This window comes from Candidatus Halocynthiibacter alkanivorans (assembly GCF_003333265.1).
Lineage (GTDB): Bacteria > Pseudomonadota > Alphaproteobacteria > Rhodobacterales > Rhodobacteraceae > Halocyntiibacter_A > Halocyntiibacter_A alkanivorans.
Genome location: NZ_QOLB01000029.1, coordinates 1 through 57,671, shown reverse-complemented (window position 1 = coordinate 57,671; position 57,671 = coordinate 1). Strand labels below are relative to the sequence as shown.

Annotated in this window: 35 protein-coding genes, 1 tRNA gene, 1 rRNA gene and 5 pseudogenes (1 of these 42 running past the window's edge); 30 read left to right on the top strand and 12 right to left on the bottom strand. The window is 56.2% G+C overall.

Translation table 11 applies throughout. The annotated features are described in order from the left end of the window. Positions 1–257, top strand: partial view of a tyrosine-type recombinase/integrase gene (locus DWA01_RS00830; RefSeq protein WP_114283724.1) — the 3' portion only. The gene continues 877 nt to the left of window position 1, outside the view; 257 of the gene's 1,134 nt are visible here — the last part of the coding sequence; the start codon falls outside the window, past its left edge; the stop codon is at positions 255–257. 520 nt (positions 258–777) lie between these two features. Here the strand turns inward: DWA01_RS00830 and DWA01_RS00825 are convergent. Beyond that, positions 778–1,818 carry a GIY-YIG nuclease family protein gene (locus DWA01_RS00825; protein ID WP_114283723.1) on the bottom strand — a complete coding sequence of 347 codons (1,041 nt, stop codon included), beginning with the start codon at positions 1,816–1,818 and terminating at the stop codon, positions 778–780. 357 nt (positions 1,819–2,175) lie between these two features. Between DWA01_RS00825 and DWA01_RS00820 the strand changes: the two are divergent. The 3 genes and pseudogenes from DWA01_RS00820 to DWA01_RS00810 form a co-directional block, all read left to right on the top strand. Beyond that, positions 2,176–2,385 (top strand): annotated as a pseudogene (locus DWA01_RS00820) (IS30 family transposase); the annotation flags it as partial. A gap of 86 nt (positions 2,386–2,471) precedes the next feature. Further along, a complete protein-coding gene (locus DWA01_RS00815; protein WP_114283875.1) occupies positions 2,472–3,497 on the top strand; it encodes an IS110 family RNA-guided transposase in 1,026 nt (341 codons plus the stop codon). A 254-nt stretch (positions 3,498–3,751) separates the two neighbouring features. Next, a pseudogene (locus DWA01_RS00810) lies at positions 3,752–4,243 on the top strand (IS30 family transposase); the annotation flags it as partial. Between the two features lie 201 nt (positions 4,244–4,444). Here the strand turns inward: DWA01_RS00810 and DWA01_RS00805 are convergent. The 4 genes from DWA01_RS00805 to DWA01_RS00790 form a co-directional block, all read right to left on the bottom strand. Then, complete coding sequence (locus tag DWA01_RS00805) at positions 4,445–6,091, bottom strand: DEAD/DEAH box helicase (RefSeq protein WP_136057641.1); 1,647 nt, start codon at positions 6,089–6,091, stop codon at positions 4,445–4,447. 721 nt (positions 6,092–6,812) lie between these two features. Then, positions 6,813–7,280, bottom strand: coding sequence for a hypothetical protein (locus DWA01_RS00800; RefSeq protein ID WP_114283721.1), 468 nt, complete (start codon positions 7,278–7,280; stop codon positions 6,813–6,815). A 104-nt stretch (positions 7,281–7,384) separates the two neighbouring features. Next, positions 7,385–7,720 (bottom strand): hypothetical protein, encoded by a 336-nt coding sequence (locus DWA01_RS00795; protein ID WP_114283720.1) that lies wholly within the window; start codon positions 7,718–7,720, stop codon positions 7,385–7,387. Next, on the bottom strand, positions 7,717–8,889 hold the full coding sequence (locus tag DWA01_RS00790) for a helix-turn-helix domain-containing protein (protein WP_114283719.1): 1,173 nt from the start codon (positions 8,887–8,889) through the stop codon (positions 7,717–7,719). The genes DWA01_RS00795 and DWA01_RS00790 overlap by 4 nt, the downstream gene beginning before the upstream one ends. Before the next feature lie 949 nt (positions 8,890–9,838). Here DWA01_RS00790 and DWA01_RS00780 point away from each other — a divergent pair. From DWA01_RS00780 to DWA01_RS00765, 5 genes are all read left to right on the top strand, one after another. Further along, positions 9,839–10,504: a hypothetical protein gene (locus DWA01_RS00780; protein WP_114283717.1), complete on the top strand. Its 666-nt coding sequence runs from the start codon at positions 9,839–9,841 to the stop codon at positions 10,502–10,504. A gap of 174 nt (positions 10,505–10,678) precedes the next feature. After that, positions 10,679–10,897: a MerR family transcriptional regulator gene (locus DWA01_RS00775; RefSeq protein WP_114283716.1), complete on the top strand. Its 219-nt coding sequence runs from the start codon at positions 10,679–10,681 to the stop codon at positions 10,895–10,897. A gap of 134 nt (positions 10,898–11,031) precedes the next feature. Continuing rightward, positions 11,032–11,910, top strand: coding sequence for a helix-turn-helix domain-containing protein (locus tag DWA01_RS00770; protein ID WP_160115937.1), 879 nt, complete (start codon positions 11,032–11,034; stop codon positions 11,908–11,910). Then, positions 11,907–12,140 (top strand): hypothetical protein, encoded by a 234-nt coding sequence (locus tag DWA01_RS22875; protein WP_136057640.1) that lies wholly within the window; start codon positions 11,907–11,909, stop codon positions 12,138–12,140. Before DWA01_RS00770 ends, DWA01_RS22875 begins: the two co-directional genes overlap by 4 nt. A 39-nt stretch (positions 12,141–12,179) precedes the next feature. After that, positions 12,180–12,911, top strand: a complete 732-nt coding sequence (locus DWA01_RS00765; RefSeq protein WP_114283714.1) for a terminase small subunit — start codon at positions 12,180–12,182, stop codon at positions 12,909–12,911. A 344-nt stretch (positions 12,912–13,255) separates the two neighbouring features. Here DWA01_RS00765 and DWA01_RS00760 read toward each other — a convergent pair whose 3' ends face one another. The 3 genes and pseudogenes from DWA01_RS00760 to DWA01_RS00750 form a co-directional block, all read right to left on the bottom strand. Continuing rightward, positions 13,256–16,426: a UvrD-helicase domain-containing protein gene (locus DWA01_RS00760; protein WP_114283713.1), complete on the bottom strand. Its 3,171-nt coding sequence runs from the start codon at positions 16,424–16,426 to the stop codon at positions 13,256–13,258. A gap of 1 nt (position 16,427) precedes the next feature. Continuing rightward, positions 16,428–18,980, bottom strand: a complete 2,553-nt coding sequence (locus DWA01_RS00755; protein WP_114283712.1) for a PD-(D/E)XK nuclease family protein — start codon at positions 18,978–18,980, stop codon at positions 16,428–16,430. Positions 18,981–19,330: 350 nt separating this feature from the next. After that, a pseudogene (locus DWA01_RS00750) lies at positions 19,331–19,618 on the bottom strand (IS21 family transposase); the annotation flags it as partial. A 536-nt stretch (positions 19,619–20,154) separates the two neighbouring features. Here DWA01_RS00750 and DWA01_RS00745 point away from each other — a divergent pair. From DWA01_RS00745 to DWA01_RS23390, 4 genes and pseudogenes are all read left to right on the top strand, one after another. After that, complete coding sequence (locus tag DWA01_RS00745; protein ID WP_114283711.1) at positions 20,155–21,396, top strand: PDDEXK-like family protein; 1,242 nt, start codon at positions 20,155–20,157, stop codon at positions 21,394–21,396. 130 nt (positions 21,397–21,526) lie between these two features. Further along, the gene (locus DWA01_RS23395) at positions 21,527–25,153 is read left to right on the top strand and encodes a ScoMcrA-related endonuclease (RefSeq protein WP_235008380.1); all 3,627 of its coding nucleotides are present in this window, start codon (positions 21,527–21,529) and stop codon (positions 25,151–25,153) included. Then, complete coding sequence (locus DWA01_RS00735) at positions 25,150–26,466, top strand: McrC family protein (RefSeq protein WP_235008379.1); 1,317 nt, start codon at positions 25,150–25,152, stop codon at positions 26,464–26,466. The genes DWA01_RS23395 and DWA01_RS00735 overlap by 4 nt, the downstream gene beginning before the upstream one ends. An 88-nt stretch (positions 26,467–26,554) precedes the next feature. Continuing rightward, positions 26,555–26,713: pseudogene (locus DWA01_RS23390) on the top strand (IS66 family transposase); the annotation flags it as partial. Positions 26,714–27,153: 440 nt separating this feature from the next. On the opposite strand, the gene DWA01_RS00725 reads toward DWA01_RS23390, so the two are convergent. Together DWA01_RS00725 and DWA01_RS00720 are read right to left on the bottom strand one after the other, a co-directional pair. Next, entirely contained in the window at positions 27,154–27,807 is a 654-nt protein-coding gene (locus tag DWA01_RS00725) for a hypothetical protein (protein WP_114283710.1), read from the bottom strand. A gap of 323 nt (positions 27,808–28,130) precedes the next feature. Beyond that, positions 28,131–28,591: pseudogene (locus DWA01_RS00720) on the bottom strand (transposase); the annotation flags it as partial. Between the two features lie 206 nt (positions 28,592–28,797). Between DWA01_RS00720 and DWA01_RS00715 the strand changes: the two are divergent. From DWA01_RS00715 to brxL, 9 genes are all read left to right on the top strand, one after another. Then, entirely contained in the window at positions 28,798–29,877 is a 1,080-nt protein-coding gene (locus tag DWA01_RS00715) for a hypothetical protein (protein WP_114283709.1), read from the top strand. Positions 29,878–29,978: 101 nt separating this feature from the next. Then, positions 29,979–30,323, top strand: coding sequence for a transposase (locus tag DWA01_RS24000; RefSeq protein ID WP_136057639.1), 345 nt, complete (start codon positions 29,979–29,981; stop codon positions 30,321–30,323). 428 nt (positions 30,324–30,751) lie between these two features. Next, on the top strand, positions 30,752–31,312 hold the full coding sequence (locus DWA01_RS00700) for a BrxE family protein (protein WP_114283708.1): 561 nt from the start codon (positions 30,752–30,754) through the stop codon (positions 31,310–31,312). Position 31,313: 1 nt separating this feature from the next. After that, positions 31,314–32,105 carry a BrxA family protein gene (locus DWA01_RS00695; RefSeq protein ID WP_160115936.1) on the top strand — a complete coding sequence of 264 codons (792 nt, stop codon included), beginning with the start codon at positions 31,314–31,316 and terminating at the stop codon, positions 32,103–32,105. Continuing rightward, complete coding sequence (locus DWA01_RS00690) at positions 32,102–32,680, top strand: BREX protein BrxB domain-containing protein (RefSeq protein ID WP_114283706.1); 579 nt, start codon at positions 32,102–32,104, stop codon at positions 32,678–32,680. The genes DWA01_RS00695 and DWA01_RS00690 overlap by 4 nt, the downstream gene beginning before the upstream one ends. An 11-nt stretch (positions 32,681–32,691) precedes the next feature. Further along, a complete protein-coding gene (gene brxC / locus DWA01_RS00685; protein WP_114283705.1) occupies positions 32,692–36,234 on the top strand; it encodes a BREX system P-loop protein BrxC in 3,543 nt (1,180 codons plus the stop codon). A 12-nt stretch (positions 36,235–36,246) separates the two neighbouring features. Continuing rightward, a complete protein-coding gene (gene pglX, locus DWA01_RS00680) occupies positions 36,247–40,242 on the top strand; it encodes a BREX-1 system adenine-specific DNA-methyltransferase PglX (RefSeq protein WP_114283704.1) in 3,996 nt (1,331 codons plus the stop codon). Next, positions 40,239–42,800, top strand: coding sequence for a PglZ domain-containing protein (locus DWA01_RS00675; RefSeq protein ID WP_160115935.1), 2,562 nt, complete (start codon positions 40,239–40,241; stop codon positions 42,798–42,800). Before pglX ends, DWA01_RS00675 begins: the two co-directional genes overlap by 4 nt. Beyond that, the gene (brxL, locus tag DWA01_RS00670; RefSeq protein WP_114283702.1) at positions 42,797–44,830 is read left to right on the top strand and encodes a protease Lon-related BREX system protein BrxL; all 2,034 of its coding nucleotides are present in this window, start codon (positions 42,797–42,799) and stop codon (positions 44,828–44,830) included. The genes DWA01_RS00675 and brxL overlap by 4 nt, the downstream gene beginning before the upstream one ends. A gap of 792 nt (positions 44,831–45,622) precedes the next feature. Here brxL and DWA01_RS00665 read toward each other — a convergent pair. Continuing rightward, positions 45,623–45,699: transfer RNA gene (locus DWA01_RS00665), tRNA-Met, on the bottom strand. Between the two features lie 186 nt (positions 45,700–45,885). On the opposite strand from DWA01_RS00665, the gene DWA01_RS00660 reads away from it, so the two are divergent. The 6 genes from DWA01_RS00660 to DWA01_RS00635 all read left to right on the top strand — a co-directional run bounded on the left by DWA01_RS00660 (position 45,886) and on the right by DWA01_RS00635 (position 52,194). Continuing rightward, positions 45,886–49,464, top strand: a complete 3,579-nt coding sequence (locus DWA01_RS00660) for a hydantoinase B/oxoprolinase family protein (RefSeq protein WP_114283701.1) — start codon at positions 45,886–45,888, stop codon at positions 49,462–49,464. 397 nt (positions 49,465–49,861) lie between these two features. Next, positions 49,862–50,221, top strand: coding sequence for a hydroxyisourate hydrolase (uraH, locus tag DWA01_RS00655; RefSeq protein ID WP_114283700.1), 360 nt, complete (start codon positions 49,862–49,864; stop codon positions 50,219–50,221). 24 nt (positions 50,222–50,245) lie between these two features. Next, positions 50,246–50,419 (top strand): urate hydroxylase PuuD, encoded by a 174-nt coding sequence (locus DWA01_RS00650; protein ID WP_235008378.1) that lies wholly within the window; start codon positions 50,246–50,248, stop codon positions 50,417–50,419. 66 nt (positions 50,420–50,485) lie between these two features. Continuing rightward, the gene (locus DWA01_RS00645; RefSeq protein ID WP_114283698.1) at positions 50,486–50,794 is read left to right on the top strand and encodes a hypothetical protein; all 309 of its coding nucleotides are present in this window, start codon (positions 50,486–50,488) and stop codon (positions 50,792–50,794) included. Between the two features lie 190 nt (positions 50,795–50,984). After that, positions 50,985–51,320, top strand: coding sequence for a hypothetical protein (locus DWA01_RS00640; protein ID WP_114283697.1), 336 nt, complete (start codon positions 50,985–50,987; stop codon positions 51,318–51,320). A 529-nt stretch (positions 51,321–51,849) separates the two neighbouring features. Beyond that, positions 51,850–52,194, top strand: coding sequence for a hypothetical protein (locus DWA01_RS00635; protein ID WP_114283696.1), 345 nt, complete (start codon positions 51,850–51,852; stop codon positions 52,192–52,194). Between the two features lie 150 nt (positions 52,195–52,344). Here DWA01_RS00635 and putA read toward each other — a convergent pair whose 3' ends face one another. Continuing rightward, positions 52,345–55,797 carry a bifunctional proline dehydrogenase/L-glutamate gamma-semialdehyde dehydrogenase PutA gene (gene putA / locus DWA01_RS00630; protein ID WP_114283695.1) on the bottom strand — a complete coding sequence of 1,151 codons (3,453 nt, stop codon included), beginning with the start codon at positions 55,795–55,797 and terminating at the stop codon, positions 52,345–52,347. Positions 55,798–55,899: 102 nt separating this feature from the next. On the opposite strand from putA, the gene DWA01_RS00625 reads away from it, so the two are divergent. Continuing rightward, the gene (locus DWA01_RS00625) at positions 55,900–56,391 is read left to right on the top strand and encodes an Lrp/AsnC family transcriptional regulator (protein WP_114283694.1); all 492 of its coding nucleotides are present in this window, start codon (positions 55,900–55,902) and stop codon (positions 56,389–56,391) included. Positions 56,392–57,345: 954 nt separating this feature from the next. Continuing rightward, positions 57,346–57,671 (top strand): 16S ribosomal RNA (locus DWA01_RS00615); the annotation flags it as partial.

Here is a 57,671-nt window from a genome sequence, read left to right as displayed (position 1 = left end):
TGCCAGGTTCTCGGCTAAAGAACCGGCTGGGAAGTGTCGCCGGCTTTGGTGACTGGCGTTTCCATGACGTCCGGAGGTCAGCGGCAACCGTAATGACCGTTGGGAACTCCGATGTGAAGGTCCCCCGCTTTATAGTGGAAAGGGTTCTGGGCCACGCCGACACGAGTGTTACTGCTGTATATGACCGCGCAAGTTATCGAGAAGAAAAGCGCGAAGCGCTGGAGGTTTTGGCAGCGTCGGTGACTCTCCCCTTTTGATGCGGTCTGCAATTCGACGGCGACCTGCCTGACAGATGGCTTGGGTGCGCAATCGAAAGCCGCTGCCCAAAATATCTTACCCCGAGTTTTCGAACGGAATAAGCAATAAGGACGCAGTGCTGTTGCCGCAGGAATTCGTCATTAAGGGCGGTGAGCAGCCATTTGCTGCTACCAGCATTAATACTGTTTAGCGGGGCTTTACAGACTTTCAATCGGAGCTGTCCAACAGTCACTTCTGGCCCATTGCGGCCGTTCGTGTTCACCGCAGTCAAGCTCCGGTTTGAGCCCTTTTACTAATTTCTGCGTTGCAACGAATGACAGCTATAGCAGGCGGATTAGCTAATACGATTTCCCGCCAACAATCGTGGGCCTACGCACCTCCGAAACTGCGCCTCGCAGCAGAAAGATCTATCGAAGCTGTCTTGATCCGCGATTTTCAGGGATGACATTAGGCAACATGGCCCGAACTTCGTGGCCATCGACCAGAGAACACTCAATCTTTCCTTCGAGCCGAAAGCGGTCAATCGCCTATTGGTTCACCCGATGTGGCTTCATGCCAATCTGCGATCCTCTTGCAAAGTGGGCCCATCCACATTTGAGAGTACAAGGGCTCAGATTCACCATTGGGAATGAATGAAATCACATCATATTCGTCCGTCTCCCACGTGCCGATGTATTCTCCGTCTCTGGTCACAACCGACCCATCGTCGCAAAGATTGATTTTAAAGCGATACGGCTGGCTCAAGTATTTATCGCAAGCCTCCATCGCATTTGTTGCGGCCATGGCCTTGTCAAATTCGGTGCCACTTGCAATCGTTTTTCCGTACCCTGTCGCCAACCAATCAAATTCGATTGAATGCTCTTCCGCAACTTGCGGGACACGCTCATTGATCTGAATTTCGAGATCTTTGTAGTTGAACACAGTCTTCATCTGCTTTGATTTTGCGGCTGGAGAAATTGTTCGCCTTCGCAGCGTCGGTCTGAACTGGCTTCGACGAGATCGATTCGACGGCGTCGGCTCCTGGAGCGAAAAGAGTTGCTCGGTCCGTAGTGGCTTTGAGGCAGGCATGAGATTCCTCCCAGCGCTCCATGGCGGGGTTTCATTGGCTTCCGCGAGGTCCATTTGCAGACTTAGATTGTCGGGGTGGAAAGTGTCACCGTGATCGCTTTGGTCTTGGAACACTGATGCAAAGCCGACGATAACCGGCATTCGGCCTGAGCTTTTTCCAACGCTCGGTATGGAGGTGTTGAACTTGGGGGCGTAGGCGCGAATGGCAGTGCTCTCCCGCTCATCCATCTCTTCGTAAGCGCAAGGCGCAAAAGCAACCGACCAGGTTAACGAGGTGTCTGAAACCCTATGATAGATATTGCCCAGGCTCTCGATTGAACGCCACTGTAAGCGGTTGCTTTGCCCGATGTAGACAATCTCCTTGGCGCAACCGATCATATAGATGCCGGACGGCGCCCGAGTTCTTGAAAGTAGGGCGGTGAACTCTTCGTGCCTGTTGCGAAGGAATACTTGGCGTTTCCAGAGATGGAAAAGTTCACTGCTTCTTAGCATCCAATCGCCTTCTCAGTAGATGACTTTGGCCGTATTTGCCTAGAGAGTTGAATACACCAAAAAAAATCCAAAGGGAAAACTAACTTCGATGGAGAGGAGAGGCATGGATGACCCTGCGCGCGCGGATTTTTTTGGGGCCGGAGTCGCTATCGTTAGGTCCTCAAATTTCTTGGGGAATGTAGGTTAACATGGGTCGTTTTGACCCACTTACATCGCCGTGAATCCAACGTTTCTGTCGCAACTTGTCCGCCCAAAGAGGGCTTTGCCACGGATTTGTGGCACTGACGTGAACAACAGTTTTCGTGATGTGAACTATCCCGAAAACGGCCATTGGCGTACCCGGGGGAGGCGCACAATCAGGTGTCGCATGAGACGATATACCGAAGCCTTTATATCCAGGCGCGGGGTGCTCTTAAGAAAGAGCTTCTGGAACACCTGCGCGCCAAACGCACGGTCCGGCGCTCCAGGCACGCGAGCCTCAAGCGCAACGGTTTGGGGCAGTTCAAGGATGCTGTCTCGATAAGCGAACGGCCCGCGTCTGTTGAGGATCGTTCCGTGCCGGGTCACTGATGGTGTGGATACCTCACCCATGAACCGGCATCGAAGTGTGCCATATTGGTGATGTTGAAAGCACCAAATTGGAGGAGGCATCCATGGACGAGGTTACAATCATTGGAGTGGACTTGGCAAAGTCGGTTTTCCAGGTCCACGGCGCGACGGCATCTGGAGAACCTGTATTCCGCAAAAAACTTTCGCGCGGCCAGTTCTTGCGATTTATCAGTGACCAACCCGCTTGTGTAGTGGCGATGGAAGCATGTGCCTCTTCGCACTATTGGGGCCGTGAGATTATGAAACTGGGGCACCAGGTCCGTTTGATCCCGCCGATCTACGTAAAACCTTTTGTGAAGCGGCAGAAAAACGATGCGAATGATGCAGAGGCTATAACGGAAGCGGCAGTCCGGCCGACGATGCGGTTTGTGCCCGTGAAGACTGCCGTACAGCAATCCCAATCAATGGTGTTTAAGACTCGTGATCTTTTGGTTCGGCAGCGCAATCAACTGATCAATGCACTCCGTGGTCATCTGATGGAATATGGGATCATCGCTCCACCGGGCCGGAACTTTGTGAAGAAGCTGGCGGAACAAATCGAAAACCCAGAGAGCGGCTTGCCCCCCATCGTCGTTGAACTGAGCCGCGTGCATTTGGATCAGCTCAGCGTTTGCACAGATAAGATCGTGGTGATGGAACGGCGCCTCAAGGATGAGGCCAAGTCTGATCCTGAAACAATTCGGTTGCAGACCGCACCGGGTATTGGGCCTGTGAGTGCAATGGCAATCAAGGCCTTCGCCCCGCCGTTGGAGGGCTTCAAACGCGGTCGCGACTTTGCAGCATGGCTCGGGTTGGTGCCGGTGCAAAAATCTACGGGTGGGCGTCAAATACTGGGCCGGACATCAAAGATGGGGCAGCGCGATATCCGGCGATTGCTGATCATTGGGGCCATGACCCGGATCAGATGGGCGATCAAGAACGGCCCACCCAAGGGCTCGTGGCTGGAACAGATGTTGGAACGCAAACCGCGCATGCTGGTGGCAATAGCCTTGGCCAACAAAACCGCTCGGACGATCTGGGCGATGATGACAAAGCACGAGGATTATCGAGATCCGGTCGCGGCAGCGTAAAACTGCAACGCTCGGTATGATGTGAGAAGGACATTGAACAGTAAGGACAAATGATCGATCAGATCGAGGTTGGGAAAACCAGGCCTTCCCAGAGAGCTTCGCGCTCGTGACATTGATATGGACCCGACCTTCGCATCGCCATACCGGCCCGCGGCATGTGAAACGCCGCAAACTGAGGCCTGACACATGACCGTACCCGATCACATGTTCAAACGGTTCAAGAAAATCCTTGCATCAAACGGGGTATCCACACATGGGAAGGTGATCTGATTGGCGGTTCCAGGAACAGCTACGTTGCAACGCTGGTAGAGCGGCACTCTCGCTATGTAATGCTGGTCAAAGTCGCCAATAAAGACACCAACAGCGTCGTCTCTGCCCTGATCAAGCAATCGCAACGATTGCCAAGAGAACTCTACAAATCCCTGACATGGGATCGTCACTCTCAACGAATGTTAACATTCGTTTGCCGTGCAATGGGAAAGGAACTGGCAGACCATCCACGTCTGACCATGGCAACGGACGTCGAGGTCTACTTCTGCGACCCGCAATCGCCTTGGCAACGTGGATCAAACGAAAACACCAACCGGCTGCTCAGACAGTATTTGCCGCGCGGAACGGACCTTTCCGTTCATTCCCAAGCCAAACTCAGTGCCATCGCCAGGCAGCTCAATGAGCGGCCCCGCAAGACCTTGCAGTATCAAACGCCAGCTGAAAGGTTTACCGAGTGTGTTGCGGCGATCAGTTGAACCCACCGCCCTTACCGGACCTTCAGTCTCGCTGAGCGCCGCATTGCAGTAGTCCGCAAAGCGGACTCCTGTGGCTGGCGTAGTATTGGCCTGTTGCCGGTTTCGTGGACACGAAGATAAAGTCGTGACCACGACTCTGGAGACGGCCGATGAAGGCCGCAGGCAATTGCGGTGGGCACGCCAAAAGGCATCAAAGTGCGATTACCGCCAACTGATCTTGTCGCGGTCGATGCCCTGCAACACACGGCCGAGCGAGCTGTCTGCATCTGTCAGATGGATTATCAGGTGGTCCATACTCCTCGTGAGCGGGATCATCAGCCAATTCAAGGCATAGGCGCGCTGTTCAGTGGCCAGCCTTTCCTCAAACGCGGATTTGGCGAAAAGGAACCCCAGATCGGCCTTGAGCTCGTCGCGCAGGCCTTCGATGTCGATATCCGGCCTGGCGGTGACGTGATCATAGAACAGGTCCAGCCCCATACACAGTGTGGTCCAGCCCTCCATGCCCCGACAGCTTTGATACAGAACAGCGCGCAAGGCGGTCTGGCGGCTTGGATATTCGCGGTTTTGCCGTGTTTCCCACTCGTAGCCGCGCCAGTAATCCGCGCGATTATCCTCTCGGACCATTTCGAACAGGTTGCAATAATTGGTGCCTGGTGTCGCGGCCGTGTGCGGCAAACACACCAGCGCATCCACAGGCCGCATCTGCGGTTGGTTGGCCAGATCCTCGCCCAGCAGTTCCAGAGCGCGCACGATCGCGCGGCGTGGCTGCGGCTCCACAAGCACGGTGATGCGCCCGCCTGTCACCGTTTGGTCCGGTTCCACATCCCAATCCGGCACCTCCAGCGCGCGGGCGATATCGGTGATGGTATCGCAGGTGGCTGCCTTCGTGCGGCGCGAGGTGCGCAAAGGCACAACGCGGTTCTTGGCGATATCCCCGCGATCCCAATCGCAGCGCGCGTGATCCACGAACTGATCCACCCCATCGGCCACGATCACCCGCCCGGAGTCAAAGATGTCATACATAAGATCGCGGTGTTCGGTGCTCCAATCCTGCCCCTCGTCTACCAGTAAAAAATCGTAGGGCGCGAGGACTTTTTCGCAGTATACGCTGATGTCTGCCCAAGTCTTGCACCCTTCTGGGTCACAGGGGCACTTTTTGCCATCCACCTTGTTGGCGCAGCACGGCACATCTTCCTTCAGGAAGGCCTTTGGGTGACGCAGGGCGTGCAGAAATAGCGCCTCACGTTCTTCCAGACGGTAAAGCTTGCCTGCGTGTTTCACCGCATCCATACCGAATGCAAGGCCAAACAGCTCTCGCATCAACATCCAGCGGGTGTCCACCTCCGGAACCGGAGAGATATCTTTGTGGCGATCGCGGATGACGGTCAGGGCGCGCGCCATGTCAGAGATAAGCCCGTGGTTGTAGGTCACGATCCGCGTGCTTTTGCCCTGTCGCGCCAGATGAATGGCCATCTGAATCAGGGCAAAGGTCTTGCCCGTGCCAGCGCGGCCGCGAAACATCAGTAGCCCGCTGCCCAGTCTGCGGACATAGGCCTGCTTGTCCACATCGAACCGCTTTTGCGTCAACGCATTGACACGCATCAAATCAAGTCGCGTGGGGACCACCTTGGCGGTCAGGGCCTTTACCAGGCTGTCGTAGCTGTGGTGTTGGCTGTCCTGGTCCGCCGGGACAAGGGTTTGCACCTTGCGCTGCGCGTCATTCACCACAAAGCGGTCTATTAGTTGATGCCAATTCAGATCCGCGCAAAAGATGCCTGTGCGCCCGCTTGGTGTTGCTCCAGTCAAAGCGCCCGGCGGCACGCGGGGCAACCAGAGCACCGATTGCACGAATGTTGCTTCGCGCCGTGCCTTGCCATAATAGGGGGACTTCTGAAGAGCCTTCAACACCCAGACCTGCGCATCTGCCTGCGCGGTTGCATTGTGCCATGCACCGTCATATTGCACCTCCAGATGGGTGCCGTGACGCTGCACCGCGTCGGGCGAGTGATTTTTCACCTCAACACAGGCAACGAAAGACTGCACCGGAACGCCTTGAGAGGTGCAGAACATATTCTTGGGCGCGCGTGTGTCTTCAAACACCAAAACGCAGTCAATCTCCCGGTTCTTTGCGAAAACCTGCGGCACGATCGCCAGCCGGATCCCTCGTTGGTCCAGTTCTGGCGCACTCTTGAGTAGGGCGGTTTTCAAACGTTCCGCATTGGCTTGTTCCGATGTTGCATCGGGACCAAGGATTTCAACTGTCATATTGGACTTCTCCAGGCACCTGGGAGACAATTTTTTCGGCACTAAAATAATTCGACATTAAGGCAAGTACTTGGAACAGTTCACAACTTCGAAATTGCACCACGGGAAACAATGTTGCCGTTTCAACACAGAAGACCTACGTGAGGTGGGTGTTGATGCGGCGACTGAACTCCTTATTCCTTCAGCTCTACGGCCTGATCGTCGAAAGTAGACAGTCGCCGATAGCGGATTGTTGGGTATTCACGATCGACCTGAAATACCACATCAGCCTTGCTCGGGACGACGTTGCGTGTCCCCGACGCTGTCATTCGAGCAGGCGCCCATCGGGATCCAAGTACACGCCGTCTGACAGATAGACCGGCTCGCTTTCCACAACGCAGAGGTCATCATAAAGAACGCTCTCGGACGATCGACCCAGACGAAGATCCATTTCCTCTGCCAAATCACGCAGTACCTCGATGAGTTCGTCCCGCGATCCTTGCAGCGTGACCTCCCCGAACCGTCGGCCTTTGCCATCAATTTCGATGCTCACATCCTGTGCTCGGCCACCGAGGTTCGGCACGCTAAGGCGCATCGCGGCAGTCAGCCCGTCCCGATTGCGATAGACCGGCGCAGCGCCAAAGTCGCTCGCGGTCGCTGTCTTAATGGCTCCGCCGGGTTTCCCCCCGAGGTTGCCGCAAGTCAGGCGGAGCAACGTGTGGTCACCAGCCTCGGCATAATACTGCTCGCGGGCATAGTCGAATTTCGTAGATTGATAGATGGTAACAGTCATGCTGGTTCCTTTAGGTGATCAGACTTGAAGAGAGCGCACAGCGATACCGTTGGCGGGCATATCACCCACGCGACAAGCGGATCTGCTGTGCGATTTTAGATAGGTTAGGCGTGCCTGGCGCCCCGAAGATGGGACTTCCGGCTGGAAGGTTGATACCGACCCTTACGTTTGTGGTAGCAGGTCACAATCGTACCGTCGGTATCGACGATTGCCCGGACCTTTGTTGCGGCGGCGATCGTCTGACCGTTGTATCCAGCGGCTTCGAGATGCCGTGCTGCGCGTCCCGACAGGATATATTCCTCGCAGCCACGCTCTGCTTTCGCCCGTGTCCCATACAGAAGCACGAGATCAAGGATAGCGCCTCGAATGCCTCGCTGGGCAATGCGCGTTGCGGCATGGTTACTGAGCATGAATGTTCCTTCCGCGCAGATCGACATCATGACCAGGTCTCCTCGAACTGCTTCTTGATCTGAGCACGGTGACGCTGAAGCTCGCCGAAACGAAGGACCACGGGATCGTCATACATATTAACGAAAGTCAGTGCCTTGGTGCCTTCGTCCTTCTTGCGAGCCTCTTTCTTACGCCGTTGGTACTCGGTCAGCGTGTCCTCGTTGATGTGTCGATCTTCTTGATAGGGGTTCACCCAGCTCTGGATACGATCATCATCAGTGTAATCTTTTGGGCACCAGCCTTTCTCATGGCAGTGCTGAGCGACGAGGCGATCGTACTCTTCAGCCAGATCAGGGTGGCGCTCCTCGTAGAACGCCCGCCAAGCTTTCAGCTTCTTGAGACCGGCGTCCCGCTGCTCTTCAATCTGCTGAGCGTGCGCGTGGCGGATGGCATCCGCAAAGGCCTGGACCGAAACGGGGTCTTTTCCCTCCTTGGCTTGCTGTAGGACCGTCGACAGACGAATGCGCCCCTTGACGATTGCCTCCGCCAGTTTCGGATTGCCCCCTGAGATTGCGTCAACAAGCTCAATGTCCGGGATGTACCCAGCTGCATTCGGCGCTTCTGCTACTTCGGCGCCGACAAACCATCGCGTGTCGACATAGTCCTCGATTTGCGAAGACAGTCGCAGCATTGCTTCGCTGAACAGGTTGCGCGAAGTCTCAACTCTCGGGTTCGACGTTTCGAGACCAAAACACTTCTTCTGCTTGCTGGCACGCGCATCGTTGTGACCGCCTTGAAGGCGCGGATCGGCAAGGCCGTACTCAGAGGCAAGACGAGCGATTTCATCATCCTGATCCGGCACCTTGAGCGCATGTCCTGCCACGATCGCGAAAAGTACGGGAGCCAGTTCCATGATTTGCTTCTGGCTGACCCCGTAACGCCAGCGCATCAGTTCATATGCATTATGGGACGCTGCGGACACATGGGCCTGAATGGAAACTTCTCCCAAGCCCAAGTCAGCGAAAAACGGGTCAAAATCCTGAGGTTCGCAGTTCAGAACACGTGCGATCTTTTCCAGGTCCTTTGGTTTGGGCGTATTTTCCCCCGACTTCCAGCGGTTCACAGTGCGTGTAGACACGCCGACCGCTTTTGAGAACTTGTCGAGGGTCTGCCCCTCTTCCTTGAGCTTTCTTTTGAGGAGGTCTGCTTTGAATGACATCGGTGCTTCCTTTGCATCTATGACCTCAACATAAACGCCAAAATCAACTATCTCAATTTGACATTAAATGGCGCATATTACTGCACCATAGCGCTTAATGGGGAGTTTTGGACCAAATTCGCACGTAAATACGCCATAATGTGCGACATTTTAAACGCGTGGCATCACAGGCGCTTCGCGGAGATTACCTCCAAATCAGGTTGGCGCGCGCCGGTCGCCGAGTTCACTGGACGATGATTCGCTGACTGAATCGGAGGAGGGGGTCACGATCCCCAAGCGGGTGCTCTCCCGCGCCCAAGTCAGAAACTGCGTGGTGATCTCGTACGTCCGCATGTCATCCAGGCGAACAGGCCGGACCAGCAACAACCCCTCCATGGGTTTCGCGCGGAATAAAGCGACGCAGGTGTCAGTTCCAGCATCTGCTTTCTACGCAACGCGGTGCAACCCGAACAACTGCCCAACGTCCGCTATCGCGACTTGCTGCGCAAGCCATGCCGCATCTGCTCAGGTCCGTTCCCCGCCCTTCTTGTCGAATTGTGCTTGGTGCCGCAATCGGACCAATTCCCTCTGCCATCACTGTCAGGAACGGCCCACTGCAACCGGATCGACAAATCCGCCGCGACCGGTCTGATCGGGCTACTTGTGACCCGTGCTGCTTCCTGCCATGCCATCCCGACCGGTCGTCTCAGCGTCGGCTTGGCCTGACGCAAGGACTCGGAATCCTGACGCCGGCGACCCGCTGCTACAATTGATATTGTCGAGCGTATTCTTCGCGCCTTCCTGCCAGATGAAAGCAGACTGGACCATCTTGCATTTGAAGCGGCAACCACAGAAGTCGGCCACTTTTATCCCTTCAATAAAGGGGAAAGCCTTGGAAAGCCTTGGAAAGGTTTTTACAATCCATGCAGATTGAACACCCAGCCTGAGTGGAAACAGAAAGATACCTGAAATGAGCTTTGACCTCTTTGATGCGTTTGAAGACTGCATAGACAGCTACGTGGGCCAATGTGAGGCCTATAAAGAAGCCATCACGGCGTCGGGTGGTGTATTGTCGTTTGAAACGGCAGTCAAAATTGCTGAACAGAGACTCATCAGGGTCATCCCGAAGGATAGTGCAAAAGCAGAGCCGAAAATTGATTTGCCGTCTGTACTTATGGAACTTTCTGAGTTTATCCCGACCACAAGTGAATGGGACGCGGCGTCAATCGACAGGTTAATCACAGCCTCGAAAACTTCGTTTTGGGCTTGGAGAGCGCTGGAGCATCTTGAGCTGCTTTTTCCATACGTCAAACTTCACCCTCCTCTCAAAAAATGGCAATCTCGCAACGCTCTGGGAATATTACAGCGTCCCCGCCGACCCACGGGATTGGCACCTGCAGAGAATCTCCACCGAAATACATTGATTATCAAAGAGATTGAGCACCTTCGAACTGCAGGGTTTCAACCTATGCGTAACTCTGCGTCCATAAACGCGGCATCCGGGTGTGATGTAGTAGTGAAAGCATTGAGCAGCCTGAGGATGAATTTGAGCTACAAAACCATCGAAAAAATTTGGACGAACCGACCCGATACACCTTTTTTGAAGCGACTGTACCCCGGTCTCGTCGCGTCCTAAACGTTCGAAGCCTAACGTTTAGGACGCCAAACAATTCTCCGACCGATAGCAAACTGGGTCATCCAATAGCTATCCAGGAGATCTCAAAATGGCTGAACAAATCTCACGACGCCCTGAAGTCGAGAGCGCACCGGGCTTTCGAGAAGTACGCCGCACGCCTACGATGTGTCTGACATGAGCATCAATACAAATGGTGTCCAGGATCCCACCCGGTATATGAGGGCCGCGGCGGCTGCTCTGTATCTGGGCCTTTCAACTTCCAAGCTAGCAAAGTTGCGCATGAAAAATCAGCGCCGCGACGGCCCACCCTTTGCAAAAGTGTGTGGTAGCGTGATCTATCGGAAATCCGACCTTGATGCCTGGCTTGAGACCAATTTGGTCAGGGATGAATAGAGGATGGGCCAGGGAACTAACACCAAGCGATTTGCAGATGATGGCGCCCCGATGAGCGCGGTCAGCCTGACCTTCCAAACCAACCGGGCCGCAGATGACAAAAAAAGCGGAGAAGACGTGAAGGGGGCCTACTGGTGAGCCACAAAGCAACCAACTGGCTGGCAGAGCTGGACCCGCAGCAAGTGAGCAATTCCGAGTTCCGGATCCTCTTCGTCCTGTGTGACTGTCACAACCCGGCTAAGGGCTGTTTTCCGAAGCAGGCCTATATCAGCGATCGCGCCGGCCGGGGGGCCAGTTCAGTGAACGCGGCCCTGACCGGCCTTGAGGAAAAGGGCTTGATCCGCCGCATCCGCCGGCACAATTCGAAAACTAAGCAGCGCGAATCCACCCACTATACCCTGGGGTTCGAATTTGGGACACCACAAGAGCCAACTCCAAATAGTGGAGATGGGGCCATCTCCGGTTTTTCTGCAGAGCCATCTTCGGTTTCTAGCCAAAGCCAACTCCTGAAAACCGGAGTTACCATAAAGGAAGAACCTGTAAATGAACCTGTAATGAACCAAGTGTGTTCGGCTGGCGCCGATCCACAAACAAAAACTGTATTTTCTGAAACTGGTGAAGTTGCAGACGCGTTCGATGAATTCCGGGAAGCACATCCACGCCTAGTCGATATTCAAAAAACCCGGGCAGCGTTCTTCGCAGCTGTTGTGGCAGGGACAAGTCCGACTGAGATTGTTGCCGGAGCCCACTCTTACGCCAAAGAGCAGGAGGGCAGTGACCCGAAATTCGTGAAATCTTCCGCGCTTTGGCTCAAGGACAAGCGCTGGGCGGACCACAAGCCCAAGCGCAGTGGCAAAGAGGGATCACGTGAAGACACAGCCCGGTTCTGGGCGGGTATCATCCTGACGGACGGGTTTGTTCCGGACAATGCAATCAACACAGGCATGCGGGCCGACATCATTGCGCTGCGCCTGATGACGGATCAGCAGTTGACAGGGCGGGGCTTCGCATGACCCGCTTTCATGTTGCGATCGACCAAGGCCGCGGCACGAAGTTTGGCCGCACGAAAATCATCGCCGACCCGGAGAGCGAAGGCGGCGTCGCCGTCTGCGCTATCGGTGCGCGTCATCTGAAATGCGCGCGCCAGGATATTTGGCATCGAACGTTCGCCAATAAACTGAGTGGTTGGCCTGTAGTTTTACCATATTTAGAGATGTGCACTATCTGCATCACTGCATGGTGAGGCGACGGTGAGCATGAGAGCGCATCTGGGAATAAAGAAATGACCAAGCTGAAAAACAAACGCCACGAACTTTTTAGTCTTGAATATACGGCTGATAGGAACGCCACTCAGGCTGCTATTCGGGCCGGGTATTCTCCAAAGACCGCAGGCTCACAGGGACACGATCTCCTGAAAAAACCTGAAATTGCAGCTAGGGTTGACGAACTTGAAACCGAAATCACCAACACGATTATCGAAGAGATCAAATTTGACGCAGTTATTGTTTCCCGGATGTGGGCCGACATAGCCACCGCTGACGTCAATGAGTTGATGTCTCTCAAGGTTGGTGCGTGTCGCTACTGTTACGGGCACGATAACAAGTACCATTGGCGTACCCATCGAGAGTTCGAGCAGGCAGAGATCGAATTTAATAACCTCACTGCAGTGAAGCAAGAACGCGAAAAGTCTCCAGATAGTTCGGGGGGCTTCGGGTACAAGCGAACACTCCCCCCAAGCCCCGATTGCCCCGAATGCGATGGTCTCGGAAGTTCATTTGCTACGTACGCAGACACGACTCGCCTGACGGGCAATGTCGCGCTTCTTTACAATGGCATAAGGGCCAATCAATACGGGGTTGAGATAAAGGTGCTCGACAAAATGCACGCACTTGATCAATTGGCAAAATACCTTGGTATGTTCAAAGACCAAACCCAAGAGAATGTAACAGATCCATTGGAAGAACTGATTTCTGAAATAGGCCGTTGCGGCAGCAAGGCGCCGATTTCGTCCTAGAAATAGAACAGGTGGTAGCGAAATAATTTGGGTCAAACGATAGACAATGTTTGCTACGGTAACCGTCTGACTAAACACACACGGCCAGGTGGGCCCCTTGCGGCCTCATTCTATTAGATTTGGGAGACGAATTATTTTCTTCCCGGGAAACAGAAAAGCGTCTTTTCCCCCATTATCATGTTGTGACCTTTAACGGCGGATCTCATCGTTTTGCCCATATGGCAGAGGCACTGAATGAAATCCGCCAACACTAGCACATCTGTGGTCTCGTTTACGGATTGGACTAGGGCGCTTTCGAGGAAAGCTATTTCTCCGTATTGGTCACTTCATGCTCGGTCCCGGCTTCAAGAGAGAGACTCGCTCAGGGTGAGAACACCCAAATCGACCCAGTTGACCGCCACACCGCAAAGTTTCTTGTTTGGTAATGCAGTGCGCACTAGGGCGGCATAGGCCTCTAGCTGAGGCCAGTAATTGCTAAATCGTTCGGTGGTATTTGAGACAGGCCCGGTCTTGTGGTCGATAATTAGAACGCCGTCCGGCCCTTCGGCGAGGCAGTCGATAATCGCGTTTGTCTCTGCGCCGGACGCGGCAACGTCTTGCATTGGTAACTCCGGATGCAGCCGGTCAAATCCTTGTGCTCGTAGCCAATCCGCCATTGCCGCAGCCTGATCGCGCAAAAGTGCGACTTTATCCGGTTGCAGCCCGCTGGCGCGTATGACCGGTTCCAGATCCCGGTTCGGGTCGATCAAACAGGCCCGCAGAACGATGTGTGCTGCCGTACCCCGGGCGGTAGGAGAGTCCAAACCCAGACCGGTCACGGCCGGGCCAAATGTGTGATCGCGCAAAGGTATCGTTACTGGCTCACCTTCTGCAGCAGATGGCTGCTGCCGCCAAGGAGTCAACGATATTGCTTCTTTGGCATCTGCAGCGTGACGTTCACCAAGTCGGAGGTGTTCAGGCCATTTTGTTTCGGGTGGATCATCGAAGATCTCGGGGCATTCGCCTTCACCCTGGGTTATCCGAACGGCAAACACGTCGCTCCCAATCCTGATCTGACCCTCGTCCAATGCCACATCGGCGGTTTCGAGGAAAAAATCAATATAGCTGCGGTTCTCTCCATCTTGCGTTTTTCCGATTGAGGCTTCGGGCCATTCCAGAACCAATCGATCACGCGCCCGCGTCATCGCCACGTAGAGCAGTCGCCGTGCATTACGTTCATCTCCCGGGCGGTTGTGGTTGGCAAAATCATCGACCTTTTCAGCCACATCGAGTTTTGGAAACCAGTCCAGCCGTGCGCTGTCCAGCACATTTTCGAGATTGTCGAAATTGGCGAAGCCAGCTTTGATCTCGCCCGCTCGGCTGGCAAATTTTCCGTCTAGCTGAGCAACAACGACCACAGGCCATTCCCGCCCCTTTGCGCCAAACCATGTCACCAGCTCAACACCTTGCCCTGCTGCTCCAGCAGGATCGGGGCGTTTGTCTGCGTCCTTGAGGGACTGCCGTTCTGCCAACCAGCCGAGAAAGACCTCAGGCGAGGAACCGAAGAAGCCTTCGGTCGCCAACAGATCAACTTCCATATCGGTAAATCTTTCGGCCTCATACACCAGTCGCAGAAGATCGGCGCGCATCTGTGCTGGATTTGGCTGGCTAAGTGCCCAACTCATCAGGCCCGTCTTCTCCAGCACAATACGGACGAAATTCGGCGTTCGGACATTAGAGGCAAGACTGGAAATCTCCGCCAGAGGTCGTAAAATCGGATTGCCGCACAACGTGCCTTCGGTAAGCTGCTCAATCGCAACTTGCAGCGGTATCGCCTCAGGTCCCAATGTCAGCCACCCCAGTGCCGCGTAAGAATCTGACGGGTCCGCGGCGAAAGCGATAGCGTGGCGGGCCAATTGCATAGCTGCACTCTCCCACCACCCTGTCGCTGTCATCTGCACGTTGATGTTCAATGCCCTCAGTGCCGTGGCGTATTGCGCCATCTGGCCATGGGTCGTGCAAAGGACCGCAATATCCTCGGGGCGCACTGGCCGCTCGACCTCTGTGTCGGGGTCGACAATCCGCTCGCCGTCCTCCAGCATTGCTGCAATCCGCATGGCCGTATTGTGATAGGGCCGGGTCTTCCCACCTCTGGAGCCACGCCCATTGGGGCATTTCAGTATTTCCAGAAATGTTGCGTCAGGTTGCTCCCGCGTGGGTTTTGAGGCGTGATACTCCGGCCCGAAAAGCCGAGTTGAAACCGAGTTGAAAAATCGGACAAGCTCGGCAGAACTGCGCCAATTATATTCCAGATGATGCACGGCAATGCTGTTCTGAGACACCAACGCCTCGGTCAGGCGCACATCTGCGCCCTGAAACCCCATGATCGACTGCTTCGCATCCCCGACAAGGATCGTGCGTTTTGCGCGGCGCGCCAGCGTCCATAGAAAGGCGAACTGAACCGGGTTCGTATCCTGAAACTCATCGATCACCACGCAGTCGATCTCGGCCAAAATTGCGTTGAGCACATCCTCATCTTCGCGCAACAGCGCCTCGGCCCCGGTGACCATATCGGCGTAGTCCACAACACCGATCCGGCGTTTAAGCGCACCAAACTCCTCAATTACGTTTTGTGCCCCCTGGATCAGGCTGCGCAGAAGGAATGCCGCATCGTGTAATGGCCCCGGATGGTGCTGGATACCATCGGCCGCCGCCATCACGGCCCCGGCTAGAGCGTCGTACCCTTCAGGTGTGGTTGATCCCCTTTTGGACAGACGTAAACTGCGCAGGTCTTTCCAAAGCCGCCAGTTTTGCGACAACTCGTCCGGGTCAGAGGCACGTTTCAAGTCCGCGTGGTTCCTGCGGAAGGTATCTTTCAGAGAAGATTTGTCAAAGGCGTCAGAGATCCCTTTCGGGAATGCCGAAAGCAACCTGTTAACCGCCTCGAGCAACGCCCATTGCAACGCTTTCCCGTCTGCTTCGACGGGGCCGTAGATTTTCTCTAGTTCGGCCACCGACTCATTGGTGATGGCCGAACGACCCCCATGCGCACCGAGCGAAAGAAGCTGGTTGATCGTGTTCAACATTGCATCTCGAAACTGCTGTTCTGCAGAACCGCCTTGCTGATTGTAACGGAACCCGAACCGTCCCAGATTGGCCATGATTGGTTTGAGCCCTTCACTCCCGGCAAGAACCCGGCGGATCAGGAAATCACGTTCAGCCTCTTCCAACAAGCGTGGTGCGGGCGAACCACCAGCTGCAAAGGCATGTTCGGTTAACAGCCGCTGCCCCAACCCGTGAATGGTGGAGATATAGGCGCTGTCGAGCCGCAACGTCTTGTCAACCAACCCCTTTTTCAGCAGCTCGGCCCTGATCCTGTCCCGCAGTTCTTGTGCTGCGGCCTCTGTAAAGGTCACGGCCAATACTTTTTCCGGAGAAACCTCTCCGCTGTCGATCCATCCGGTCAGAGTCTCGGTCAGATGATAGGTTTTGCCCGCACCCGCGTTGGCGGGAATGATCTTGAAATTGCTTGTCATGTTAGGCTTCGTCCTCGGCCATTATGAAGACCGCGCCCAGTGGGTTATCCTTCAGCGCATACGGGGCGATGCCAGCTTCTTTTTCAAAAAACGACACATCCCTGGTCCGATTGAGGCGGATCGTCCCGCCTCCCAGTTCTGCTATGGTCCGGGTCAATCGCTGCATGGCTTCACCGGAAATGTCGCTACTGATGCTTTCGATCCCGACCCCATCATGGTTTAACCCGTTGCCAAGCGTGACCCCGTCGCGCAGAAGATGATAGGCAATTGCCGGAGTACATCCGCCTGCCTTGATCGCGGCAGTTTCCTTGTTCCCGGGACGCGAGATCATATGCTGGTAGAGAGCCACCTGAATATCCCAACCTGCCTCCATCCGCTGGCGGCGCGTATTGGATTTGGAGGTTTTGAAATCCACCACCAGTTTTTGGCCATCCGGTAATTCGAGAACCGTATCGGCGAAACCATTCAGTCGCAGGCCCAATGCGTCTCCAGCCAGCGGCTGTTCGGTGGCTATGACCTTCGCGCCAACTTCTTCCAATCGCGAGCGCCAGACCATCGCTATTTTCATCGCTTCAGCGCGGTGATTGGCATGCTCCACGCTCCAGAGGTCATCCTGCAAGAACCGCGCCTTTTTTCGAACCGCCTTATCAAATGCTGCATCAAAATTGGCCCGTAGTCGTGCTTCATCGGGCGTCGGCTCTCCCTCCGGAAACAGATTTTCGAGCACCGCATGATACAGGCTCCCCTGCACCAGAATATCCATCGTCTCAGGTCGCCATTCGACCTGACGTGCACCGGCCTCGGTCATTACCCAGACAAGGGGGCTGACCAGCATTGTTTCCAGACGGCTGGGCGACTGCGGTTTCATTACCCCACCCTCGTCTTGGCGAATACGCAGCACATCGCGCCGGATCGCCAAATTCCCAGTTGCGGGGAAAACAGGGGTCACATCAAGGGTTTGGGCCACGGAAACCGCCGCACAGGGCCAATCGCTCACAGGTAAGGTTCGCAGATTACTCACCAGAGCGCCCGCATCCTCATCCCCACTCTCAAGCGCCCGGGCGATGAGTGACAATGCAGTGGTTGGGCCAAGTTTCTTGCCCGCCAGGTCCCGGCTGGGAGAGATGAAGCTGATTGATCCTGATACCGCGCCAATCTGGCGGCTGAAAAGAGAGAGATTGCGGCGCATTAGCAGCGCCCGCGGTGGCAACCGCAGGCCGCACAGATCCTGCAATTGCTGCAGTTCGCTGTCCAGAAACACCGGCCCGACACCAGCGCCACGCGGAAAGGAATTGCCTGCAAATCCCGCGACAATCAGGTGCCTGGCTGCCCGCCATGGCTCTGCATCACCCAGCCACAGGCTGGCTGCCTCAACAAACCGCTCGCCCGCCTGTGGAAGCGATGTCTCGGGGCGCGTTGCCTCCAGCAGAATCTCCCAGTCCGGCGACGCGCTTTCATCCGACGGTGCTAGGACGGCAACTCGTCCAACCCTGTCTTTGAGGGTCGGCAGATGTCTGGCCAATTCCCAAAGCCGTCCCATCAAAGCCTTGTAGGAGCGCGGCTCTTGGCGAAGCGCATCTGTCAACCAGTCGGGCAGCACATCCCGCTTGCCATAATCCATGAGAGAACGGGCCATCTTTCTACCCTGTTCTTCAGGCCAGGGCATGTCCGGCAACAGACACAAAGACGCCAGCACCATGACAGGCGGGTGCTGGCGTAAAGCTCGCAGCAACAACCACAAAATCTCGCCCGCAGTGTCCCGCTCTGCAGTTTCAGGAACACCGCTCAGCGGAATGCCCGCCGCCTCGAACCCGGACAGGAATAAATCGGCACCATAGGTTGCGTCCGGCAGCATCACCGCAATCTCGTGCGGCGCGCAACCGGTGTTGATCAGTTTCCGGGCTATACCGGCGGCCAGTTCCGCTTCCTCGCCCATATCGCGTACACCGAAAAACCGCAGGCTGTCATCGGGAGCCACTCGCTCCGCTAAAGTGTCAGTTAGTGCATCCTGCACATGGCGCAACGCGGTACCTTCCATACCGGCAGACGACGGCAGTCCTTGCCGTGCCGGAGCCACCCCGTGAACTGCACAAAGCTGGGCATGCAACGCCTCTTCGAGAACACTATCGAACCCGGTCTCGGGGGGCGGGCACATTGGCAGCGGCTCCAGCGAAGCGGCACCCCCCAGCACATGCCGCACCACGGCCAAATCTTCCGGCAATGCGCCAAGATTGCGGCCAAGGGCCAACAAACCTTTCAAATGTCGTCGCGCGCGGCCATCGGGCAATGCGGTTTCATCTATCCGATCTATCTGCCCGTCCGGCGTGGCCGAAACCAGATCGCGAAAGGCCCGTTCCACCGCCTGTCGAACCGGACGAGGAGCGGCAGAAAAACTCGCAGACCACGGAGCATTCGGATGGGACAGGGCAGTTTCCCAATCCAGTTGCGGATTAATGGGTGCCAAATGGACCTCGGCCAGCAGATCAGGCGTCAGTATCCGATAGGCACCGGTATCCGGATGTCGTGTAACGAGGTTGGACCAAATAATTGCCATGCCTCACCCTTTCTTTAAAATCGCCAAAAAGTTATCCAAAATACCCGATTGAATTTCTATCTTACGCATGCGCTGCCCCAATGGAAAACCAAGTTTTGCAAGTTCATTCAGCCCCAGGGAGCTTAAATGGCAGGGACACGATACATAGACGAGTTCCTCAAATCTGATTCGCCTCGCCAGCAATAAACGCAAGGCGCATCAGGGTAATCAAGGCAGGCAACCCGAACAGTTTCCACTTTTGGTTTCCCCTTCATCTTGTAGTGCCCGACAAAAACCGGGGGAGCAGTAACGGGATGAAAAGCCACGCCGTGATTTTCCGGCAGGTTCTCGTCAGGAAGTTCTGAGAGGTTGCCACCCGTGAACCCACATTCATCACGAAGCCGCTCGAACACCCGTTTGGCCGTATGACGCTGCTTGCGCGGGCGCGTCTTATCCTCAAAAAGCCATTGGTCAATATTGGCGGTGAACTCATCCAGCTTGGGCCGCTTGATCGGTGCCGTTCGTCGATATCTAGGCGGTTCCGAATACGCCAGCATCTTTGAAACACTGTCCCGGCTGATCCCAAAATCTCGTGCTATCTGGCGTCCGCTCAGACCATCATGAAAATGAGCCCGGCAAACCTTCAAATACAATTCCACGGTAAATATCCCCAAGCCCTCCCGAATGTCGAAAGGGCAAAAGTGGCCGACTTTTACGCCGCCCGCGACAACACTATGTCGCCGCTACCGTGGCCGAGTATTGCTCCGCCGATTACACTGGAAATTTCGATCCGATGTTGCTGCAGATGCAGCCGAATACGTGTTTCATCCTGAGCAGAAAACCGAGACCCGTTCCGATGGGTCGCTGACCGTCCGTTTTCGCGCTGGCGGAGCACGCGAAATGGCGTGGAACCTCATGACCTGGGAGATGCAGTGGAAGTTGAAGAACCGCAAGACTTTTGGGAAAGGGCAGGCTTGAATTGACGTGAACCGACGCAATAGAAGTCACTGAAAAAGAAGAAAATAATATAGGTATTCGCAAGCTTTATGGTTTTGTTGCACCAATTTGTATTTCGCGTGACTAAATGACGTATAGTACAGCCCTGAATAACTCTTGTTATTAGTGAAGGACATTTGAGCGAAGATACACACTTGTATAAAACATAGAAAAACAATCCATTCTTGGAGAGCAGTATTTGAACGGTCTCATCAACGTAACCGAACTTTCTGATCTAATCATGAAATCTGAAGACTTCGCCGAGTTGAGCGATAAATTGGATGTCTACTGCCCGTTCGAGGCGCTTTCAGTCGCCCGGATGGAAATCAAGCATTCCAGTTTTCTGGCTGATATTGTCGACCCTCGGCGACCTCACGGTTTTGAGGACCACTTTACCCAGGCATTTCTGGAAACCCTTCTTTCCGCTGCGGACGAGTTGGCGCTCCTTCTGCAATTGCACCTTGAAGACCTGGGGGAAATCGAAGTTATGCGCGAGTGGCGCAACATTGACCTGCTACTGCGGCTACCCGGCAAGATCCCATCCCAAGATCTAGTCTTTGTGGTCGAGATCAAGGTTGAGGCCAGTGAAAGCAAAGGGCAACTGAAAACGTATCAGACTACGGTAGAGAAAACTTGGCCCGAAGCGCGTTGCTTCTTCTTTTTCCTTACTGCCCAGGACGAAGAAGCAAGTGACCCGAGGTGGATCAATGTCGGCTTTTCATCGCTAGTGGAAAAACTCGAAGCAGCAAACCGTGACAGCATAGGTGAGCCAAAGGCACGCATGATGCTTGAATCCTATACCCAAATGTTGAGGAGACGATACTTGGAAGACCCAACCCTAGAAAACCTGGCTCAGAAAATCTGGGAGAACCACCCGGAAGCACTGGGGTATCTTGCTGAGCGTCAGCCCAATCCGGTGCATGAACTGGCAAAACAAATGGCCGGAGTTGCCACCCTGACGCAACTAAACGATGCGCTTAAAACCGCCACCGGGCACGAGCTGAGCGTGACGGGAAATTCGCAAAATGCCCGCTATTTCTCGCTGGCAGTTAAACAGTGGGATCAGATTCAAGGAATGATGACCGCCCTCAAATGGACAACGACAGACAGGATCTTGTTGTGCGAAATTGAGGTCACAAAATCCGGGGTCGGGGCTAGGATGGTCATAGGTCGCGGCGACAGCAGCGTACGCAGGATGTTCTTCGAGGCCCTCAAGGACGGTGATGCCGTACCATTGAAAGTTAAGGCGCTGTCAGGTGAGTTTACTAGGGTTGCTTCCACAGCCCTGCGCACTCGGAGCCAGATGGAAAAGATCATCAAAAACGGGATCGAAGAAAAGGAAGTAGAAAAGTTGCGCTCGGACATTGTTTCTTTTTTTGCTGAGATACTCCCAAAATTCGATAAGGCGCTGGAAAGGCTGCCGCGGGAGGCACAACAGTAGAACGAAATGTGGCAGAGCACCGCATTTGCTGGAGGCGAAATATGACACGGTTGTACCGATGCGGCTGGTGAATACGCTGTGAGCGCTGGAAACGGCATTAAGACGGACGAGAAAATAGCAGGCAACCCAAATGACCGATGACACCGTCTACAATGCCGAAAACTCGGACATTCCGAGCGTGAAAGAACAAAGAAAGCTGCTCCAGAAACTGACGGTCGAAGCAATCGAAACGACGATGAATGAGTGCAACGCTATAACGGTTGAAGGCTTCTTGAAAAAATACAAATTCGGAACGTCCAAGAAAGACTGGTTCCGTCGCGCGAAGGGCGGGGCCTTGTTTCCCGCCAAAGCTATCGTGGGTGTGGCTTTCAGGGAGCTTCCCGAAAGCCGCGCTTTGTCAGCTGCCGAGTTTTTCAAAGGTTTCGGAGAAAAAGAGGCGCGTGATGCGCTCGCTCAACTAGGCTTCGAAGTCTTCGAGACGGGTAACCCGCTGGCTGAACTTGGGGATGGTTCAGATACAGAAGTTCTGGCGCTTGATCCGGCGGCAGTGACCCGTTGGATCGCCCGGCTATGCAATTTCTTTCCGACGTTTGACCGGTTCGACGGTCCCGATCCGGACTTCGACGCACGGGAACGCGATTACAAACTGGAGGTTGCCACGGAGTTGCGCTCGGCGCTTGACAGAGCTGCCACCGACCAGGAGAGCGCAGATGCGATCCACTCGGCTTTGGCAAAAAGCAACCTGCTTCCGTGGCGGGCCTACTGGCCAATGTCGCCCAAGGGCGATGCGGATCGGGAAAGGCTCTGGCCAGCACTACGAGCGCTTGCCAATTCAACCCTTGGAGCTCCGAGCGGCCATCCGGAGGCTCTCGACGCATTTGGCAAGGCGTGGGTCGAAACTGTGCCGCAGGGCAAGTCTGACCCGGCGCGGCAGATCGCCGAATTTCTGTTCCTGCATCTTGCGCCCAACCACGGCATTTATATCCGCCATTCGGTGCGGCAGGATCTCTGGCTGGAAGCAGTCGGAAGTCGGTTTCCGGATCATACTTCATTGGCTGAAACCTATCGCAACGAACTGCGCTTTATGCAGGCAGTCCGGAGCGCATTCGAGGAAAATGGGCTTGCACCACGCGACATGATCGATGTGCAGAGCGCGCTCTGGGTGGTCCACAACTACAAGGATGAGGATGATGGCGACGCTACATCGCCTTTGCTCACGCGCGAGACCATCGAGGCGGCGATGAATGCCTATGACGCGTATCGTGAAACCGGCGAACACGGTGAGGTATTCGACAATTTTGGCGAGCCCCGCGACTATTGGGTTCGCTCGACGCGACAGCGGTCGGATCAGGTATATCCGACCAAGCCCCTCATCGGCTTTATCCATGGCAAGACTGAGCTGAACGGGGGATGGGGGCAGAAAAGCGATGCGGCTGCACAGTTACACAATTCGGGCTTCATTATCATCGATCAGGACAATGGGCCTATAGAGCCGCCCGAACGGTATGATCACCTGATCCGTGACGCTGACCGCATCCGGTTTTGTGCCTTGAACTATTACATCGAACCAGCCCGCGAGCGAGGAGAAGCGAGTGTATCCATTCGCGCCGGAACTCTGGCCAACGCCCTGTTCCTTGGAAACCGCATGCGCAACGTTTGCCAAGCATTGAAGGGCGAGAAGTTTCAGGAACTCGCCAATGTGCCTCCGCCCACCCAAGCTGGGGCGAATGACAGCACCACAACCACAATCACTTTTGAACTCAGGAAGCATCCGCCGATGGAAACCGCTACGAATCTGATCCTCTACGGCCCACCGGGAACCGGCAAGACGTACGCTACGGCTTGGGAAGCGGTGCGGCTCTGCGTAGGAGATGACACCGCAGAAACGCTGAGAAATGACCGCGACGCGCTGATGGCCGAGTATCGTCGTCTCGAGAGCGAGGGAAGGATCGAGTTCCTGACCTTCCACCAATCCTTATCCTACGAGGAATTTGTCGAAGGCTTGCGGCCGAGTACGGGCGCCGATGAAAGTGAGGGGCCTGGAGATACAGAAGGCAGCGTGGGATTCCGGTTGAAATGTCATGAAGGAATCTTCAAGCGTATCAGCGAGCGTGCGAGGTTGGATCGGGGCGATAACGGTGGGTCTCAGAGTCTGGACCGTAAGCAAGGTGTCTTCAAACTCAGTCTAATCGGCGCTGACTGGCAAGATCAGCTAGCGACAGCAAAGCGAAATAATAGAATTTCATGGAGCTTTGGCGCAGGCATCGACTGGTCAGCTCCTGAGTTTGAAGACTTTCAGGCGATAAAGCAGCTTTGGCTAGATAATAATCCAGAAGCAGATGGAAGATCGGCGGACATAAGTGGGACTTGGTTTTTCCGAGGTGCGGTTGATCATGGCAGTTATGTTGTGCTCACAGTCGGAAAAAACCGTATCGTCGCGTTCGGACAGATCGCTGGCGACTATGAATTCCAGCCAGATGCAGGTGGCCTACAGCACTTCCGGAGGGTTGATTGGATTTGGACAGACGAACGAGGAACAGATAGGTCAACGTTCTATCCTCAGAAATTTAGCGCTTTTCAGCCGATGTACCAGCTTGCGAAGGAAAAAATCGACTGGGACGCACTGGACGAGATCGTTTTTGGTGGCGACACGGATCATGCTCACGAAAAAGGGCATAGTGTCCATGAAATGTCTCGCCGTCTTGAAAAGGAATTTCCTGAAGTACTGATTACGGAATTTGGGGGCGCGAAATTTGACTGTGAAGACTTGAAATTGACGAGCGAGCCTATTGGAGAACTCTTTACTCTGGGTGCATGGCCCGACACACGTGACGATACACACCGGCGCCTAGCGCAGGTTGTTGCCTGCTGTCTTGCCAAGAAATTTCCGCAAGGCTTCGACTTGAAACAATATAGAGAAGCCCTCGTAAGGGCTGGTCAAATCGCCGGCGTAGAGCCCTCAGTGGGATGGGAACAACACAATATGCCGACTTGGGCGAGCAGCCCTAAGCAGGGCTGGCTCGTGCCTGCTCAATCGTCGGTGCCTGCAACCACGCCTCAGGGGAAGATGCCCAATCAAAACGCGAGCTCTCGCGCGGCAGGCATCACAAGTGCCACTAACTGCGACAACTATGTCCTGATCATTGACGAAATCAATCGCGCAAACATTTCTAAGGTATTTGGCGAACTCATCACACTGCTCGAAGCGGACAAACGACTGGGCTCCCCAAATGAAATCAGAGTTCAACTACCGTATTCGAAGAAGCGGTTCGGCGTTCCGCCCAACCTACACATCATTGGGACGATGAACACGGCGGACCGCTCGATTGCGCTGCTCGATACCGCGTTGCGCCGCCGCTTCACCTTTCAAGAACTGATGCCGGACCCGTCGGTCCTTACGGAGGACGTGGGCGGGATCAACCTCCAAATTCTCCTGTCCACGATCAACGACCGTATCGAATATCTGTTCGACCGCGAACATCAGATCGGCCACGCCTATTTCACGGGATGCCGCAGTCGGGGGGACGTTGAGGATGTTATGCGCCACAAGGTCATCCCGCTCTTGGCTGAGTATTTTTACGAGGACTGGTCCAAGGTCGCCGCAGTATTGGGCGACGGGCCAGGAATGGGCAAGAAACACTTTCTTGAATCTGTCAGCCTTCAACCTCCGAAAGGGATGCCCGAGGATGACCTTAACGGTGACAAGCTGCGCTGGAGCGTGAAGGCGGAGTTTGATTTTTCGGAGTTCAGTGCATGATGCAATCCTTCACCGTTCGCGAATGGGATAAGCTCGCCTATGGTGATGATGAAGGGCAGATCCCTGCACATTTCGCGGATCAGCTTGCGGCTTTGGCTGGGCGTTCTCCCTTCGCTGGAAGGGGCGGCAGCGGGGTGCTCGAGCACGGTCGGTATGCACTCCGCGCTCGGGGTGTCGTTGGGATTTTGGCCGCCGGAAGTTGCAGTCTTGAGATACTGCCGAAGATCGATGTTGCCGCGGAAGAAAATGTCGAACAGCAGACTGCGGCAATCCGGAAACGGCTGATCCACATGCTGGCCGTCGCTCTGAATCTGAAGCTCGATCTTGGGTCGATAACAGAATTGGCGTGGCAGCGAGAGACACTGCTCGAAATCCTGATCCGAATCTTTTGCGATAAACTCACCGAGGCGGTCCGGAAAGGAATGCCCCGCCGCTATGTCGAGCAAGAGGACGATCTTTCCGCCTTGCGCGGCAGGCTGGACTTAGCACGTCAGTTCACCCGACACGCAGTCAATCCTTCCCGTCTCGCATGCCGCTTTGACGTCCTATCGGAGGACACGTCGTTGAACCGGATCATGAAGGCCGCCGTGCTGAATCTCTCTAGGATGGCTCGGAGTTCGGGAAATCAACAGCGGCTGCGAGAACTGGCATTCGTGTACGCGGACATTGCGGATATTTCGCCCTCGGCGTTGCGATGGGATGATGTGGTGATCGACCGCACTAATCGCCGGTGGCGAGAGCTTCTGAGCATGGCTCGACTCTTCTTGGAGGGCAGATATCAGACGACGACTGGCGGCACCGGTCAAGGAACGGCGCTGCTTTTCGAGATGAACACATTGTTCGAGGAATATGTCGGCCGCCTGATCTCGCGGGCCTTGGCCGAGACGGATTTGACCGTATCTTTGCAGGGCGGGCGGCGTTTCTGCCTCACAGCGGACACCTCGGAGCGAGGGCTTTTTCAGACAAAGCCAGACATACTGATCCGTCACGCAGGCACCGTGACCCATGTGATCGACACGAAATGGAAGCGGATTTCCTCCCGGGTCGATGATCCGAAACAAGGGGTTTCGCAAGCCGACGTCTACCAGATGATGGCCTATGCACAGCTTTACCATGCTCCGCGCCTTACGCTTCTGTATCCGCATCATCCGGGGCTAGGTAGCAAAGAGCTTGTTCATACTCGACACCGAATAACAGGCCATGAGACCATCTTGGAGACCGCAAGCATCGATGTGGCGAACGGTGACAATGTGCTCGATCGAATCCGACGTCTGATCTTGGTCGACGAGTTTGTGGTTGAGCCCACGATGTAACGGGCTGACAGGCGTGTTCAGTGGATGCCGACCCAGAGAAGGTTAGACGGCAGGTCCGTTACCGCGAGGCGAGTTGGACGCAGAGCTTGAGGCCCTCGACAGGATTGGAGAGCTTTACGACATCGAGCGCAAGGTCGCCGGGCAGCCCGCCGAGGCCCGCCTCAGGGCGCGCCAAACGCAGAGCAAACCAAAGGTCGAAGCCTTGCGGCAATGGGCCGTGCAGCAATTGACACGCATTCCCGGCAAGCCGCCCGAGTTGGTTACGTCGTGTGAATATTTCGAACCGTGCCAAGAATGTGTTCAAGCCATAGCCCTCCGCGTACGCCCTCCGCGTACGCCCTGCGGGTGGCAAAATATGTTCCAGGGGAACTTTTTTGACTAAATGGAACTACACCCGTCTGCCATCCGCTGACCCAGCCCGTCACCCGCGGGTCACCCGCGCCGATCGAACTGCAGCTGCACCGCGATTCCGGGCGCTGGCGTGGGCGACTGCATGCAGCCTCTGTGCGTTCGGCGGCGGGTATCAGGTCTGCCCATCGTAGGCCGGTTTGCAGGGCATCCCTGCGCGAGGGGATAGCAGTCAACTAGCTTTCGCACTCGTAAGCGAGGAATCGAAAGCGCATTTGAGCTCCTTCGTGTCCTTGATGGTGTTGCTAAGTTTTTTGGTCTCGTAGGCGAGCGACTACTTTAAACGTTTCTACGCGAAATATGATCGTCGACGGTCTCACTGACAATAAGCTGTTCAATTGTGAAAAGTGCACGCCACATCTGCTCTCTAATACCAGATCTCGGGCGGTGTTCATTCGCTTGGTCCTGTGCCTCCTGAAAAACGAATATAAGTTTGGAAAGTTCACAGAGACGGCTGTCGAAGGCGCGTGGCCAAACGTAGAATGCACCTATGGCATGCATTTCAGCGCGTTTTCTGGGATTGCATGGGCAGGCTTTTGAGCTTGAGGTCACGCAATTTTTAACACTAGTGAAGTCGGTCTCCATGACTACACCGTTCAAGAATAGTTCACCATTTTGCAATAAGTCGAAGTCGGTGCTGCCATCCTCGAACACGTATCTCCAGTAGCCCTTAGATTTGCCATCCTTCCACACGGCAAACCTTTCATGTTGTCGATGACCGCAGGGAGCGTGAGCAATAACACGAATTGCACCTAGTGTTTGAAGTTCTGTCTCGAAATAATCGATCAACTCCTGAATCTTACGACTTGTGAGCCAGTTCGGTGAGCTGTCTGAGAACATGTATCCTTGTGCGTCTCTGATTCCAGCCAGAATGTCGATAATTTTTTGACGCACTTGAGCGGCGAAACGAAGCTCAGGGTCTTTTGGGATCATGTCGTCTCCATTCCTAGTCTAAGTGTCTCCCTAAAGATCAAGGAAGTGTAACACAGCTTACGGAGCTGGCGACGGGGCTCGGAGAATTTTCGTTGAGGGCACATAGCTCGAAAAACTGAAGCCGCCACAAACAACTCAGAAGTTGTACCTGATACTGGCTAGTTCCTCACTCATTAGAAATCTGCCTTTTAGCATTGTGCCATCTACGGCGGCGGCGATCCTAGATATCAAAATGATGCCTCCATAACTCGTCATTTCCTTCATTGCTCGAAAACGTTTGCTTCCCGATATTCGGAGCCGTCGAATTTCATCAAGATGTCTCTGCCCAACATATCCAAAGTCTGCTTCGCAGGCAGGTGGGATCCCTCAACGGTGCGGATGATTTCCAGTTTCTCTGACGCAGGATACCTCATTCCTCGTATCCCCCAACCCCTGTCATGCTTTTTTTGAGCAGGCGGTTTTCCAATGTGAGGTCCGCAACGCATTCCTTCAGTGCCATCGCCTCGGATCGCAGGCCTTTCACCTCAGGCGAAGTGGCCTGACGGGCCGTATCACCGGACAAACGCCGCTTCCCAGCTTCGAGGAACTCTTTGGCCCAGCTGTAATACAGCCCCTCAGAAATGCCTTCGCGGCGGCACAGTGCCGAAATGCTTTCCTCGCTACGTAAGCCCGCTAAAACAATGCGGTTCTTCTCCTCGGATGAATAGGTTTGCCGGGTCTTGCGGCGGATGGATTTGACCAACTTGGTAGCCGCAGCTTTGCTGGTTCCGGATTTCTTGTTCATCTTCACTCCTTAACAGTTACGATGACCCAGAAATCCTCCGTTGTTCAAACCGCTCTGATGTCCCATTTTATATGACTTCAGACACCATGCACCAGTTGGTTGCGCAACACATAGATTCGTCGCATCAAATCAAATATGAACGACTGGATACACAAGAGGCAGTTTGCTAATTCCACTCGTTCTGAATTTTTTTAGAAATTAGAAATATGACAAAAATTGAACTTTCTATAGACGCGGTTCAAGAGCTCTCCGAATTTATTCTAGAGGAGATTGTGGACCGGCCTCTTACCTGGAGCAGGCTAAGTGAACAATTTCTGGAGCTGCGGTCAATTGACAACGATGATCGATATCGTTGGCTGTTTTCTCGCCTGATAGCCAAAATGCTTGAAGAACACTGGATCGCAAAAACATCCGAAGAAAACCTTTTTGAAGTTGGCATCACGTTTAAGGGACGCACAGTACTGAGGCACAAGGATGAAATAGCTGCTATCTTCAATCGGCACTTTGCGGGTGCCATCAAAAAGGCGGCGAAAGCATCGAGAGCTAGCCAAAAGATGCATGAGGATCGCGTCAAAAAGGAACAAGCCGCAATTAAGAAGTCGGAAAAGCGTGCCAGGCGAAGGCTGGAATCCGCGGAGAAGCGCAAAAATAAAATAGCCAAACGAAGCACGCCAAAAATGGTGAAAAAAACTAAGATTGATCTGTTTGGTAGTGGAGAAAAAATACGTGCCCAAATTCCCAGCAAGGACAATGATCAACTTTTGAAGCTTTGGAAGGCGAATACGATAGGAGCATCCAACTCTTCTGGTGCAAAGCGCGATCAACACCTTCAGATTGTATCGGCCATTGAAAATGAGTGGGGCCGTCGCATAAGAGAGCTGCCTGAAAATGAAGCATTCAAGTGGCCTTCTACTGATGTTGGGAACGGCGTCGGGGGTGGGGATTTTGAGCGGCGGGAGGTCAGTTACCTGAAACTGTTGGGATACACTGTGGGGAAGACGGATGGGCTGCCAGCATCTGCTAGAAGGCTCATACTTGATCGCTGCTTTTCGGGGCAACTCCCCCCTTTTGAAAATGCGACTGAACTTAATAAATGGGCCGCTCCGAATAGTGCAGGCCGCCTTAGGAAGATAGCCTATCATATCGCCGGTCTTGCGAAGACTTTCAAGAAAATGCCTTCTCGAGGATACGATGACGCAATTGCGGATTGGGAAGATGACCTCAGGTACATGCATGAAAAGTACTACGTGGATTTCTTTCATTCTTTTTCATGGCCGTGCAGATAGAAAGGAAGCGCCAAAGGAACCCCCTCTGTTTTGGGGTGATTTGAGCTGTCATTTGTTGCGCGAGGCTGGCGATTTGCCCGCGCAATGACAGGGAATTTGATGTGAGCAAGAAGCGAAGAGGCCGCGAGTCCAAATACACGGATGCGTTCAAGAGGCAGTTGGTTGCGGAGAGCCAAGCCGTGGGAGCGACGGTTCCTATGGTGTCAAAGCAGCATGGGGTGCCAACCAGCCGGATATATTCTTGGCGAGGTTATGCGCGGTTTCAGCCAAGCGAAGTTGAGACGCCTGACTATATGTGGGACACCGGACTTGAGGCACGTGAGCGAACCCGTGGAACCAACCCAATGACCGGTGCCATTCTGGACCGTCAGACCCACCACGTGCATATCTTGGAAAAGAACGGCGAAAGCTTCCGGCTGCGCCAGAGCCGCAGAACCAGAAGCTGAAATCCAACCCAAATAAGGAGAGGTGCTGGCCTGAGGCCAGCGCGCCTTGGCACGCGTCAGCTATATGAAAAGCATACGTACCAAGGCGCCGCTAACTCCCAAACAAGCTGTCCCATATTGCGCCGGGAAACTGACTCTTTTTGCGCCGGGATTGACACTTGTTGACACCAAGCCCGAAAATCCTCAAACTTCTGGTATAATTCGATATTCCTATGTGGTGTAATGTAAACGACCGGCAAATTACCAAAATTATTGCCAATCAAATTGTTTACTTAGGTGGCTAGAATGCTCATGATCCAAACTTGCGTAACCGCTTGGGACTTGCAAAGTTATAGGACCGGCAGATCATGGAAATTTTGTTCCAGCGAGATCGACGAGTGGGCCCATGTTGGTAGCGTCAATTCTGCAAGTCATCTTGTTGGTAGGCCATGAGACACAAAATCGACCTCGACCGCCTTCTCAAGCTCCGACTGATCGTCGCCCGACACGGAGAAATGGACGGCGCCCGCTGGTGGAACACCAATGGTGTCCTTGGCCCCAAAGGCAGCCTGCTCATGAGCCGTGGCTTCCCAAAGACACACCATTTCGCCCAGGCGCGGTTGGTGTTTGAGGTCGCTAGGACACGAAGTGCTGAACGCTTTGCGGCGGTTTCCGGCTGCATCACCCTATGGAACCTCCCCGCAGATGTCGAAGACGAGTTCAATTCCCAGTGGGCTGAATGGCTCGATAACGGCGACTCCTGGGTCGAGTTCTTCGATGAGCTTAAAGTGCAGGCAGGCGACTTGCTTACAGCTCTCCGAGCCCGTGACTTGCTCGATTTGGATCATGATGCCCAAGTCAGCCGTATGCGCCGCTCTGCAGAAGGTCGCTCTGTGCCCATCTCAAGCATGCGCCGCATTGACGATGACACCTTCACGCTACTCGCAGCCGGTTTCTCACGAGGCGAAGTAGGTAAGCCTGCCATCCCCTATGCACGAGTGGATGGCTGAAATGGGTCAATCGAAGTCAGCATCAGAAGGGCGTAAGCTCTCCACAAGACTCATCCGCAAAGGGGCGCTGCTTGAGGACACTCATCGCGTTTTCCTTGCGTGGGACATTAAAAAGCCCTTCGAGGAGAACCTGGACCGCGCGCGTGAGTTCAACACCCCGGCCGCCAGCAACCGAGGCTGGCTCAAAGAAGTACTGGCAACGATCTCTAGCCGTTGGCGCCATGAGCCCCAGCTCTCGGTCATTGTTCAACTCGCTCAGCGTGCAAGTATTGGTGTTTGGCGCCCGTGCATCTTGTGGCACATCGGTCAAGTAGATGAGCTCTACTACCGATTTGCCACCGAATGGCTATTTGTTGAGTACGAAGCTGGCGCATACCGTTTGCACACTGCTGATGTAGTGCCATTTGTCGAGAAGGTCACAGCGTCTCGAGCGGCAGGAAAGAAAGGGTTGAGCGAATACGGGCTTAAACGGGCCGGCCGCGACCTACTTCGCATGGCGGTAGATTTCGGGTTGATGTCGGGATCATCAGTTCGTGAATTCAACTCATACCACCTCCCCGAAGAGAGCTTTCTCTACCTCCTCCATGCGATGTACGAAACGTATGGCAACGCGCGGGACGTAATTCAGTCCCCCGACTGGCGGCTCTTCCTTATGAGCACGGCTGATGTGGAACGCGAGCTTTTCCGCCTCCACCAGTTTAGGAAGCTCCGTTATGAGGTGGCTGGCTCTTTGGTGGAGCTCACATTGCCATGTAACTCAGCAGCTGAGTTCGTTCAGGAGATGGCCGCATGAACGATTGGAAGCAGCGACTGACTCTGGTGCTTGAGCCTATTTTGCGGGATGCCGACCCGCGCCCGAAGATCAGCGCGTATCACAACATGCCTTACGCCATCTTCCTCTACCCGCCAGACGACGAGTTCGCGCTTCGTGCGGAAGTCGCCATGCTGCGCACGCGCCTGGAACAAGCTGGAAAGCGGGTGACCGTAATCTCCCTCGCAACCTGCTTGGAAATGGCCTTGGAACGCGAAGGCGACGCATCCGATGAAATTAAGATGGCAGAAAAGATGACCGACACGGCTACCATGGTGAACACTTTTCACAAGATACTGTCGGAATACCAGCCACTCGACGCTCTAGTAGCAGAGCAGATCCCAGGGGAGGCTGACCCCTTGGTCGACATTGTCTTCATCACCCGAGCTGGGGCGCTCTTTCCGTTCTACCGAACCTCGTCATTGCTCGAACAGCTCAAGGGCAAGATGGAGATCCCAGCCGTTCTCTTTTACCCGGGTGAGTTTGATGGCGCTGCAGGCCTTCGATTCATGGGAGTGCTGGACGCTGAACACAACTACCGACCGAAGATCTTCTGAGGAGCAACACGATGGCAGACACGCAGATCAAGGAGCTCTTCGCGCTCGACATTGATCGACCCATTGAAGAGGTCATCAAGGTCGATCAGGACGACGCACAGATCGTCCACGATGAGATCTCCGAGTACATCGTCACTGATTCGATACTCGAACACTACCTGAAGATCGTTCGCAAGTATTGGGAGACTAAGAACAAGCCCCACGAGGGAATTGGCATCTGGGTCTCTGGTTTCTTCGGTTCTGGTAAGTCCAGCTTCGCCAAGATGCTGGGGCTGGCGCTGCAAAATAGAGATGTGTTGGGCGCGTCCGCTGCCGATCTCTTTGGTAAGCGCACCGGTAGTAACGAAATCCAGGTGCTGCTCAAACAGATCACCGAGCAGATCCCCACGGAAGCGGTGATCTTCGACGTCTCGACCGACCGTGGCATTCGCAGCGGCAACCAAAGCATCACCGAGATCATGTACAAGCTCTTCCTCAAGAACCTCGGTTATGCAGAGGACCTTGATCTCGCCGAGCTAGAGATTGGCCTGGAAGAGGCCGGAGAGCTTGAGCGTTTCAAAAAAACCTACGAAGCCAAACACAGGCAATCCTGGGATGCGGGCAAGAACAAGATCTCCTTCGCTCTTGTGAAGGCGAGTGTAGTGATGCATCAGCTTGATCCCAGCACGTACACCACACCCGATAGCTGGGTGCAGGCAGCGAAGGACAAGGCCGACATCACCCCAGGCAAACTTGCTGAGCGATGCCGCGACCTGATGCAACGGCGCCGCGAGAGCAAGAGCCTTGTCTTCGTGGTTGATGAGATTGGCCAGTTCGTCTCACGCGACGTCCAGAAGATGCTCGACCTCCAAGGCGTCGTGCAGAACCTCGGTCGTATCTCACGCGGCAAGTCCTGGCTCATCGTTACCTCGCAGGAGAAACTCACCGAGCTTGTCAGCGGGCTCGACGACAAGCGCGTGGAGCTTGCGCGGCTCATGGATCGCTTTCCCATTCAGGTGCACCTCGAGGCCTCCGACATCTCTGAGGTCACGAGCAAGCGGGTTCTGTCGAAGAACGCGGCTGCCGAGAAGCTGCTCCGCGACCTCTTCGCTGCCCACAGCGGTCGCTTGATGTCCAACACCAAGCTATCAGCCGACATCAAGCTTCCTGAGCTCTCCACCGAAAGCTTTATGGATCTCTACCCACTGCTGCCCTACCAGATCGATCTCATCATCGAAGTGGTCTCAGGGCTTCGTACACAAGGTGGCGCCGGCAAGCACGTCGGCGGCGCCAACCGAACCATCATCAAAATTGCCCAGCAGTTGCTTATCCATGACGTGGTGGGGCTGGCAAAGCAACCGGTAGGCAGCCTCGCGCGGATCGACCAGATTTATGACCTGGTCGCCAGCAACATTCCGAGCGAGATTCGCAGCAAGATCACCGCCATAGAAACCGAGGTTGAGCATCCCTTTGCGCAACCGGTGGCCAAGGCCATCTGTTTGCTGCAATATGTCCAGAACATCCATCGCACTGAGGAGAATATCGCTGCCACGCTGCATGGCACTGTGGCGGGTGATTCCGTGCTCCCAGACGTAAAGCAGGCTCTCGCGCAGCTAGTGAGTTCGCATAAAGTGCGTCTCCATAATGGGCAGTATCGAATCCCAACGCCTGCCGAGGACGACTGGGAGACTACCCGCACCGGCATTCAAGCAAGCTTGGGCGACATCAATCGCTTGCACACGGCAATCGTCACTGAGCTGTGGGAGCCTAAGCCCAGCTACAACCTTGAGGACGCCAAGACTTTTAAGGCGGGCTTGACCTTCAACGGCAGAACGGTGGTGGAGCAGGATATAGGCTTCTACCTTACCTTCGCTGAGGCTGGGTCCGACTTCACCAACCGTGTTGCCGAGGCCCGTAAGCGCAGCCAAGAAGACACGAAGGAAGTCTTCTGGGTGGCGAGCTTGGATGAGCGCATAGCGCGGGCTACAGTGGAGATGCACCGCTCGCAGGAGATTCTCTCTCGCAAAGAGCGTGGCGCCCGCACCAAATACGAAACAGCGCTTGTCTCCGAGGAAAAGCAACTTCTGAACCGCCATCAAGGCGACCTCAAGCGAATGCTTCGTGAATCAATGTTGGCCGGCGCCATCTACTTCTGTGGCAACAACCGTAGCCCCGACGGCACTGTCGACTCAGTCACCAAGGCTGCCAGTCGTACGCTCAGCCAAGTTCTCCCCGACGTCTACAATCGCTTCTCTGAGGGCGCGGCAAGAGTCAGCCCCAAAGATCTAAACTCGCTGATAACCAGTGAGAGCCTGCGTGGAGTCAGCCCCGTGTTCACTCAGCTTAGCTTGATCCGCGACGAGCAGGGCCAGCCGGTATTTAACGCCAACGCCGGTGCGCTAAGGGAAGTCCTGGATCGTATCGAGAACAAGACGAGCTATGGAGAGATCGCTACCGGCAAATTTCTCATTGACGTCTTAGCCAAAGAGCCTTTTGGCTGGAGCCTCGATGTGGTGGTTCTCTTTGTGGTCAGCCTTATCCGGGCCGGGAAGATCCGCGCTACCAGCAAAGGTATTGTGATCGAGGACGCCCTCTCCACTGACGCCAAGACGGCCTTCACAAGTAACAACATCTTCAAGTCTTGTTCGTTTCAGAAACGTGTCTCTGGCACCGACATCAATGACTGGCTTCAGGCAGAAGAGGCCTATCGGGATGTTTTCGGTAAGCAGCTCCCGGAGATGCAGGCGAGCGTCATCGCCGCGGCTATACGTGCGGCAGTGGGCGCGGCGGAGGAGGAGCTTCACGAGGTCCACGCGACCATCCTCACCCAGAGCCTGCCTGGCAAAGATTTGTTTCAAGAGGCCATTGACCAGATGCGCACAATTCGTGGTGGTAGCGAAGATGACGCCATCACCACTTTCAACGCTGCACATAAAAGGATCAAGGAGGCCATCAAGCGCGGCGCCGAGCTCAAGACTGTCCTCACGGAGCCTGCGCTTCTCGGGCTCAAGCGGGCGAGGGCAGTCCTCGACGACGCGTGGCTGTTCTTGAAACAAGAGCCGAACTTACCCGACGGGCTTACCAACAGCGCCACAACCCTGACCGACCTCTTGGTAAAGGAGACCTTCTTCCGCGAGCTCGCCACCATCGACCAAGAGGCCGCTTCTATCAGAGCCGAGTACGAAAAGCGCTTCAATGCGGCGCAGACAGCACGGGCCAGCGCCTACGCCGAGGCGCTCACCAAACTCCACGCCCAAGATGCCTGGGACGAGCTCAACGAAGAGCAGCAGGAGCGTATTGGCCAGCCACTGAAAAGCCGTTCGGGCACCACATCCTCCAGCGGCACCACAATCCCTTTCATGCGTTCTGAACTCAGCGCCTGCCCGCAGTACTACAAGACCGCGGTCAAGGAGATGCTGGAACTGATTGAGGGCCAGCTTTTGGTAACCCTCAACTCCTCAGATTTCTTCACGGGACGGATCGAAACTGAGGAACAACTGAACACCGCGCTCGCCGCCATCAAGCAGAAGGTCGAAAAGCTGCTGGGCCAGGGCAAGAAAATCTTGGTGCAGTGATGGAGGAGACCCGTGGATAAGAGCACACGAACTAACATCCAGCGCGCCACCCAGGAGGGGCGCACTCTGCTGGAGCGGGCCTTCAGCGAGCAGCTAGAGGGCATCTTCGACATCTTGCTCGACGGCACCATCTCCGAGCAGCCTGGCAGCCACCTGAGCGAGCTCCAGATGGTTACCCGCGAGAAGCTGGTCGCGACCATGGCGCACAAACGCTCGATGGGGCTGAACGCCGAAGCGGCTGTGCAGGATTACCTGCGCGAAGCAGCCTTCACCACATTAAACCGATTTGTTGCACTCAAGATGCTCGAGGCCAGAGGACTTGTGCAGGAGTGCGTCTCCAATGGTGAAGACTCGAGCGGGTTCAAAGAGTTCACGGCCCTGGCGCCAGGCATCGTGGCGGTCGAGGACAAGGGTTACCGGCTCTACATCGAGACGCTCTTCGATGAGATTGGCCAAGAGATTAAAGTCCTCTTCGACCGGCGCGATGTGGCGAGCCTGCTCTGGCCAGATCGGCAGACGCTGCTTGAGCTCCTTGGTATATTGAACGCGCCTGAGCTTTCGAGCGTGTGGGCCGAAGACGAGACCATCGGCTGGGTCTATCAGTACTTCAATGGGGATGAAGAGCGCGCCCTGATGCGGAAGGAGAGCCAGGCCCCACGCAACAGCCGTGAACTTGCCGTCCGCAACCAATTCTTCACGCCCCGCTACGTGGTTCAGTTCCTGACCGACAACACGCTGGGCCGAACCTGGTACGAAATGATGCAGGGGGAGACAAAGCTCGCGCATCTCGACTACCTGGTTCGCCGGCCTAATGAGATCTTTCTGACCGAAGGGGAGGTGGCTCCAGAGTCGGCTGTGGATGATAGCCAGCTGAGCCAGGAAGAACTGCTCCAGCAGACTGTGCATGTGCCATTCAGGGCAAAGAAGGACCCGCGAGACCTCCGCATTCTCGACCCAGCGTGCGGCTCAGGGCACTTCCTTCTCTACGCCTTCGACCTGCTGGTCTCGATTTACGAAGAGACGTGGAGCGATGTCCGTGCAGCGGCCTTCTCGGAGACCAGTACAACGCTTCGGGATGACTTCGACAGCCATGATGAGCTTCGGCGAGCAATTCCAGATCTCATACTGCGCCACAACCTGCACGGCGTGGACATCGATCCGCGTGCAGCACAAATTGCGGGATTGGCGCTGTGGATGCGAGCGCAAAGAGCCTACAACCAGTTTGATGTGGCGCGCGCTCAACGGCCGTCCATCACGAAGACCAACATCGTTGTGGCGGAGCCGATGCCGGGCGATGCTGCTCTAGTGGAAGAGTTCGCGGCCAGCTTGAGGCCGCCAGTGTTGGGAGAGCTCTTCAAGAAGATGGTCGACGATATGAAGCTCGCCGGGGAGTTGGGTTCGCTGCTCAAGATTGAAGAGTCGATTGAAAAAGCAGTAAAGGAAGCCGAACAGGCGCATAGACAAGGTGACCTGTTCGCGGGACAGGTCGAGAGTCAAGATTTTTGGGATACTGCGGACCAGAAAATCATCAAGGCACTAGCGACCTTCGCTGAGTTTACTGTTGGAAGCACAGGGGTTCGGCGTCGATTATTTGCCAACGACGCTATTGAGGGAGTGGCGTTCATTGAACTGATGCGCAAACGCTTTGATGTTGTCTTGATGAATCCGCCATTCGGGCTGCCATCTCAAGGTGGTCGCGACTACCTTCGTTCGGAATATGTGATTGGCTGGGAGAACCTACTCTGTAGTTTTGTTTCTCGCTGCATTCAGTTGGCGACAAAGGGCTTCGTGGGTGCGATTCTTGATGCAACTTGGAGCGTTAAGAAAGACTACGAGACATTTAGAAAAGAGATTGTGCTTTCAAGGCCGATGCTCTCGCATGTTCATCTTGGCTGGGGTGTTTTGGACGCAAATGTTGAGACTGCAATTTCAGTTTTGTGTAACGATTCAAACGGGCAAGACCTTGGTAACAGGTCAGTCTTTACAGGCGCGTGCGATGGAGTGAAATCTGAGCGTGCCGTTCAACTGCGTCAGAAATGCACCGACTATCTTGAGGGGAAAGTATCACCTCGCTCTCAAATGGAGTTCCTGAAATCACCTAATGCAGTGATTCTGCACTCGGCGCCGGAGTTTGTTTACCGACTAGCTCGGCAGGGAGAGCCTCTCCCTAAGATTCTGGGCGAAGCCTTTATTGGAATGAAGCCAGCCGACAATACTCGGTTCCTCAGGCTATTTTGGGAAGTGCATCCAGAAGATGTAGGTGATGGACAGATTTGGTTGAGATGCCAGAACGGAAGTCCTTATTCGCCGTTTTTCTTTTCTTGTTGTTGGGTTGCTCGAAATTCACCGGGATTTCGCCATCTGGGGGCAATCAGTTCTTCGAGAACAAGCAACTCGGACAAGTACAATCAGGCTGGTCTTACATACGGAAAGAGGACGAATTGGATGTACGCGTTTCCGATGGCAGCAGGGGGAGTGTTTACAAATGAGGGGCAGGCAGTTTTTCCACTCAAATCGGAACTTGTATGGCAGTTACTTGGTTATCTTAACAGTTTGATTGCGCAAGAGTTTATTAACCAATTCGCTGGCCAACACAAAGAATCCGGTTATGTGAATCTTTTGCCAGTGCCTTCAGCAATGCCTGATAAGATTGGCGAGCTAGCAAGACAAATAGTGGAGGCTTTGCAAGCTGTCTCAAGCCACTTTGAGACTTCTCCTCAGTTTCGGCAATTTGCTCTACGAATGTCGCTTAAGGATAACTTGGAAATTCTTACCTGTGGAGTAAGGATTGCTCGCCAGCTACACGCTGAACTTGACCAAGTTGCCTGCGAAGTCGTTTCCAGTGATGTACCAATAACAAGTTCAGGGCAGCCAGAGAGCGTTGATTACCTGTCTTTGTTCAACGGCTATGGGTTTAATGGTGAAGTGTCAGTCCTTGAGATGGCGATCTCACAGGCTGTTGGTATTTCATTCGGAAGGTTTGATATTCGATCGGCCATGAAGGAGCCACAGAAACTAACGGCTGATGAAGTTTTTGTTGAACTGCCAGCTGCTTCTCCCCTTCTGCTCACACGAAAATCGAGCCAGGAGTTCATTTCGCACGAGTCGGCGGATCCGTTTCCATGCAGCATCAATGGAATCTTGGTTGACGATAGCGGTCATCAAGACGACCTTATGCAGAAAGTCTGCTCTGTATTTGAGGCGTTTTCGTTAGACAGCACGCATTCTGGTTTGGAAGAGGTCCGCACAGTTCTCGGAGCGAAAGAGTTAGAACTTGATTGTTGGTTAAGGAGCACTTTCTTTGAAATTCACATCAAGCAGTACTCCGTAAGCCGTCGCAAAGCCCCCATCTATTGGCAACTCGCGACCCCATCCGCATCCTATTCCGTCTGGTGCTACTACCACCGCCTGACCCGCGACACCTTCTTCCGGGTTGCCAGAGACTACATCACTCCGAAGGTCGACCATGAAGAACGCAAGCTGTCTGCACTGCGCCAAGAGGCCGGACTCGACTATTCGAGCAAACACCGTAAGGCCATCGACGCGCAGGAGAGCTTCGTCGCGGAGCTCCGCGCCTTCGAGAGTGAAGTGACCCGCATCGCGCCGCTATGGAGCCCAAACCTCAACGACGGCGTCATCATCAACTTTGCCCCGCTCTGGCGCCTCGTGCCCCAGCACAAGCCGTGGCAGAAGGAGTGCAAGACGGTCTGGGACAAGCTGGTCAAGGGCGACTACGACTGGGCGCATCTCGCAATGCACCTGTGGCCCGAGCGGGTGGTGCCCAAGTGCAAGGTAGACCGCAGCTTGGCTATTGCCCATGGTCTCGAAGACGACTTCTGGGTCGAGGACGACGAGCGCAAGTGGCACAAACGACAGGTCAGTGGCAACCGAATCGAGGAGCTCGTTGCCGAACGCGCTTCGACCGCAGTGAAGGCCGCGCTCAAAGACTTGCTCGAAGCACCCGCTCCCGCGGGCCAAACCCGTCGCAAGCAGAAGGCAAGAACATGAGCCACCAGCTTCACAACCACTTAGCTGCACATCTAGACAAGGCCCTCCAGCAAGACCGCGTGGTGGTTTTCTACGACGCCCGCTCCGAGTTTGAGCCCTTCATCAAGGAGCTTAAGGTTGTTGGCGCCGGTGTGAGTGGCGTGCAGCGGGTCTGCATAGGAGAAACCCTCACCCACATGGCCCAATTTGATGGCTCTTTTTTCGCCCTTAAAGCCAGCATCGAACCGCTGATCTCAGCCGACAAGCCCGAGGCCCTCCTTATCTATGTGCCAGGCCGGGTGCGCGACCTCTCGGGTTCAGTGCTCATGGAGGTTGAGCGCGCGGGTCAAGTATACGGCGATGCACCCAGCCACGCGCTTAAGAGTATTGCGCAGAGGCTGCTGCGGGAGGAGTACACCGACGGCAACATCGATGAGATGCTCCGTCCCGATTCTCTTAATTACGAAGACGTGGTGCGCTTCCTCGGCCAAGGCAGCTCAGGTAACGGCTCCTTAGTCAAGCTGGTGCTCAGCGGAAGTTCGAGCGAGGACCTCATCACCGATTGGATCGTCTCCGAAGACAAAGATGACGCACTCGCATCTAAGCTCGCCGAGCCGGAGCTCTTCCGTTTGATCCACGCGCGCCTTGGGCTTGAGATTGAAGGGGGCACCCCACTTGCGAAGGCGCGCCGCCAGACGGTCCGCTACCTCCTCGTCAACGAGTTTCGGTCCGACCTTGGCGGCGACGCTCCCGATGCTTTGACCATCGTCCCTACCCCTGGCCACAATGATGAATCGAAGCACATCGGTGCAATCGCAAGGGCGCTTCGAGGCGACCACGCCGATGTCTATGTATTTCTGGCGGACGACATCGAGAGTGAGTTTGACCTAGCAAATGCCGACATCGACCCTGCGAGGTTGGGTGCCATCGACACATTCCGCTTCGAGGAGCGCCGCCTGCTGCTCCACGCAGCCAACCTCATTACCGATGGGCACTACGCCCAAGCGCTCGGCGTGGTCGCAGGCCGACGGCGCAGCTTTTGGGTAGACCATCCAGGTTTCCTCGGCCGCCTCGCCCAGTGGGAGGCCTGCCGTTTGATGGCCGAGCTGGGCGCCGAGGTCGAAACGGTGCGACCTGAGCTGAAGAAGGCACCTGCCGTGGCAACCAAGTGGGTCGAGGCCTACGCGCAAGGGAGCGGCTGGCACCGAGTCGATCGAGCGCAGCGCACCCTCGAAGCTTGGGTGGCCACCATGGAAGATGATCCGGAGGAGCCGTTGGAGCGGGCGCTAGCGCTCGCGCGCCGCAACCACGAGGCCCTCATCAGTGATATGGCAAAGGGGTTCACTGGCGCACTGACAGCTTCTTCGTGGTCAACACCTGGCGTACTCCACCAGTCACACATCTACCCCGAACTGGTCGAGCCTTGTGGCGGTCGCGTTGCCTATTTCTTCGTCGACGCCATGCGTTTCGAGATGGGCGCCGATCTGGTCGATCAGTTGACCGGCGCGCAGGAACTCCGGCTCCAGCCTGCTGTCGCTGCGCTGCCATCAATCACCCCGATAGGTATGGCGGCTTTGCTTCCTGGGGCATCGAGCAGTTTCTCGGTGGTCGAGCACAAGGGGCAACTCGCCTCAAGGATTGGCGACAGCGTGCTGCCTGCAGTCCGCGAGAGGCTCAAACTGCTCAGGGCGGCGCGACCTGACTTCGCTGAGATCCTTCTGGATGATTTGTTGCTCTGGACTTCGTCACGCGTTGGTAAGAAGCTTGGAAGCGCACCGCTTGTGGTCGTCCGCTCCCAGGAAATCGACGCATTTGGTGAGTCCGGGCACGAACTCGCCGCCCGCCAGGTGATGGACAGCATCATTGGGAACATCTCACGAGCGGTCCGAAAATTATCCAAGCTCGGCGTCGAGCAATTCGTCATCACCAGTGATCATGGCCACCAGTTCTCGGTACGCAAGGCCGAGGATATGATGATGGATCGGCCGGGAGGCAATGAGGTAGACCAACATCGGCGCTGCTGGGCGGGACACGGCGGGCAAACGCCGACCGCCGCAGTGCGAGTATCCGGGGCCGAACTGGGCTACCAGACAGACTTGGAGTTCATATTTCCGCAAGGGCTCGCGGTGTTCAAGGCCGGAGGAGATCTGGCATTCCATCACGGTGGTTGCAGCCTTCAAGAAATAGTGGTGCCGGTGATCACGCTACGGATGCCGCTCTCTCAAGTGCCGACAGAGACTGCATCCAAAGTCGTCGTAGAGGGTTATCCGAGCAAGCTTACCAACCGCACTTTCGGCTGCCGAGTGATCTACACCGAAGACATGTTCGACCAGGAAGTTATCGCGGCTCGGGTGTTGCTTATCGGCGACGGCCAGGAAGTGGGACGCGCAGGAATGGCGCCAGACGTCGAATTCGACCGCGCCACCGCTACAGTACAGTTGCTGCCACGCAAGATGGTAAGTATTGGGATGATGCTGACCAAAGAGACAAGCAAGAAGGTTCGCATCGTTGTACAAGACCCCGCGACGGACGCAGTGCTCGCGCAGTCGGAAGAGATTGAAGTTGGTGAACTAATATGACGGACGATACAATCCCCGCACGAGATTATCTCGACGACAAATTAAACCGCATCTTCGCTGGCAAGGTTGTGCGCAAAGACTTGGTTCGCAAAGTCAAGGTCGGCGCCAATGTGCCTGTGTTTGTCTTGGAATATCTGCTTGGAAAATACTGCGCGTCCTCCGACGAGATGGCGATCCAGATGGGTATGAAGGTGGTCAACGATACGCTGGCCGATAACTACATTCGCCCGGATGAGGCCACGAAGGCGCAGAGTCGAGTCAAAGAGCAAGGCAAGCACACATTCATTGACAAGGTGAAGGTGCGTCTCGTCGATTCTAACTACTGGGCCGAGGTCACTAACTTCGGCCATAAGTTCGTTCACATCCCCAACCAGTACGTCCGCGATTTTGATCGAATTCTCATGGGTGGGATCTGGGCCCAGATCGAAATGGTTTGGGACGAGACCGACGAGAAGGCACCGTTCAGGATCGCCAATCTGACGCCCATCCAGCTGGCAACCTTTCAACTTGAAGACTATCGCAAGGGCCGCGCCGAGTTCACTACAGAAGAGTGGATCGACGTCATGCTGCGCAGCATGGGCTATGAGCCCACAGTCATGGAGCGGCGCCTGAAGCTACTATTTCTCACGCGCCTGATCCCGCTCTGTGAACGCAACTTCAACATGGTCGAACTCGGCCCTCGAGGTACGGGCAAGAGCTACGCGGTGCAGGAGCTCTCACCATACTCAGCGCTTCTGACCGGACCCACAACCGTTGCAAATCTCTTCGGTCATATGTCTGGAAAACAAAAAGGCATGGTGCAGATTTGGGATGTGGTCGGCTTCGACGAGGTAGCCGATCTCCAGAAGATGCCCAAAGAGGTCATCACCACGATGAAGACTTATTGCGAGTCAGGCCAATTCCAGCGTGGCCATGAGTCGATGGCCGGCTATGCGAGCATCGCAATGTTCGGCAACACAAACCAGCCTATCGACGTGATGGTTCAAATGGGCCACCTCTTCGCGCCCATGCCGGATGTAATTCGTGACGACATGGCTTTCATCGACCGACTCCACTTCTACCTGCCTGGATGGGAGATGCCGCAGATGCGCAACGAGCACTTTACCAACCATTACGGTTTCGTGGTTGATTATTTGGCTGAGGCGCTGCGTGATCTTCGCAAGCATAATTATACAGAAACCATTGACCACCACTTTAGCCTCGGCGCGCACCTCAACGCCCGTGATCGAAAGGCAGTGCGACGCACTGTCTCTGGATTGATGAAAATTCTCTACCCCGGTGGAGAAGTCTCGAAAGAAGACCTTGAAGAGATCCTCTCCATTGCTATCGAGGGACGGCGGCGCGTCAAAGAGCAGCTCAAGAAGATGGGCTCCTTCGAGTATTACCAAACGTCCTTCAGTTACCGGGACAACGAGACCGCCGAGGAACACTTCGTCGGCGTTGCCGAGCAAGGTGGCCGTGACATGATTTCGGCAGATCCCCTGCCACCGGGAACGGTCTACGCGGGAGCGGTCAGTGGAGACGGCACGGTGGGGCTATATCGCATCGAGATCAGCATCTCGTCGGGCACGGGCAAGCTAAAGGCCGTCGGCGGGTTGAGTGGCTCAATCAAGGAGTCCATTCACCGGGCCTTCAGTTACCTCAAATCCGAGAAGAACGCCTTCAGCATTGCCCGCGAATTCGACACGGCAGATTTCCACGTCGAAGTTATCGACTTACTTGGCAACAAGGTCGAGGCCGAGGTTGGCGTGGCTTTCCTGATCGCAGCGTTTTCATCGCTGCGAAAGGCCTCGCTGCAGTCCGGCCTGCTGGTCTTGGGCGACATGAGCATTCAAGGTAACATCAAGCAGGTCCGCTCGTTGACGGAGCCCCTCCAGGTTGCCATGGATAACGGCGCCAAGCGAGTACTGATCCCCATCGAGAACAAGCGCAGTTTTTTCGATGTCAGTGCCGAAGTTTTAGAGAACGTCGACCCCATTTTCTACGGCGAGGTGAAGCAGGCCGCATTTAAGGCGCTGGGCCTGAACTGAAGCGTAAGCGGTGCGTCGGCCACTCGGTTTGGGCATAGTGCCATGAAAGAAGGTTGTTGATCTGGCTCTGTTTTTGACCGGGCATGATGGCTGAGGCATGCTGGTCAGCCAGGCGTGAGGTTCGACGGTGTTGATCTTGCAGGTTTCGGAGCTATGCGTGAATTTGGGTGATACAAGTGGTCCTGCTTTTCTGGACAGGTTTGCAGCTTAGTTAAGATGCATCATTGTTAGGTTTTATGCCGCGTGTCGCCATCCTGCGCTTGGTATCAGTTCACGGTGGATCGCAAGGGCGCGCATCCCGTCAGCCGACAGGTGGCCTGGGAACGCGTGTTATGAGCAAAATGACACAACGACAACTGACGTTGCGGTGGCATATTCCACCCCGCAATCTGTAGCAATTGCGGCGGTTGGGCAAGGGATCTAGGTTCCTGAAGTTTTCCGAACAACCACCGTCTCGTTCAGGGCTCTTCATTCCTCAAGGTTTCTGTAGATCCAAAAATGCTTATCGATAACGATGGAATCAATTTTTTCAGGGCTTGTACCAAAAGGCGGGCGCACAACCACGTGGCTGTTTCGTTCAATGATTATGTCTGTTGTCTTGCGATCGGTGCCCCAGCACGAGATGAGAATCTGTTTCACCAATCGTCATATGGGTGCTCTGATATTCGCTACAAAGATTAGCCGGTTGGATAAACGGAGACCTGATAATTCTTTTGTTAGAATAACGCACAAAAAAACGCACAAATTCTGCGTGTATCGAGTGCTGGATTTTCACTAAGTTATTGAAAGTATTGGTAGCGGTGGAGGGATTTGAACCCCCGACACGCGGATTATGATTCCGCTGCTCTAACCAACTGAGCTACACCGCTGAAGTGAGGCGGTAGGTAAGTCAGCAGGACGGTAGGGTCAAGAGCGAAAATGTAGAAATCTGCAGAGCCAGCGGATTATTTCCCGGGGGTAATTTCGTGCTGTGCTGTAGTGGTTCGCGCGCTGGCGGTGGTTGACATTCTGGTGGAATTGGCGGGAAGTCCCGATGACAATTCGGGAGGCAGAAGATGGCGCAGACGGAGTGGGAATTTTGGATCGACCGGGGCGGGACCTTCACCGATATTGTGTCGCGTGCTCCGGGCGGGGCGCTGTCGACCCATAAGCTGTTGTCAGAAAACCCGGAACGCTACCGTGATGCGGCAGTTCAGGGCATCCGCGATGTGCTGGGGCTTGGCGCCGGCGATGCGCTGCCGGACAGGGCGATCCGTGCAGTGAAGATGGGCACGACTGTCGCGACCAATGCACTGCTGGAGCGCAAGGGTGAGCGGGTGTTGCTGCTGATTAACCAGGGTTTTGGCGATCTGTTGCGCATTGGTTATCAGAGCCGGCCTGACCTGTTTGAGCTGAACATCCGCCGGCCTGACCTGCTCTATTGTGAGGTGGCGGAGGTTGCTGGCCGGCTGGACGCTGAGGGCGGTGAGGTCACGCCCCTGGATGAGGGGGCCGCGCGTCAGGCGTTGCAGGCTTCTTTTGAGCGCGGTGTGCGCGCGGTGGCGATCGCGCTGCTGCACGGCTATCTCAACCCGGAGCACGAGGTGCGGCTGGCGGCGATTGCGCGCGACATTGGCTATGAGCAGATCTCGGTCAGCCATGAAGTGTCCCGGCTGGCCAAGCTGGTCGGGCGCGGCGATACCACGGTGGTGGATGCCTATCTGTCGCCGATCCTGCGCCGGTATGTGCGCCAGGTCTCAGAGGCGCTGGACATGGGGCGCGCCTGCGAGCGGCTGATGTTTATGCAATCCAATGGCGGCTTGACAGATGCGGCTCTGTTTCAGGGCAAAGACGCGATCCTGTCCGGCCCGGCCGGCGGCATTGTCGGCATGGTGAAAACCGCTGAGGCCAGCGGCTATGACCGGCTTATCGGTTTTGACATGGGCGGCACATCGACCGATGTCAGCCATTATGCCGGCGCCTATGAGCGCAGTTTTGAAACCGAGGTTGCCGGGGTGCGTATGCGGGCGCCGATGATGGATATTCACACGGTGGCAGCGGGCGGCGGATCCGTCTGTTCCTTCCGCGACGGGCGGTATCAGGTCGGACCCGAAAGCGCCGGCGCCGATCCGGGCCCCGCCTGTTACCGTCGTGGTGGCCCTTTGACGGTGACCGATTGCAACGTGATGCGCGGTGTGCTGAATCCGGATCATTTCCCTGCCGTATTCGGACCTGGGGGTGATCTGCCGCTGGATGTGGATGTGGTGCGTGAAAAATTCACCGCCCTGGCAGGCGAAATCGCGGAGGCTACCGGGGAGGCAGAGCGCTCTCCTGAAGACGTGGCTGAAGGGTTTTTGCGCATTGCGGTCGATAATATGGCCAATGCGATCAAGAAAATCAGCGTGCAGCGTGGCCATGATGTGACGCGTTACACTTTGCAGTGTTTTGGTGGTGCCGGCGGGCAGCATGCCTGTCTGGTGGCCGATGCTCTGGGCATGCGGCGGGTGTTCCTGCATCCGTTCGCCGGTGTGTTGTCTGCTTACGGCATGGGGCTCGCGGAAATCCGGGCATTGCGGCAGGTGCAGCATGATGCGCCACTGAGCGAGTTGGCGGAAGCAGAGGCGGCACTGGCCGCTTTGGAACGGGACGCTACAGCTGAGGTTCAGGGGCAGGGCGCCGCTGGCGTTGCCCTGCAACAGCAGGCCTGGCTGCGCTATGAAGGTTCACATCAGGCGCTGGACGTGGAGTTTGGCGACCGGTCAGAGATGCAGGCCGCGTTTGAAGAGGCGCACCGGGCGCGCTTTGGTTTCATTTCTCCGGAACGTGCCATCTTGTTTGAGATGCTGAGCGTTGAAGCAATTGGTGAAACCGGCGAGGTGCCAACGGGTCTTGCGCCTGAAGGGGACAGCGCTGCGACCGGCCGCCTGCGGGTGTTTGCCGGCGCGAAATGGCAGCAGGTGCCAGTCTATGACCGGCTGACGTTATCTGCCGGCGCGCGGGTCGAAGGACCGGCGGTCATTTCTGAGCCGACCGGCACCAATGTGATTGAACCCGGCTGGTGCGCCACGGTGGATGCGCGCGGCAATCTGATCCTGGAGCGGGGCGACGCCATCGCGCGGCCGCCTGCCGCCGGCACCAAAGTCGATCCGGTGCTGCTGGAAGTGTTCAACAACCTGTTTATGTCGGTGGCAGATCAGATGGGGGCAACACTTGCCAACACCTCATGGTCGGTGAACATCAAGGAACGGCTGGATTTCTCCTGTGCGATCTTTGACGTGCGGGGTGATCTGGTGGCCAACGCGCCGCATGTACCGGTGCATCTGGGCTCGATGTCTGACAGTATCCGCACCGTGATCCGGGAAAACCCGGAGGTGGCGGACGGCGACGCGTTCATGTTGAACTCGCCCTATAACGGCGGCACCCATCTGCCCGACGTGACCGTGGTCACCCCGGTGTTTGTGGAGGCCAAAGTGGCATTCTGGCTGGGATCGCGCGGGCACCACGCCGATATTGGCGGCCGCACACCGGGCTCCTCTCCCCCCGACAGTCAGCACATCAGCGAAGAAGGTGTGCTTATTGAGAACATGCACCTCGTGCGGGCGGGCGTGTTGCAGGAGGATCTGGCGCAGACAGTTCTGGCCTCGGGCAAATACCCTTGCCGCAACATCGCCCAGAATATGGCCGACCTGAAAGCCCAGGTCGCTGCCAATGAAACAGGCCGCCAGGAATTGCTGCGGGTGGTGGGCAATTACGGCGCGGATGTTGTCAGCGCCTATATGGGCCATGTTCAGGCCAATGCCGAAGCCTCGGTGCGCGCCGTGATCGCCCGGCTGAAGGACAGCAGTTTTACCTATCCGATGGACCACGGGGCGCAGATTTGCGTCTCGGTCCGGGTCGATGCGCAGGCGGGCGAGGCGGTGATCGATTTCACGGGCACCTCCGCGCAGCATACTGGCAATTACAATGCGCCGTTTTCGATCTGCCAGGCGGTGGTGCTCTATGTCTTCCGCACCCTGGTGGGCAAAGATATTCCGCTGAATGAGGGCTGTCTGAAACCGCTGCGCATCATTGCGCCGGTGGGCTCAATGTTAAACCCGCAATTCCCGGCGGCGGTGATTGCCGGCAATACCGAAGTGTCTCAGGCCGCCTGTAATGCGCTCTATGGCGCGCTGGGCGTGCTGGCGGCGGGGCAGGGCACGATGAATAATTTTGTCTGGGGCAATGAGGAGTTCCAGAATTACGAAACCATCGCCGGTGGCTCCGGAGCCGGGCCGGGGTTTGACGGCTGTGACGGGGTGCAGACCCATATGACCAATACGCGGATGACCGATCCTGAAGTGCTGGAAAAACGCTTCCCGGTGCGGCTGGAGACCTTTGCCATCCGCCGCGGGTCCGGCGGCACCGGCAGCCAGCGCGGCGGTGCCGGGGTGGTGCGGATCATGCGGTTTCTGGAACCGGTGACCGTGACGACCCTGTGTTCGCACCGCGAAATCCCACCCTTTGGGGCCAATGGAGGCACCCCGGGCAAGGTCGGGGAAAACTCTGCAGTGCTGCCGGATGGCCGCCGGGTGGCGCTGAAAGGCAACGACGAGATTGATCTGCCGGTGGGGGGCGTGTTTGAAATGCTGACCCCGGGCGGCGGCGGCTGGGGCTGACTCAAAAATGGCCCCGCAGCGCGCGGGGTCATTCTGATCGTCAACTGTGCGCCGCCTGATCCTGTCTGCGCCTGAATTGGCTGAGCCCAGCCCGGATCGAAGCCTCCGGGCAGGATCGGGCGCAGTACACCCAATATCGCCTCTTTGGTGATTTCAGGCGCGGCGCTGCTGCAGGTGCTGCCAGGCGTGTCCTTTGCGGCTGGAGGCGCGGCTATATTCGCCCTGAAAAACATGCAGCAATGTTGGTCAGGGCGCGCCCGGCGCTTTGGTGTTCGCCGCACGGGCAAAGCGTTCATCAATCGCCGGCTTTCGGGGCCCCGGCGAAAAATTCATTGCGCTTAAGCAGAGATTTCGGCAGCGTTGTCTTTTGACGGCTTGCAAAGAGAAGCGTGGTATTATGAGCGAAGGTTTTTTGACGACACATGTTCTGGACACCGCCCGCGGCATTCCCGCCGAGGGCCTGATGGTGACCCTGTACCGGATTGAAGCGGGCGAACGGATTATGGTTGCCCGGGCGGTCACCAATGAAGACGGTCGCACCGACAGCCCGATCCTGCCGGTCGAGAATTTTGTCACCGGTCAGTTTGAGCTGGTGTTTGCCGCTGGCGATTATCTGCGCCGGAGCGGCCAGGCTCAGGGCGATCCGCTGTTTCTTGACCAGATCCCAATCCGCTTTGGGATGAATGATGCAACATCCCATTATCACGTACCGCTGCTTCTTTCACCTTTCGGATATTCCACCTACCGCGGCAGCTGAGCAATGATCGGAAGCGCCCTTACTATGGAACAGGCCCAACCGGGCGTGCGCTGGTTACAGGTGATCACCGTCCTCGGCTGGACCGGCTCCTTACTCGATTTCATCGCGCCGGATCTCTGGCTGCGGCCGACCAGTGACCCTGGCGCCCGTTTTCATGGCAAAGAATGGCAGATGCACGGCGGCGGCTTCTGGGGCTGACGGAGGCGCTGTTTGTTGCGATTGCCGCGCGGTCGATGGCCCCGCTCTTTTCCGCGGATCCCGAGGATGCCGACAGCGCTGAACTTACCGGGCCGGGTTTGCGGTTCGCCGGTGCCGGGGGGGGTGGAAGAGGTGCAGGATATCGTGCTGGAGCGCTGTACCATGTGCCCTACAAAAGAGCCCTGCCGGGACGGGATCGCCGTGTCGCCCAAAGGGGCGCGGCTTGAAAGCGCGCAACAGATCGCGGCTCGTGCCTGCGATATCTTCCTGCAGGCTGGGGTGACGAACGCGATGCCCCCGGCCAACATGACGGAGCTTGAGCCGGAAGAATGCGACGCAATTGTTGCCTGGTGCAAAGCCGCGCTTGAGGGGTGAAGCAGGGCGCGCGTCGCGTTGAGCGGCGCAGGCTGAGAAAAACTGCAGGGCGTGCGGGGGGTAAAAGCGCCGATGGTGCGGTACTGGCGCGGTGCAGGTGCTGGCCTCAGGCAGGTTCAAACGTACAGGCTGACAGATAAATTTGAAAGTGTTAACGTGAGACAGGGGTAGTTTAGTAAGAGGATAAATTATGTTTTTGAGACGCCAGATTTTGACACTGGCGGCGGCTGTTGCTGTCGTCGCGAGCTCATCTCTCCCGGCGGCGGCGCTTGACCGGCGGGTGACCATTGTAAACGACACGAGTTATACGATCGTGCGGTTTTACGGATCCAACAAAGGCACGAATTCCTGGCAGGAAGATATTCTGGGATCAGATGTGCTGCCGCCGAATGCTTCGGTGAACATTAATTTTGACGATGGCACCGGTTACTGCAAATTCGACTTCCGGGCCGAGTTTGACGATGGGGATGTGCTGATCAAGCGAAATATCAATATCTGCGAGATCGGGACTTTCACCTATAACTAAGACTGAGTTCCTGCGCGTGCCATCGTCGGATGCCGGTTTCGTTAGTTCGGGCGGTTCCTGCCCGTCTGAGTCGAGTCGTTTCTGATCATCGCATCCGGGTTTTGCAAGGCCGGTCAGTCGCCGGCCCGGATCCCGCCCGTTCCGGCGGCGCGGGAAACTTGCATTGCGGACAGAGGCTGCGTGGGGCGATCGCCCCGGGAGATAATAAGGGACCCTGGCTGGGCAGGCGGCTTTCCGCCGAATAAAGATACATTTAACGTGCATGTATCTAAGCTGAATCCCGGCGCGGGTCTGTAAACAGGCGCCAGATTGGTTTCTTGAAATCGATTATTTTCAAATTGGTGCACCATTGCTATACTGGGGGTTCTGCTGAAACAGGTCGGCGTGACGCGGGGAAACTCGCCTGGCGTGGTGATTAAAGCGCAGTATCCTGGCGGCGGATTTAAACTGGGGACATTTGCAACCTGGCATGGGTTTGGTCAGGTTTGGCTTTATTGCGACGGCTTCCTTCGTCGATTGGAGGTAATTTATGCAAGACCACAAGGCGGAAACACAAGATGCTGAGCCAGGTTCAGACAGTGACCAAAATCCTGACAGTGAAGCGGAAGTTGACAATTTATACAGTGCGGCAGATTTGATTTTCCAAACCTGCAGCACGAGCCAGGAGGCCGGGAGCGACGGTGCCGGCGCCTCAAATGTGGTTTCAATGGAACCCGCCCGGCCCAATGTGCGCTGGGTTCTGGCGGTGATTGAAGATATTCTCGATTTTTCCGACAGCCATGGCCTTGAGGATCTGAGCCGCGTGATGATGGCAACACGCGCTGACGTGGTAGATCTGATTGAGGTTGATGAAAATCGCTGGAACTCAAGCTGACCCGGGCTGGCCGGTGCAGCGCTCTCCGTTGGGTCTGGCTACGGGCGCGGGTTGCGGGTTGCAGGCTCCGGTTGTGGGAGCAGGGGCGCTGAAGCCCCCGCAACAGGGCTTCAGCTATTAACTTTGCGCTGAGTGATGGCGCGCGCGGCCTCAGCTGGCCTCGGCCAGAAGCGCCGCATTGCCACCCGCCGCAGTGGTGTCGATACAGATGTGCCGTTCAATACGGCACCAGCGGCTGAAATCACGCGCGGTGGCGAGGGCAACCAGCGCACCGGACCGTGCGGCCAGCGCCTGACGCGCCAGCGCCTGATCTTCAGCACCGGACCAGAGCGCCACCAGATCAAAACCATCAATGTCACGCAGCGCGGCACGATCCAGGGTGCCGTCAATGCCGGAGTTTGTTCCCGGCACGACCATCAGTGCAACGCAACCGGAGGCTGCCGCGATCAGCGCCTGGGCCTTGGCGTCTTCCAGTGTCGGGCCAAGGCACAAGACCGTGCCGCGCCCATACTCCGACAGCTGGTTGGACTCCCCGGTCGGCCCGGGCAGAGCGACCTGGCTGAGCTGTCGCTGCGGGCCGCGGATTTCCAACAGCGCGGCCTCCACTTTGGCCGGATCCGCGGCATTGCCCGCGGGAATGTCAGAGCGTTGTTGGTCCGCAGCGCAGAACCTTGGCACATAAGACGGCCCGCCCGCTTTGGGCCCGGTGCCCGACAGACCTTCGCCGCCAAAAGGCTGGCTGCCGACGATGGCACCGATCTGGTTTCGGTTGATATACATATTGCCGACGTTGAGTGAGGAGGTCACCGCTTCGATCCGGTCATCAATGCGCGAGTGCATGCCAAAAGTCAGGCCAAACTCCCGGGCATTGATATCGTCAACCAGCCGGCCCAGATCGCGGGAATGGAAGGTCGCCACATGCAGCACCGGGCCAAAGACCTCGCGTGTCAGATCCTGGATACCATTGACGCGGATCACCGCCGGGCCGACAAAATACCCGCGTGCCGGCACCTCCAGTTGTTTCAGCAACCGCCCCTCGGCTTTGGCGCTGTCTACCCAGGCCTGAATGTCACGGCGGGATTTTGCGTCGATCACCGGGCCCACATCGGTGGTGAGGTGCCAGGGGTTGCCGAGTGTCAGCTCGTCCATCGCACCATAAAGCATGGTCAGCAGGCTGTCGGCGATGTCTTCCTGCACATAGAGGCAGCGCAGTGCCGAGCAGCGCTGGCCGGCGGACTGGAACGCCGAGGCGATGATGTCCCGCACCGCCTGTTCCGGCAGCGCGGTGGAATCAACGATCATCGCGTTCAGCCCGCCGGTCTCCGCAATCAGCAGGGCCTCCGGGGCCAGGTGCGCTGCCATGGTGCGGTTGATATGTTGCGCGGTCTGGGTGGAGCCGGTGAAACAGATGCCGCCAATGCGGGGATCTGATGTCAGCTGCGCCCCGACCACCGAGCCACGGCCCGGGATCAGCTGCAGCGCAGATTTGGGCACGCCCGCCTCATGCAGCAACTCAACCGCCCGGGTGGCAATGAGCGTGGTGGATTCCGCCGGTTTCGCCAGTACACCATTGCCCGCCGCCAGCGCCGCCGCAATCTGACCGGTGAAAATCGCCAGCGGGAAGTTCCACGGTGAAATACAGGTGACCAGACCCAGCGCCGGATCTTTCAGCCCGTCAATGCGGCTGGCGTAATAGCGCAGGAAATCCACCGCCTCGCGCAGCTCCCCGACCGCGTCCGCCTGGGTTTTACCGGCTTCCCGCGCCATCAGGGCAAACAGCTCGCCGAAATGGTCCTCATAGAGATCAGCGGCACGCTCCAGAGTGGTGGCGCGTGTTCCGGCGTCCTCCTTCCAGGGCGCGGCGCGCTCCAGCGCAGCGCTGACGTCTTCTGGTGTGGAATAGGTCTGATGGCCTGGCACGTCGTCGGGATCAGCAGGGTTTTCCACCGGATGGCTGGCTCCGGAGGCGTTGGGGCCCTGATGGCTGCTGCCGGCAAAGGGGCTGCGCGCGGTCGCGATTGCGTCCAGGGCTTCGTCACAGCGCAGATCCCAGCCGATGGCATTGCTGCGTTCGGGGGCAAACAACTGCGACGGCGGGATCACCGCGCTGTTGTCCCCGGCATGATCCAGCGCGGCGAACGGGTCGGCGGCCACCAGCGCGGGCGCGACGTTTTCATCGACGATCTGGTTCACAAAAGAACTGTTGGCGCCGTTTTCCAGCAGCCGGCGCACCAGATAGGCCAGCAGATCCCGGTGCGCCCCCACAGGCGCATAGATCCGGCAGCGGGTTTTCTCCGACTCCAGCACAATATCATGCAGCGCCTCGCCCATGCCGTGCAGGCGCTGGAATTCATATGCGGACGGATCGGTCGCCAGCTCCAGGATCGCCGCAACAGTATGGGCGTTGTGGGTGGCGAACTGCGGGTAGATGCGATCCGTCATGCCCAGCAGCTTTGCCGCGCAACAGATATAAGCCACGTCGGTCGCCACTTTGCGGGTGTAGACCGGAAAGCCTTTCAGCCCTTCAACCTGCGCCAGCTTGATCTCCGTGTCCCAATAGGCCCCCTTCACCAGCCGCAGCATGATCTTCCGGTCCAGCTTTGCCGTCAGCGCGTGCAGCCAGTCGATGACCGCGGGCGCGCGTTTGCCATAGGCCTGAACCACCACCCCAAACCCGTGCCAGCCTTCAAGTGAGGGATGGGACAGCACTGCCTCAATAATATCCAGCGACAGGTCGAGCCGGTCGGCCTCTTCCGCGTCAATGTTCAACCCCATGCCCGCAGCTTTGGCCTGCTGGCACAGTTTCAGCGTGGTGGGCACCAGCTCTGCCATCACCCGGTGGCGCTGCGCCAGCTCATAACGCGGGTGCAGCGCTGACAGCTTGATCGAAATGCCGGGGTTTTCGCGGATGTCGTCTGAGCGGCATTCCCCGGCCAGTTCCGCGATGGCGTTCTCATAAGCCAGATTGTATTTTTCAGCATCGGCGCGGGTCAGCGCCGCTTCCCCCAGCATGTCATAAGAGAAGGTGAACCCGGATCTGGCTTTGCCTTTGCCCCGTTTCACCGCTTCCCGGATGTCGCGGCCCAGCACAAACTGGTGCCCCAGCTCCTTCATCGCGCGGCCCACTGCGGTGCGGATCACCGGTTCCCCCAGCCGTTTGATGGCACTGTGCAGCGTATGGGCCACGCCGCGGGTCTCGCCTTCGCGCAGCACTTTTCCCGTCAGCATCAACGCCCAGGTCGAAGCGTTCACCAGGGTGGAGGAGGACTTGCCCAGATGTTCGCCCCAGGAAGAGGGCGCGATCTTATCCTCAATCAACTCATCAATGGTATCGGCATCGGGCACCCGCAACAGCGCTTCAGCAAGGCACATCAGCGCCACCCCTTCATCGGTCGACAACCCGTATTCCGCCAGAAACACCTCCATCATCCCGGTTTTGGAGCCGGTGCGGATCTGTGTGACCAGGTCGGCAGCGCGTGTCACACTGGCCTGACGTGTGGCCAGGCCGATGCCACTGCTGGCGCGCAAGCTGTCCAGCAGCGGGGTTTCGGCGGCCAGGTGGGATGCGGCAATGGCGGAGCGCAGGGAGGGGAGTTTGGTCATGGGAGGAGCCTCAATCAGATGGTGTTGCCCCTAATATAGCACTTTCGTATCAGGCCAGTTTCCCTATTGTTGCGGTAAAGCAGATCGAAGGGATCGGAAGTGATGGCAAATGAGGGCGATAAGTCGATCCAAATACGTGAAGACGGTCGATTGGACGGATATGATCGGAAAATTCTGCGCATTCTGGCTTTGGACGGGCGTATTACCGTTGCAGATCTGGCGCGGCAGGTCGGCCTGTCCAAAAGCCCCTGCGGCGTGCGGCTGCAAAAGTTACAGGCGGAGGGCTATATTCAGGGCTTCCGCGCGGTGCTGGACCCGGCGAAGCTGGGGCTGGACCACATCGCCTTTGTCGAGGTGCGGCTGAAGGACACCACCGAGGCGGCGCTGCAGGCGTTTAATGCTGCCGTGCGACAGGTGCCTGAGATCGAGCAGTGCCATATGATTGCCGGTGCGTTTGATTACCTGCTCAAGGTGCGCACCCGCGACATCAAAGCCTACCGGGCGGTGCTTGGCGAGGTGGTGTCGGCGCTGCCCCATGTGGCGAGCAGCTCCACCCATGTCTCAATGGAGGCGGTGAAGGAAAACGCTCTGTAGCCGCGGCGGCCGCCTGAGCGGGGCCGATGACAGCGGCAGCGTGCGGACAGGCAGGGCGGCGGCATATGGAGAGGGTGCAGGTATGGATCAGGAGGTCCTGCGGGTGGTGCAGGCGGTCCAGGGCGTCCGTCCATGAATGAGTCGCATTTTGCCCGCCCTGCAGACGGAGCCCGGGCGAATCCGGCCGGCGGTCGCCGACTCAGCCGCTGCGAAGGATGATTCTGCGCAAAATCTGACTCGCCCACCGCCGATTCCATGCATTTCCCCGACCGCGGCGCCTCGGAAATGGCGCTGCGCGATTGCCCACAGGGTTTTGCACAGCCTTATCCACAGGACGGGGTGAATTTAACGGGGACAGGACGGGTGCCAAGCCGCGGAACCCAGCACAATCTGACGCCTTTCAAAGTTTTTCCCTGGACAGAAAACTTGCTGTATTCCCTTATTAATATGGGTGAATTGCCCGGATTGTCTGGCCGCCGGCGGTGAAATTACCCGGCGAAATCAAGAAAGCTGAAAAAGGCGCTTGCGGCTCCGGGCCACTCACCCTAAAACCCGCTTCACCGGCAGGGCGACACGGAAACGGAGGCGCTGACGGGGCACTGAGGGCCACACCGAAACAAGCTGCAAAGCGGTTTCAGGAGGCCGGAGGGAAGAAAGGGCTTGATAAAGCCGGAGAGACCTTTTAGAAGGGCAATCCGGACGCGTTAAACCCGGTGTTTTTTGAAAATTTAATATCTGAAGAGATATGTGGGCGGTTTGGTTCAATCGATGAACAAACTACTGCATATCTGGTCACTAGGCTTTCGGGTCGATGATGTGATTAACAGCTTCACTGTTTGGCGGCTTTTGTTAACTTTGTTAACTGAAGCATGTTAAACAGAAATGTGTCTCTCTCTTTGCAGGGGGAGACGATGTGCAGAGGTTCGAACGTCAAGGTTATGTGGTAACACATTTCAACTTGAGAGTTTGATCCTGGCTCAGAACGAACGCTGGCGGCAGGCCTAACACATGCAAGTCGAGCGCACTCTTCGGAGTGAGCGGCGGACGGGTTAGTAACGCGTGGGAACATACCCTTTTCTACGGAATAGCCTCGGGAAACTGAGAGTAATACCGTATACGCCCTTCGGGGGAAAGATTTATCGGTGAAGGATTGGCCCGCGTTAGATTAGATAGTTGGTGGGGTAATGGCCTACCAAGTCTACGATCTATAGCTGGTTTGAGAGGATGATCAGCAACACTGGGACTGAGACACGGCCCAGACTCCTACGGGAGGCAGCAGT

Coding starts and splice junctions, on each gene's coding strand:
- DWA01_RS00825 (WP_114283723.1), bottom strand. CDS start 1,818: ATGCTAAGAAGCAGTGAACTTTTCCATCTCTGGAAACGCCAAGTATTC.
- DWA01_RS00815 (WP_114283875.1), top strand. CDS start 2,472: ATGGACGAGGTTACAATCATTGGAGTGGACTTGGCAAAGTCGGTTTTC.
- DWA01_RS00800 (WP_114283721.1), bottom strand. CDS start 7,280: ATGACTGTTACCATCTATCAATCTACGAAATTCGACTATGCCCGCGAG.
- DWA01_RS00795 (WP_114283720.1), bottom strand. CDS start 7,720: ATGATGTCGATCTGCGCGGAAGGAACATTCATGCTCAGTAACCATGCC.
- DWA01_RS00790 (WP_114283719.1), bottom strand. CDS start 8,889: ATGTCATTCAAAGCAGACCTCCTCAAAAGAAAGCTCAAGGAAGAGGGG.
- DWA01_RS00780 (WP_114283717.1), top strand. CDS start 9,839: ATGAGCTTTGACCTCTTTGATGCGTTTGAAGACTGCATAGACAGCTAC.
- DWA01_RS00775 (WP_114283716.1), top strand. CDS start 10,679: ATGAGCATCAATACAAATGGTGTCCAGGATCCCACCCGGTATATGAGG.
- DWA01_RS22875 (WP_136057640.1), top strand. CDS start 11,907: ATGACCCGCTTTCATGTTGCGATCGACCAAGGCCGCGGCACGAAGTTT.
- DWA01_RS00765 (WP_114283714.1), top strand. CDS start 12,180: ATGACCAAGCTGAAAAACAAACGCCACGAACTTTTTAGTCTTGAATAT.
- DWA01_RS00760 (WP_114283713.1), bottom strand. CDS start 16,426: ATGACAAGCAATTTCAAGATCATTCCCGCCAACGCGGGTGCGGGCAAA.
- DWA01_RS00755 (WP_114283712.1), bottom strand. CDS start 18,980: ATGGCAATTATTTGGTCCAACCTCGTTACACGACATCCGGATACCGGT.
- DWA01_RS23395 (WP_235008380.1), top strand. CDS start 21,527: ATGACCGATGACACCGTCTACAATGCCGAAAACTCGGACATTCCGAGC.
- DWA01_RS00735 (WP_235008379.1), top strand. CDS start 25,150: ATGATGCAATCCTTCACCGTTCGCGAATGGGATAAGCTCGCCTATGGT.
- DWA01_RS00725 (WP_114283710.1), bottom strand. CDS start 27,807: ATGATCCCAAAAGACCCTGAGCTTCGTTTCGCCGCTCAAGTGCGTCAA.
- DWA01_RS00715 (WP_114283709.1), top strand. CDS start 28,798: ATGACAAAAATTGAACTTTCTATAGACGCGGTTCAAGAGCTCTCCGAA.
- DWA01_RS00700 (WP_114283708.1), top strand. CDS start 30,752: ATGAGACACAAAATCGACCTCGACCGCCTTCTCAAGCTCCGACTGATC.
- DWA01_RS00695 (WP_160115936.1), top strand. CDS start 31,314: ATGGGTCAATCGAAGTCAGCATCAGAAGGGCGTAAGCTCTCCACAAGA.
- DWA01_RS00690 (WP_114283706.1), top strand. CDS start 32,102: ATGAACGATTGGAAGCAGCGACTGACTCTGGTGCTTGAGCCTATTTTG.
- brxC (WP_114283705.1), top strand. CDS start 32,692: ATGGCAGACACGCAGATCAAGGAGCTCTTCGCGCTCGACATTGATCGA.
- DWA01_RS00675 (WP_160115935.1), top strand. CDS start 40,239: ATGAGCCACCAGCTTCACAACCACTTAGCTGCACATCTAGACAAGGCC.
- brxL (WP_114283702.1), top strand. CDS start 42,797: ATGACGGACGATACAATCCCCGCACGAGATTATCTCGACGACAAATTA.
- DWA01_RS00660 (WP_114283701.1), top strand. CDS start 45,886: ATGGCGCAGACGGAGTGGGAATTTTGGATCGACCGGGGCGGGACCTTC.
- uraH (WP_114283700.1), top strand. CDS start 49,862: ATGAGCGAAGGTTTTTTGACGACACATGTTCTGGACACCGCCCGCGGC.
- DWA01_RS00650 (WP_235008378.1), top strand. CDS start 50,246: ATGGAACAGGCCCAACCGGGCGTGCGCTGGTTACAGGTGATCACCGTC.
- DWA01_RS00645 (WP_114283698.1), top strand. CDS start 50,486: ATGCCGACAGCGCTGAACTTACCGGGCCGGGTTTGCGGTTCGCCGGTG.
- DWA01_RS00640 (WP_114283697.1), top strand. CDS start 50,985: ATGTTTTTGAGACGCCAGATTTTGACACTGGCGGCGGCTGTTGCTGTC.
- DWA01_RS00635 (WP_114283696.1), top strand. CDS start 51,850: ATGCAAGACCACAAGGCGGAAACACAAGATGCTGAGCCAGGTTCAGAC.
- putA (WP_114283695.1), bottom strand. CDS start 55,797: ATGACCAAACTCCCCTCCCTGCGCTCCGCCATTGCCGCATCCCACCTG.
- DWA01_RS00625 (WP_114283694.1), top strand. CDS start 55,900: ATGGCAAATGAGGGCGATAAGTCGATCCAAATACGTGAAGACGGTCGA.